Annotated in this window: 59 protein-coding genes, 1 tRNA gene and 2 pseudogenes (2 of these 62 only partly in view); 31 read left to right on the top strand and 31 right to left on the bottom strand. The window is 67.2% G+C overall.

The window, feature by feature from the left end:
- From AC1PPL_RS05630 to galU, 3 genes are all read left to right on the top strand, one after another.
- Positions 1–183: the 3' portion of a VOC family protein gene (locus AC1PPL_RS05630; RefSeq protein WP_479972858.1), read on the top strand. 438 nt of this gene lie to the left of the window's left edge; 183 of the gene's 621 nt are visible here — the last part of the coding sequence; its start codon lies off the left edge, out of view; the stop codon is at positions 181–183.
- A gap of 134 nt (positions 184–317) precedes the next feature.
- Complete coding sequence (locus AC1PPL_RS05625) at positions 318–3,185, top strand: valine--tRNA ligase (RefSeq protein ID WP_479972857.1); 2,868 nt, start codon at positions 318–320, stop codon at positions 3,183–3,185.
- A 78-nt stretch (positions 3,186–3,263) separates the two neighbouring features.
- Complete coding sequence (gene galU, locus AC1PPL_RS05620; RefSeq protein WP_011806049.1) at positions 3,264–4,151, top strand: UTP--glucose-1-phosphate uridylyltransferase GalU; 888 nt, start codon at positions 3,264–3,266, stop codon at positions 4,149–4,151.
- Positions 4,152–4,254: 103 nt separating this feature from the next.
- Here galU and AC1PPL_RS05615 read toward each other — a convergent pair whose 3' ends face one another.
- The 3 genes from AC1PPL_RS05615 to cysM all read right to left on the bottom strand — a co-directional run bounded on the left by AC1PPL_RS05615 (position 4,255) and on the right by cysM (position 6,072).
- A complete protein-coding gene (locus AC1PPL_RS05615) occupies positions 4,255–4,482 on the bottom strand; it encodes a sulfurtransferase TusA family protein (RefSeq protein ID WP_011806050.1) in 228 nt (75 codons plus the stop codon).
- Between the two features lie 5 nt (positions 4,483–4,487).
- Positions 4,488–5,051, bottom strand: a complete 564-nt coding sequence (locus tag AC1PPL_RS05610) for an NUDIX hydrolase (protein ID WP_011806051.1) — start codon at positions 5,049–5,051, stop codon at positions 4,488–4,490.
- Positions 5,052–5,166: 115 nt separating this feature from the next.
- Positions 5,167–6,072 (bottom strand): cysteine synthase CysM, encoded by a 906-nt coding sequence (cysM, locus tag AC1PPL_RS05605; protein WP_047350540.1) that lies wholly within the window; start codon positions 6,070–6,072, stop codon positions 5,167–5,169.
- Between the two features lie 43 nt (positions 6,073–6,115).
- On the opposite strand from cysM, the gene AC1PPL_RS05600 reads away from it, so the two are divergent.
- The 4 genes and pseudogenes from AC1PPL_RS05600 to AC1PPL_RS05585 form a co-directional block, all read left to right on the top strand.
- Positions 6,116–6,200 (top strand) — tRNA-Leu (locus AC1PPL_RS05600).
- A 427-nt stretch (positions 6,201–6,627) separates the two neighbouring features.
- Positions 6,628–6,843, top strand: coding sequence for a hypothetical protein (locus AC1PPL_RS05595; protein WP_041839047.1), 216 nt, complete (start codon positions 6,628–6,630; stop codon positions 6,841–6,843).
- 23 nt (positions 6,844–6,866) lie between these two features.
- The gene (infA, locus tag AC1PPL_RS05590) at positions 6,867–7,127 is read left to right on the top strand and encodes a translation initiation factor IF-1 (RefSeq protein WP_011806104.1); all 261 of its coding nucleotides are present in this window, start codon (positions 6,867–6,869) and stop codon (positions 7,125–7,127) included.
- A gap of 76 nt (positions 7,128–7,203) precedes the next feature.
- A pseudogene (locus AC1PPL_RS05585) lies at positions 7,204–7,503 on the top strand (RNA recognition motif domain-containing protein); the annotation flags it as partial.
- A gap of 257 nt (positions 7,504–7,760) precedes the next feature.
- Here the strand turns inward: AC1PPL_RS05585 and AC1PPL_RS05580 are convergent.
- From AC1PPL_RS05580 to AC1PPL_RS05540, 9 genes are all read right to left on the bottom strand, one after another.
- The gene (locus AC1PPL_RS05580) at positions 7,761–8,249 is read right to left on the bottom strand and encodes a nuclear transport factor 2 family protein (protein WP_287985863.1); all 489 of its coding nucleotides are present in this window, start codon (positions 8,247–8,249) and stop codon (positions 7,761–7,763) included.
- A 3-nt stretch (positions 8,250–8,252) separates the two neighbouring features.
- Positions 8,253–9,035, bottom strand: a complete 783-nt coding sequence (locus AC1PPL_RS05575; RefSeq protein WP_123676017.1) for an SDR family NAD(P)-dependent oxidoreductase — start codon at positions 9,033–9,035, stop codon at positions 8,253–8,255.
- Between the two features lie 11 nt (positions 9,036–9,046).
- Positions 9,047–9,583, bottom strand: coding sequence for a DUF3833 domain-containing protein (locus AC1PPL_RS05570; RefSeq protein ID WP_123676016.1), 537 nt, complete (start codon positions 9,581–9,583; stop codon positions 9,047–9,049).
- On the bottom strand, positions 9,580–10,899 hold the full coding sequence (locus tag AC1PPL_RS05565; RefSeq protein WP_479972856.1) for an MFS transporter: 1,320 nt from the start codon (positions 10,897–10,899) through the stop codon (positions 9,580–9,582). Before AC1PPL_RS05565 ends, AC1PPL_RS05570 begins: the two co-directional genes overlap by 4 nt.
- The gene (locus tag AC1PPL_RS05560) at positions 10,896–11,492 is read right to left on the bottom strand and encodes a chalcone isomerase family protein (RefSeq protein WP_103738831.1); all 597 of its coding nucleotides are present in this window, start codon (positions 11,490–11,492) and stop codon (positions 10,896–10,898) included. The genes AC1PPL_RS05565 and AC1PPL_RS05560 overlap by 4 nt, the downstream gene beginning before the upstream one ends.
- A gap of 27 nt (positions 11,493–11,519) precedes the next feature.
- Positions 11,520–13,196 (bottom strand): methyl-accepting chemotaxis protein, encoded by a 1,677-nt coding sequence (locus AC1PPL_RS05555; RefSeq protein ID WP_479972855.1) that lies wholly within the window; start codon positions 13,194–13,196, stop codon positions 11,520–11,522.
- A gap of 74 nt (positions 13,197–13,270) precedes the next feature.
- On the bottom strand, positions 13,271–14,491 hold the full coding sequence (locus AC1PPL_RS05550) for an SAM-dependent methyltransferase (RefSeq protein WP_287803173.1): 1,221 nt from the start codon (positions 14,489–14,491) through the stop codon (positions 13,271–13,273).
- 2 nt (positions 14,492–14,493) lie between these two features.
- Positions 14,494–15,312 (bottom strand): DUF1365 domain-containing protein, encoded by an 819-nt coding sequence (locus AC1PPL_RS05545; RefSeq protein WP_479972854.1) that lies wholly within the window; start codon positions 15,310–15,312, stop codon positions 14,494–14,496.
- Positions 15,309–16,613 (bottom strand): NAD(P)/FAD-dependent oxidoreductase, encoded by a 1,305-nt coding sequence (locus AC1PPL_RS05540; RefSeq protein WP_479972853.1) that lies wholly within the window; start codon positions 16,611–16,613, stop codon positions 15,309–15,311. The genes AC1PPL_RS05545 and AC1PPL_RS05540 overlap by 4 nt, the downstream gene beginning before the upstream one ends.
- 168 nt (positions 16,614–16,781) lie before the next feature.
- On the opposite strand from AC1PPL_RS05540, the gene AC1PPL_RS05535 reads away from it, so the two are divergent.
- Both AC1PPL_RS05535 and AC1PPL_RS05530 read left to right on the top strand, forming a co-directional pair.
- Positions 16,782–17,732 carry a MerR family transcriptional regulator gene (locus AC1PPL_RS05535; RefSeq protein WP_479972852.1) on the top strand — a complete coding sequence of 317 codons (951 nt, stop codon included), beginning with the start codon at positions 16,782–16,784 and terminating at the stop codon, positions 17,730–17,732.
- A 25-nt stretch (positions 17,733–17,757) separates the two neighbouring features.
- Positions 17,758–18,366 (top strand): lipocalin family protein, encoded by a 609-nt coding sequence (locus tag AC1PPL_RS05530; RefSeq protein WP_479972851.1) that lies wholly within the window; start codon positions 17,758–17,760, stop codon positions 18,364–18,366.
- Positions 18,367–18,495: 129 nt separating this feature from the next.
- Here the strand turns inward: AC1PPL_RS05530 and AC1PPL_RS05525 are convergent, their stop codons facing one another.
- The 3 genes from AC1PPL_RS05525 to AC1PPL_RS05515 form a co-directional block, all read right to left on the bottom strand.
- Positions 18,496–18,825 carry a hypothetical protein gene (locus AC1PPL_RS05525; RefSeq protein ID WP_123676009.1) on the bottom strand — a complete coding sequence of 110 codons (330 nt, stop codon included), beginning with the start codon at positions 18,823–18,825 and terminating at the stop codon, positions 18,496–18,498.
- Positions 18,826–18,948: 123 nt separating this feature from the next.
- The gene (locus tag AC1PPL_RS05520; protein WP_255580449.1) at positions 18,949–19,083 is read right to left on the bottom strand and encodes a hypothetical protein; all 135 of its coding nucleotides are present in this window, start codon (positions 19,081–19,083) and stop codon (positions 18,949–18,951) included.
- A 613-nt stretch (positions 19,084–19,696) separates the two neighbouring features.
- Positions 19,697–19,924 carry a hypothetical protein gene (locus AC1PPL_RS05515; protein WP_123676008.1) on the bottom strand — a complete coding sequence of 76 codons (228 nt, stop codon included), beginning with the start codon at positions 19,922–19,924 and terminating at the stop codon, positions 19,697–19,699.
- Positions 19,925–20,149: 225 nt separating this feature from the next.
- Here AC1PPL_RS05515 and AC1PPL_RS05510 point away from each other — a divergent pair, with 225 nt between their 5' ends.
- Together AC1PPL_RS05510 and AC1PPL_RS05505 are read left to right on the top strand one after the other, a co-directional pair.
- On the top strand, positions 20,150–20,524 hold the full coding sequence (locus AC1PPL_RS05510) for a CidA/LrgA family protein (protein WP_011806119.1): 375 nt from the start codon (positions 20,150–20,152) through the stop codon (positions 20,522–20,524).
- Entirely contained in the window at positions 20,521–21,246 is a 726-nt protein-coding gene (locus AC1PPL_RS05505; RefSeq protein ID WP_123676006.1) for an LrgB family protein, read from the top strand. The genes AC1PPL_RS05510 and AC1PPL_RS05505 overlap by 4 nt, the downstream gene beginning before the upstream one ends.
- A 21-nt stretch (positions 21,247–21,267) precedes the next feature.
- Here the strand turns inward: AC1PPL_RS05505 and AC1PPL_RS05500 are convergent, their stop codons facing one another.
- Positions 21,268–22,221 (bottom strand): LysR substrate-binding domain-containing protein, encoded by a 954-nt coding sequence (locus AC1PPL_RS05500; protein ID WP_011806121.1) that lies wholly within the window; start codon positions 22,219–22,221, stop codon positions 21,268–21,270.
- Between the two features lie 163 nt (positions 22,222–22,384).
- Here AC1PPL_RS05500 and AC1PPL_RS05495 point away from each other — a divergent pair, with 163 nt between their 5' ends.
- The 6 genes and pseudogenes from AC1PPL_RS05495 to AC1PPL_RS05470 all read left to right on the top strand — a co-directional run bounded on the left by AC1PPL_RS05495 (position 22,385) and on the right by AC1PPL_RS05470 (position 28,468).
- Positions 22,385–23,581, top strand: coding sequence for an acyl-CoA dehydrogenase (locus AC1PPL_RS05495; protein ID WP_015913800.1), 1,197 nt, complete (start codon positions 22,385–22,387; stop codon positions 23,579–23,581).
- A gap of 152 nt (positions 23,582–23,733) precedes the next feature.
- Positions 23,734–24,990, top strand: coding sequence for a CaiB/BaiF CoA transferase family protein (locus tag AC1PPL_RS05490; RefSeq protein ID WP_015913801.1), 1,257 nt, complete (start codon positions 23,734–23,736; stop codon positions 24,988–24,990).
- A 90-nt stretch (positions 24,991–25,080) separates the two neighbouring features.
- Entirely contained in the window at positions 25,081–26,049 is a 969-nt protein-coding gene (locus AC1PPL_RS05485) for a tripartite tricarboxylate transporter substrate binding protein BugE (RefSeq protein WP_015913802.1), read from the top strand.
- Between the two features lie 134 nt (positions 26,050–26,183).
- Positions 26,184–26,964: pseudogene (locus AC1PPL_RS05480) on the top strand (methyl-accepting chemotaxis protein); the annotation flags it as partial.
- Positions 26,965–27,211: 247 nt separating this feature from the next.
- Positions 27,212–27,811, top strand: coding sequence for a hypothetical protein (locus AC1PPL_RS05475; protein ID WP_479972850.1), 600 nt, complete (start codon positions 27,212–27,214; stop codon positions 27,809–27,811).
- A gap of 9 nt (positions 27,812–27,820) precedes the next feature.
- Positions 27,821–28,468: a DUF4124 domain-containing protein gene (locus AC1PPL_RS05470; protein ID WP_011806126.1), complete on the top strand. Its 648-nt coding sequence runs from the start codon at positions 27,821–27,823 to the stop codon at positions 28,466–28,468.
- Here the strand turns inward: AC1PPL_RS05470 and AC1PPL_RS05465 are convergent.
- Positions 28,465–29,421 (bottom strand): SDR family oxidoreductase, encoded by a 957-nt coding sequence (locus AC1PPL_RS05465; protein ID WP_088886362.1) that lies wholly within the window; start codon positions 29,419–29,421, stop codon positions 28,465–28,467. The two genes, AC1PPL_RS05470 and AC1PPL_RS05465, sit on opposite strands and share 4 nt — an antisense overlap.
- Before the next feature lie 45 nt (positions 29,422–29,466).
- Here AC1PPL_RS05465 and AC1PPL_RS05460 point away from each other — a divergent pair, with 45 nt between their 5' ends.
- Complete coding sequence (locus tag AC1PPL_RS05460) at positions 29,467–30,519, top strand: CDP-6-deoxy-delta-3,4-glucoseen reductase (RefSeq protein WP_479972849.1); 1,053 nt, start codon at positions 29,467–29,469, stop codon at positions 30,517–30,519.
- A gap of 186 nt (positions 30,520–30,705) precedes the next feature.
- On the opposite strand, the gene AC1PPL_RS05455 is transcribed toward AC1PPL_RS05460, so the two are convergent.
- Complete coding sequence (locus AC1PPL_RS05455; protein ID WP_103738818.1) at positions 30,706–31,056, bottom strand: four-helix bundle copper-binding protein; 351 nt, start codon at positions 31,054–31,056, stop codon at positions 30,706–30,708.
- 132 nt (positions 31,057–31,188) lie between these two features.
- Between AC1PPL_RS05455 and AC1PPL_RS05450 the strand changes: the two genes are divergently transcribed.
- On the top strand, positions 31,189–32,160 hold the full coding sequence (locus AC1PPL_RS05450; RefSeq protein WP_103738817.1) for a Bug family tripartite tricarboxylate transporter substrate binding protein: 972 nt from the start codon (positions 31,189–31,191) through the stop codon (positions 32,158–32,160).
- Positions 32,161–32,423: 263 nt separating this feature from the next.
- Here the strand turns inward: AC1PPL_RS05450 and folK are convergent, their stop codons facing one another.
- The 4 genes from folK to hda are packed head-to-tail and all read right to left on the bottom strand — an operon-like array spanning position 32,424 to position 35,975.
- Entirely contained in the window at positions 32,424–32,942 is a 519-nt protein-coding gene (gene folK, locus AC1PPL_RS05445) for a 2-amino-4-hydroxy-6-hydroxymethyldihydropteridine diphosphokinase (protein WP_123676002.1), read from the bottom strand.
- Positions 32,939–34,534, bottom strand: a complete 1,596-nt coding sequence (gene pcnB / locus AC1PPL_RS05440; RefSeq protein WP_479972848.1) for a polynucleotide adenylyltransferase PcnB — start codon at positions 34,532–34,534, stop codon at positions 32,939–32,941. The genes folK and pcnB overlap by 4 nt, the downstream gene beginning before the upstream one ends.
- Positions 34,531–35,232, bottom strand: coding sequence for a histidinol-phosphatase (locus tag AC1PPL_RS05435; protein WP_011806133.1), 702 nt, complete (start codon positions 35,230–35,232; stop codon positions 34,531–34,533). Before AC1PPL_RS05435 ends, pcnB begins: the two co-directional genes overlap by 4 nt.
- Positions 35,233–35,282: 50 nt before the next feature.
- Positions 35,283–35,975, bottom strand: coding sequence for a DnaA regulatory inactivator Hda (hda, locus tag AC1PPL_RS05430; RefSeq protein WP_479972847.1), 693 nt, complete (start codon positions 35,973–35,975; stop codon positions 35,283–35,285).
- 336 nt (positions 35,976–36,311) lie between these two features.
- Between hda and purM the strand changes: the two genes are divergently transcribed.
- From purM to AC1PPL_RS05415, 3 genes are all read left to right on the top strand, one after another.
- Positions 36,312–37,361 (top strand): phosphoribosylformylglycinamidine cyclo-ligase, encoded by a 1,050-nt coding sequence (purM, locus tag AC1PPL_RS05425; protein ID WP_479972846.1) that lies wholly within the window; start codon positions 36,312–36,314, stop codon positions 37,359–37,361.
- Between the two features lie 18 nt (positions 37,362–37,379).
- Complete coding sequence (locus tag AC1PPL_RS05420) at positions 37,380–38,459, top strand: AI-2E family transporter (RefSeq protein WP_479972845.1); 1,080 nt, start codon at positions 37,380–37,382, stop codon at positions 38,457–38,459.
- Between the two features lie 223 nt (positions 38,460–38,682).
- A complete protein-coding gene (locus AC1PPL_RS05415; RefSeq protein WP_011806137.1) occupies positions 38,683–39,075 on the top strand; it encodes a universal stress protein in 393 nt (130 codons plus the stop codon).
- Between the two features lie 88 nt (positions 39,076–39,163).
- Here AC1PPL_RS05415 and ppk2 read toward each other — a convergent pair whose 3' ends face one another.
- The 3 genes from ppk2 to murJ all read right to left on the bottom strand — a co-directional run bounded on the left by ppk2 (position 39,164) and on the right by murJ (position 42,613).
- Entirely contained in the window at positions 39,164–40,078 is a 915-nt protein-coding gene (ppk2, locus tag AC1PPL_RS05410; protein WP_011806138.1) for a polyphosphate kinase 2, read from the bottom strand.
- Between the two features lie 107 nt (positions 40,079–40,185).
- A complete protein-coding gene (locus AC1PPL_RS05405) occupies positions 40,186–41,034 on the bottom strand; it encodes a SirB1 family protein (RefSeq protein ID WP_312130994.1) in 849 nt (282 codons plus the stop codon).
- 13 nt (positions 41,035–41,047) lie between these two features.
- The gene (gene murJ / locus AC1PPL_RS05400) at positions 41,048–42,613 is read right to left on the bottom strand and encodes a murein biosynthesis integral membrane protein MurJ (RefSeq protein WP_047350742.1); all 1,566 of its coding nucleotides are present in this window, start codon (positions 42,611–42,613) and stop codon (positions 41,048–41,050) included.
- A gap of 104 nt (positions 42,614–42,717) precedes the next feature.
- On the opposite strand from murJ, the gene rpsT reads away from it, so the two are divergent.
- Positions 42,718–43,020, top strand: coding sequence for a 30S ribosomal protein S20 (gene rpsT, locus AC1PPL_RS05395; protein WP_011806141.1), 303 nt, complete (start codon positions 42,718–42,720; stop codon positions 43,018–43,020).
- 178 nt (positions 43,021–43,198) lie between these two features.
- On the opposite strand, the gene AC1PPL_RS05390 is transcribed toward rpsT, so the two are convergent.
- Complete coding sequence (locus AC1PPL_RS05390; RefSeq protein ID WP_011806142.1) at positions 43,199–43,513, bottom strand: DUF3579 domain-containing protein; 315 nt, start codon at positions 43,511–43,513, stop codon at positions 43,199–43,201.
- A gap of 234 nt (positions 43,514–43,747) precedes the next feature.
- On the opposite strand from AC1PPL_RS05390, the gene AC1PPL_RS05385 reads away from it, so the two are divergent.
- The 4 genes from AC1PPL_RS05385 to AC1PPL_RS05370 all read left to right on the top strand — a co-directional run bounded on the left by AC1PPL_RS05385 (position 43,748) and on the right by AC1PPL_RS05370 (position 46,560).
- Positions 43,748–44,944, top strand: a complete 1,197-nt coding sequence (locus tag AC1PPL_RS05385) for an aspartate aminotransferase family protein (protein WP_270174026.1) — start codon at positions 43,748–43,750, stop codon at positions 44,942–44,944.
- Between the two features lie 16 nt (positions 44,945–44,960).
- Positions 44,961–45,878 carry an ornithine carbamoyltransferase gene (gene argF / locus AC1PPL_RS05380; protein ID WP_011806144.1) on the top strand — a complete coding sequence of 306 codons (918 nt, stop codon included), beginning with the start codon at positions 44,961–44,963 and terminating at the stop codon, positions 45,876–45,878.
- 20 nt (positions 45,879–45,898) lie between these two features.
- Positions 45,899–46,072, top strand: coding sequence for a hypothetical protein (locus AC1PPL_RS05375; RefSeq protein ID WP_220637720.1), 174 nt, complete (start codon positions 45,899–45,901; stop codon positions 46,070–46,072).
- 143 nt (positions 46,073–46,215) lie between these two features.
- A complete protein-coding gene (locus tag AC1PPL_RS05370; RefSeq protein ID WP_011806145.1) occupies positions 46,216–46,560 on the top strand; it encodes a YkgJ family cysteine cluster protein in 345 nt (114 codons plus the stop codon).
- 130 nt (positions 46,561–46,690) lie between these two features.
- Here AC1PPL_RS05370 and AC1PPL_RS05365 read toward each other — a convergent pair whose 3' ends face one another.
- Genes AC1PPL_RS05365 through AC1PPL_RS05355 form a run of 3 tightly spaced genes read right to left on the bottom strand, consistent with a single transcriptional unit; the run spans position 46,691 to position 49,103 of the window.
- Complete coding sequence (locus AC1PPL_RS05365; protein ID WP_011806146.1) at positions 46,691–46,888, bottom strand: hypothetical protein; 198 nt, start codon at positions 46,886–46,888, stop codon at positions 46,691–46,693.
- Between the two features lie 23 nt (positions 46,889–46,911).
- A complete protein-coding gene (feoB, locus tag AC1PPL_RS05360; RefSeq protein WP_123675998.1) occupies positions 46,912–48,813 on the bottom strand; it encodes a ferrous iron transporter B in 1,902 nt (633 codons plus the stop codon).
- Positions 48,810–49,103, bottom strand: a complete 294-nt coding sequence (locus AC1PPL_RS05355) for a FeoA family protein (RefSeq protein WP_015913817.1) — start codon at positions 49,101–49,103, stop codon at positions 48,810–48,812. Before AC1PPL_RS05355 ends, feoB begins: the two co-directional genes overlap by 4 nt.
- Positions 49,104–49,220: 117 nt before the next feature.
- Here AC1PPL_RS05355 and AC1PPL_RS05350 point away from each other — a divergent pair, with 117 nt between their 5' ends.
- The gene (locus tag AC1PPL_RS05350; protein ID WP_479972844.1) at positions 49,221–49,547 is read left to right on the top strand and encodes a YkgJ family cysteine cluster protein; all 327 of its coding nucleotides are present in this window, start codon (positions 49,221–49,223) and stop codon (positions 49,545–49,547) included.
- A gap of 18 nt (positions 49,548–49,565) precedes the next feature.
- On the opposite strand, the gene AC1PPL_RS05345 is transcribed toward AC1PPL_RS05350, so the two are convergent.
- A complete protein-coding gene (locus tag AC1PPL_RS05345) occupies positions 49,566–50,033 on the bottom strand; it encodes an Lrp/AsnC family transcriptional regulator (protein ID WP_015913819.1) in 468 nt (155 codons plus the stop codon).
- 94 nt (positions 50,034–50,127) lie between these two features.
- Here AC1PPL_RS05345 and kynB point away from each other — a divergent pair, with 94 nt between their 5' ends.
- The 3 genes from kynB (at position 50,128) to kynA (ending at position 53,057) form a co-directional block, all read left to right on the top strand.
- Positions 50,128–50,799, top strand: a complete 672-nt coding sequence (gene kynB / locus AC1PPL_RS05340) for an arylformamidase (protein ID WP_479972843.1) — start codon at positions 50,128–50,130, stop codon at positions 50,797–50,799.
- A 72-nt stretch (positions 50,800–50,871) separates the two neighbouring features.
- On the top strand, positions 50,872–52,185 hold the full coding sequence (gene kynU, locus AC1PPL_RS05335) for a kynureninase (RefSeq protein WP_479972842.1): 1,314 nt from the start codon (positions 50,872–50,874) through the stop codon (positions 52,183–52,185).
- A gap of 2 nt (positions 52,186–52,187) precedes the next feature.
- On the top strand, positions 52,188–53,057 hold the full coding sequence (gene kynA, locus AC1PPL_RS05330; RefSeq protein WP_479972841.1) for a tryptophan 2,3-dioxygenase: 870 nt from the start codon (positions 52,188–52,190) through the stop codon (positions 53,055–53,057).
- Positions 53,058–53,165: 108 nt separating this feature from the next.
- On the opposite strand, the gene AC1PPL_RS05325 is transcribed toward kynA, so the two are convergent.
- Positions 53,166–53,299: the final stretch of a penicillin acylase family protein gene (locus tag AC1PPL_RS05325; protein ID WP_479972840.1), read on the bottom strand. It continues 2,311 nt past the right edge of the window; only the last 134 of its 2,445 coding nucleotides appear in the window; its start codon lies off the right edge, out of view; the stop codon is at positions 53,166–53,168.

The raw sequence follows: 53,299 nt of genomic DNA, 5'->3' as shown, positions 1-53,299 counted from the left end.
GCCCAACTGGCCGACACCGCGCAGATGCAGCGCGAAAGCACCACCGCCCACGCCCGGCTGGCCGAGTGGACGGCGCGCAAGGAGCAATGGCGCAAGGAACGCGCCGGCGGCCATGCCAGCGCGCCACTCAAACCCCAGGTCAACGACCGCCCCGAATTCGTGCCCACCACAGGGTCTGAGTAAAAAGCGCCTCCAGCGCTTATCCAGCAAGCGCAAGCAGCTATCAGTATGGAAGCATGGCGGTAACCGAATAAAATGCCCCCATCCTCCGAACCACTGCCCAGGCGGCATCCCACGGGATGCCGTTTTTCATTGCCATGAGCGACACGATCGAACAACCCGGCCTGAACAGCCTCTCCAAGTCCTTTGAGCCCGCCGCCCTGGAGGCCCACTGGGGCCCCGAATGGGAAAAGCGCGGCTACGGCGTGGCAGGCTACCGCGGCACGGGCGCGGCGCAGGCCGGGCAGCCGGCATTCGCCATCCAGCTGCCTCCGCCCAACGTGACGGGCACGCTGCACATGGGCCATGCGTTCAACCAGACCATCATGGACAGCCTGACGCGCTACCACCGCATGTTGGGGCACAACACCGTCTGGGTGCCGGGCACCGACCACGCGGGCATTGCCACACAAATCGTCGTCGAGCGCCAGCTGCAAGAGCAAGGCGTGAGCCGCCATGACCTGGGCCGCCCCGACTTCGTGAAGAAGGTGTGGGAGTGGAAGGAAAAGAGCGGCAACACCATCACCACCCAGATGCGCCGCCTGGGCGACAGCGTGGACTGGAGCCGCGAGTACTTCACCATGGACGAAAAGCTCTCCAAGGTGGTGACCGACACCTTCGTGAAGCTCTACCAGCAGGGCCTGATCTACCGCGGCAAGCGCCTGGTGAACTGGGACCCCAAGCTGCAGTCCGCCGTGTCGGACCTGGAAGTGGAGAACGAGGAAAAAGACGGCTCGCTGTGGCACATCGCCTACCCCTTGGCCGACGGCAGCGGCCAGCTGGTGGTGGCCACCACCCGCCCCGAGACCATGCTGGGCGACGTGGCCGTGATGGTCCACCCCGAGGATGAGCGCTACGCGCACCTGATCGGCAAGATGGTCAAGCTGCCGCTGTGCGACCGCGAGATCCCGGTGATTGCCGACGCCTACGTGGACAAGGAGTTCGGCACCGGCGTGGTCAAGGTCACGCCCGCGCACGACAACAACGACTACCAAGTGGGCCAGCGCCACAAGCTGCCCATGATTTGCGTGCTCACCCTGCAGGCCACGGTGAACGAGAACGCCCCCGCCAAATACCAGGGCATGGACCGCTTCGTGGCGCGCAAGGCCATCGTGGCCGACCTGGAGGCCCAGGGCCTGCTGGTCGAGACCAAGAAGCACAAGCTGATGGTGCCCGTTTGCACCCGCACCGGCCAGGTGATCGAGCCCATGCTGACCGACCAGTGGTTCGTGGCCATGAACAAGGTGGCCCAAGAAGGCACGGGCGACGCCACCGGCAAGAGCATCGCGCAAAAGGCCATCGACGCCGTAGCCAGCGGCCAGGTGCAGTTCGTGCCCGAGAACTGGGTCAACACCTACAACCAGTGGATGAACAACATCCAGGACTGGTGCATCAGCCGCCAGCTGTGGTGGGGCCACCAGATCCCTGCCTGGTACGACGAGGACGGCAATGTGTACGTGGCCCGCAACGAACAAGAGGCCCAGGCCCAGGCCCCCGGCAAGACGCTGACCCGCGATGCGGACGTGCTCGACACCTGGTACTCCAGCGCCCTGGTGCCCTTCAGCACCATGGGCTGGCCGCACCAGACCGACGCTGCCACCGACGACTACAACCTGTACCTGCCCAGCAGCGTGCTGGTCACGGGCTACGACATCATCTTTTTCTGGGTCGCCCGGATGATCATGATGACCACGCACTTCACCGGGCGCGTGCCGTTCAAGCATGTCTACATCCACGGCCTGGTGCTGGACGCGCAGGGCAAGAAGATGAGCAAGTCCGAGGGCAACGTGCTCGACCCGGTGGACCTGATCGACGGCATTGCGCTGGAGCCGCTGCTGGACAAACGCACCCAGGGCCTGCGCCGCCCCGAGACCGCGCCCAAAGTGCGCCAGAACACGCAAAAGGAATTCCCCGAGGGCATTCCCGCCTATGGCGCCGACGCGCTGCGCTTCACCTTCGCCGCGCTGGCGTCGCTGGGCCGCAGCATCAACTTCGACAGCAAGCGCTGCGAGGGCTACCGCAACTTCTGCAACAAGCTGTGGAACGCCAGCCGCTTCGTGCTGATGAACTGCGAGGGCTACGACTGCGGCATGGACACCGCGCAGGGCTGCACTGAAAGCTACCTGCGCTTCAGCCAGGCCGACCGCTGGATCGTCTCGCAGCTGCAACAGGTCGAGGCCGAAGTGGCCAAGGGCTTCGCCGAGTTCCGCTTGGACAACGTGGCCAACACCCTCTACGACTTCGTCTGGAACGAGTTCTGCGACTGGTACCTGGAAATCGCCAAAGTGCAGATCCAGACTGGCGACGAGGCGCAGCAGCGCGCCACGCGCCGCACGCTGATCCGCGTGCTGGAGGCCATCCTGCGCCTGGCGCACCCCGTCATCCCCTTTGTCACCGAAGCGCTGTGGCAGGTAGTGGCCCCGCTGGCGGGCCTGAAGGGCGACTCCATCGCCATCGCCGCCTATCCGCAGTCCCAGCCCGAGAAAATCGACGAGGGCTCCATCGCCTACGTGGCGCGCATCAAGCAGGTGGTGGACGCCTGCCGCACGCTGCGCGGCGAGATGGGCGTGTCGCCCGCACAGCGCCTGCCGCTGCTGGTGGCGGGCGACGCGGACTTCATGCGCGACATCGCCCCGGTGCTGCAGAACCTGGCCAAGCTCAGCGAGGTGAAGGTGTTCGACGACGAGGCCGCCTGGGCCCAGGCCGCGCAAAGCGCGCCCGTGGCCGTGGTGGGCGACGCCCGCCTGGCGCTGTTCGTGGAGATCGACATCGCTGCTGAAAAGGCCCGCCTGTCCAAGGAGGCCGCGCGCCTGTCCGGCGAGATCGCCAAGGCCAACGGCAAACTGGGCAACGAGGCTTTCGTGGCCAAGGCCCCGCCGGCCGTGATCGAGCAGGAAAAGAAGCGCGTGGCAGACTTCGGCGCCACGCTGGCGCGCATCCAGGAGCAGCTCGCGCGCCTGGGCTAAGATCAGCCCGATCACCGGACAAGGGCGCTGCAGGCGCCCTTGTTTTTACCCGGCACCCTTTTTCGTGAGGCACCCGACTTGAACGCACCCACCCGTGTCCGCAAGGCCGTCTTTCCCGTCGCGGGGCTTGGCACCCGCTTTCTGCCCGCCACCAAGGCATCGCCCAAGGAGATGCTGCCGGTGGTGGACAAGCCCCTGATCCAGTACGCCGTCGAGGAGGCCTACGAGGCCGGCATCCGCGACATGGTGTTCGTCACCGGCCGCAGCAAGCGCGCGATCGAGGACCATTTCGATACCGCGTACGAGCTGGAGAACGAGCTGGAGAACGCCGGCAAGCGCGAGATGCTCGCGCTGGTGCGCAGCATCGCGCCCGACGACATGAACTGCCTGTTTGTGCGCCAGCCACGCTCGCTGGGCCTGGGCCATGCCGTGCTGTGCGCCGAGCCCCTGGTGGGCAACGAGCCCTTTGCCGTCATCCTGGCCGACGACCTGATGACCGGCGAGCCCGGCGGCCCCGGCGTGATGGCGCAGATGACGGCCGCTTTCGCCAAGCAGGGGCGCTCGCTGCTGGCCGTGCAGGAAGTCCCGCTGGAGCACACCAAGCGCTACGGCATCGTCAAGGGCGAGAGCGCCGGCGGCGCGCTGATCCGCGTCGACGAGATCGTGGAGAAGCCCGCACCCGAAAAGGCACCGTCGCGCATGGGCGTGGCCGGCCGCTATGTGCTCACGCCGCGCATCTTCGAAGAGATCCGCAACCAGCCGCAGGGCGTGGGCGGCGAGATCCAGCTCACCGATGCGATCGCGCGCCTGATGCAGCACGAGACGGTGTATGCCTACCAGTACGCCGGCAAACGGTACGACTGCGGCAGCAAGGAAGGCTTTTTGGAAGCCACGGTCGAACTGGCACTGCAGCACCCGCAGGTGGGCCCGCAGTTCCGCGAATACCTCCAATCCCTGGCGCTGTAACGCACCGCCGGAGCGGTACCCCTGCCTCCCGCCCGGATTCCTATTTTGATAGCTACCAGCGCTTGCCCAACAAGCGCTGGACGGCTATTTAGTCCTTAATCATTCAGCGACGGCGCAGCACGTGGATGAATTCTTCGCCCACGGTCTGTTGCTCAACCAGTTCGTTGCCGGTCTGCCGGGCAAACGCCTGGAAGTCGCGCAGCGAGCCGCTGTCGGTCGCCACCACCTTGAGCAGCTGGCCGCTGGCCATGTCGGCCAAGGCCTTCTTGGCCTTGAGGATGGGCAGGGGGCAGTTCAGGCCCCGGGTGTCGATTTCCTTGTGGATGTCCATTTTTCTCAGTCCTTCGGCGCGTCCAGTCCGCGGCGGCGCTCTGCATTTTCCTCGGCGGTGAAGAACACCGGCTCGTGGCCACGCGAGCGCAGCCAGTCGGCCAGCGCATAGCCTGTGCCCGCGGGCCAGCACTTGAGCTGGTCCGGCTCATAAAAGCGGTGCTCCAGCAGCTCCGGCGACAGGCGCACCTCGCCTTCGGCCCGTACATGGTAGGCGATGATGACCTGGTTCATGCGCATGAACTCATACACGCCCACCAGCTGCACACTGCGCGCGTCCAAGTTGGTTTCTTCCTTGACTTCGCGGGCAATGCCGTCCTCGGGCGTCTCGCCAGCCTCCATGAAACCCGTGATCAGCGCGAACATCTTGGGTGGCCAGAGCGCATTGCGCGCCAGCAGCACGCGGCCGTCCACCTCCACGATGGCCGCCAGCACGGGCGTCGGGTTGTTCCAGTGCGTCCAGCCGCAGGCGGGGCAGCGCAGGCGTTCCTTCTCGCCGCTGTCCTCAATGACCACGATGGGCGCCAGCGCCGTGGCGCAGTGGGTGCAATAGCGGGTTTCGTACGACATAGCGATGCTCCTCCAGCATGCGCCATGGCAGTCACAGCGCTCCGTAATTGATAGCTGCTTGCGCTTGACTACCGGGCGCCAGCGGCCTTATTGATGCCCACTGTGATCTTCACGTTCACGCAGGGAAGACGCCGGTGGAGAGGTAGCGGTCGCCCCGGTCGCACACCACGAAAACGATGGTGGCGTTTTCCTCGCGTTGCGCGATCTGCTGCGCCACCCAGCAGGCGCCGGCTGCGGAGATGCCGGCAAAGATGCCCTCTTCGCGCGCCAGGCGCCGTGCCATGTCCTCGGCATCGTCCTGGCTCACCAGCACCAATTCGTCCACCAACTGGGGCTCGTAAATCTTGGGCAGGTATTCCTCGGGCCACTTGCGAATGCCCGGGATACGCGAGCCTTCCTGCGGCTGCGCACCCACGATGCGCACCGCGGGGTTCTTCTCGCGCAGGAAGCGCGCGACGCCCGTGATGGTGCCCGTGGTGCCCATGGCGCTCACGAAATGGGTGATGCGCCCCTCGGTCTGCTCCCACAGTTCGGGGCCGGTGGTCTCGTAGTGGATGCGGGGGTTGTCTGGGTTGGCAAACTGGTCCAGCACCACGCCCTTACCCTGCGCCACCATCTGGTCGGCCAGGTCCCGCGCGTATTCCATCCCCCCGCTCTTGGGCGTGAGAACCAGCTCCGCGCCGAAGGCCTTCATGGTCTGCGCGCGCTCCACGGACAGATCCTCCGGCATGATCAGCACCATGCGGTAGCCCTTGATGGCCGCAGCCATCGCCAGGGCGATACCGGTGTTGCCCGACGTCGCCTCGATCAGCGTATCGCCGGGTTTGATCTCGCCGCGCTCTTCGGCCCGGCGGATCATCGACAGTGCCGGCCTATCCTTCACCGAACCCGCCGGGTTATTGCCTTCCAGCTTGCCCAGAATGACATTGCCGCGTGCCGCGTTGTCCTGTGCACCGATGCGCTGCAGTGCGACCAGCGGCGTGTGTCCGATCGCGTCTTCAATGGTGGGGTAGGTCTTCATACCGCGTTACTGTGCCATAATTTGTGACTTCGCTTTCGCGCCTGCCCGGGTGGTGAAATTGGTAGACGCAGGGGACTCAAAATCCCCCGCCGCAAGGCGTGCCGGTTCGATTCCGGCCCCGGGCACCACATACAAGGCCGCACAGTTCCGAGAACGTGCGGCCTTTCTTTTTTCCTCCGAAACCCTCGATAGCGTCGTGCGCAAAGGTGCGAGGGACTGTGCAGCAATCCGGGGCCCTAAGACGCCTGCTGGCCGGTATCGGGCACATCCACAAGAATTAAGTTTGCTTTTTTCATTTCGGCGAGTAATAATCCGCCAACGCGCTACCCACTGCTTGCTTCGATAGCGCCTGCCTGACAGCATCCTGGCTGATGCGCCTTGCGCCGCACTTCTTGCAAAGTGTCGGCCGTCACTCTCCAAAGCAGCAAGCTCATCGCAGACCTTCAACCTCTTACAGGGTCTGCCCCGCCTTTCCTGCGCCGACGCGCGGCAGGTCTTTTCCCCTCTTTTCTCTCCTGGATGGTCGCCTTCGCGATTACATCCTGTCTGTTTGCAATGCTTGAAAAACAAAACGCCGAGCGCGTGGGCAACTACGTTGTCACGCCGCTGACCAAAACCACCAATGTCGGTGTTACTGCTTCGGTTTCCATACGCCGGGGAATGTACGACCGCATCTTCCGCTTTCTCCCAAGCTTCCCCTGCGATGCACAAGCAGTCCAGTACGCCTTGGCGCAAGGGCGCCGCATGGTGCTACACAACCAATTGGGCTGATCCTGCTATTGACGGAGGTACCCGTGGCCAAAGAAGAGTTGATTGAAATGCAGGGCAAGGTCGATGAAGTTCTGCCTGACGCCCGTTACCGCGTCACGCTTGACAACGGGCATCAGCTCATCGCGTATACCGGGGGCAAGATGCGTAAGTTCCGCATCCGCATTCTGGCCGGTGACCTGGTGACCCTGGAGATGTCTCCGTACGACCTCAACAAGGGTCGAGTGACATTTCGGCATATCGAGAACCGCACGCGCACCACCCCTCCAGCGCGCCGGCGCCATTGATTTTGGTTCCCCCACTCATTTCCTCTGGGATGCGCTTACAAGCCGTCCCTTCATTTCCCGAAAGAAAGACACTGACATGAACAACCGACTGTACGTGGGCAACTTGGCCTATTCCGTGCGTGATGAATCGCTGCACCAGCAGTTTTCCCAATTTGGTTCCGTCACCTCCGCCAAGGTGATGATGGAGCGCGATACAGGCCGGTCCAAGGGCTTCGGCTTTGTAGAAATGGGCAGCGATTCCGAGGCACAGGATGCCATTAACGGTCTGAACGGCCGTTCTGTCGATGGACGTGCACTGGCGGTCAACGTCGCACGTCCCATGGAAGCTCGCCCAAGTTTTGGCGGCGGCGCAGACCGTGGTGGCTACCGCGGTGGCCGCTACTGATAGGGCCTTGCCGCGGCAATTGCCTTAGAGTGCTCCGGACCAACCGGGTGAGTCCGTGTTTTGGACGCTGACCACCTCCCACAGAGCCCTCCGCCGCGTCTTATGCCGTTAACGAGATGGTCGCCCCATCTCCTTCTTGGCCTCGAACACCCCGATGACGAAAGTCGTCGGGGTGTTCCTCTTTGTGGTGGGGGGGTTATCGTGGCTTCATGGACGTTCATCGGCATGAACCTCTTCCCTTCTCCACCTTAACGGTCGCTAGGGGGTGAACAGCGATGGGGGTGCGGCAGGGGTGCCGCGCCAGCCTTGCGCAGCCAGCGCATCAGAGCTCCCAAAACAGGCAATTTTTCATACAGCTCTTCAGCCGGGTCCCAGTAATCGCGGTGCAGTGTCACGCGGCCTTGGGCATCAAAATGCACCAGGGTCGCGCCGTGGATGCATTGAGGCACCTGTGCCCGCCAGCGCTTCAGGCGGAAGTGGAACTCCCATTGCAAAAAGGCCCGGTCGTCCTGCACCAGCCGCTGGGTGACGATAAAGCGCGGCTGCTCCAGGCTCTCGAACATGTGGGCAAAGATGGCACGGATGGCGGGCACGCCGTGCACATCATTGAAGGGGTCCTTGAACCGTGCGTCAAGCGCGTAGTAGTCCTCCAGTAGGGGCAACTGCGCGGGGGTTAGCTGCTCGTAGAGCTGGACCAGCCGGGCGACGCAAGCGTGGGTGTCTATAGGTGGGTGCATGCGTCACAGCCCGGTCATACGGTGGACCAGCGGAAAGTACCAGCGGTACGGCAGCACGCGCAGCAGCTTGAGCCACAGCGTGAAGCGGCGTGGAAAATGCAGTTCAAACGCGCCCCTCCCCCAACCACGCAGTATGGCCTGGGCCGCCTGCTCCGGCGTGAGCAGCGCGGGCATGTTGAAGTCGTTCTGGCGCGTCAGGGGCGTATCGACAAAGCCGGGGTTCACCACGCTCACGCCCACGCCCTGCGGGCGCAGGTCAAGGAACAGCGTCTCGGCCAGGTTGATGAGGGCCGCCTTGGTCGGTCCATAGGCCAAGCTCTGCGGCAGACCGCGCCAGCCTGCAACACTGGCCACCAGACTCAAGTGAGGTACGCGTCCCGCCTGGGCAGATGCCAGGAGTCCCGGGACCACGGCGGCGAGCACATGCAGCGCGCCCGTCAGGTTGACCTGCTGATGGCGCAGCAGCTCGGGCAGCGCCAGCGTGTCGGCACGCATGGGGGTGTAGTGGCCGGCGCAGTAGCACACCAGGTCCAGTGGTGACTCGGTCTGCAGGCGCGCGGCAACGTCCAGGACCGCCTGGGCATCGGTCACATCCAGCACCACTGCTTGGCTGCCAGGGTGTTCGTGCGCAAACGCCGCCAGCAGCGCCTGCTGGCGTGCCGACACGATCACCTGCGCGCCCTGTGCGTGCAATTGCGCTGCGACGGCCCGGCCAATACCGCTGGAGGCGCCCACCAGCCACACGCGCTTGCCGCGCCAGTCAGTGATCGCGGGGTTCAAAGGCACAGTGCGGCTCCTTATGTCTTGGTGAACGACAGCAATACCTCGCCCAGGGTGACGCCGAACTTGCGCATCGTGGCCCGATTGAGCATCACCCGGTCATCGACCAGGAACATCCAGTCGTCGAACTGCACTTCATACTCCTTGCCGTCCACCGGCAGGCGCAGCGTGTAGTTCCAGCGGAAGGCATTGCCCGCGGTCTGGCCCTGGGCCTCACCCACCACATCGTCAGCGGTCCCGGTGTAGCGCCCATCAGCATGCTTGGTCAGGCGCCAGATACGGCGCTGGGTGCTGCCGTCCGAATAGGTGAAAGCCTCGTCCAGCACGCCTTGATGGCCCTCCCAGTGGCAATCCATCACCACGGTAAAGCGGCGCACCACCTCGCCGCCTCGCTGCTGAAAAATACCGTGGGCCAGGATGCGGCCGTTGAAGTAGCGGTCCAGCTGCAGCTGTGGACGCTCCTGGGCATAGTCGGTCACCTGGGGGCTGGCACAGCCGGTCAACACGGCAGTGCCCGCGAGCAAGGCCAGCAAGGCGTGGCGGCGGGTGTTCATGGGGAAACTCCTTGGTCATGCAACGGCGGGGATGGACGAATCAGCAGGCGGTACAGCAAACCTGCCGCCAGAAGCTTGAGGGCGCAAGGCAGCAGCGCGTAGGCCCAAGCGAGGCGCTGCAGCGCGTGGGCATCCTGGATGCCGGGGCTGTAGCCGAGCCACTGCAGCAACGGCAGCGCCGCGCCCGCGGCCAGGGCCAGATTCAGTTTGGTGGCCAGGTTCCACCATCCCAGGTACGCCCCTTCGCTGCGCCCCTGAGCCCCCTGGCGTTCCACCAAGCGCGCCAGCAAAGCCCCGGGCAAGGCCAGATCCGCCCCCAAGGCGATGCCGGACAACGCACAAATCCACGCAAAGGTCGCAATCTGCCCGCTGCCCAGGAGCGTCGTCCAGCCAAAACAGGCCACCGCCAGCAGCATGCCGCCCAGCCAGGCGCGCTCCAGCCCCCAGCGGCGCACCGCGCGCAGCCACCCTGGCATGGACAGCGCCCCGCTGACAAAGTACAGCACCAGAAACAAGGCAATCTGCGCCTGCGTGGCCTGCAGCCGGTCCTGGGCAAAAAACAGCATCAACGCCGCCGGAACTGCGCTGGCAATGCCGTTGCACAAAAACACCGCCAGCAGGCGACGAAAGGCCGGCTGGCGCAAGGGTTGCCAGACCGTGGCCCAGGCAAAGGCAGCAGGCAAGTCCTGCTGCGCAGGCGCTGCAGGGCGTGGGGCGTGCCACAGGGCCAGCCACCCGGCCAGCAAGCTCAGCGCGAACACCACCAGCATGGGCCCGGCGCCCCAGGCCACCGACAACGCACTGGCCGTGACCACGCCGATCAGCCCCGGACCTTCGCGCCAGGCCACGACATGGCTGCGCTGCAGCGCGTCGCCGCCCAGACGCACGCCCCAGGCCTGGTGCGCAATCACCAACTGGCTGTGCGCCAGGCAGGTCACCAACAACCCCGCCACCATCCACGCCGCCAACGCCTGCGGTCCTTGCACCGCGGGAAAGAACAGCCCCGACAACCCCAGGACCTGCACCAAGGCCGAGCCCCCCGCTACCCACAAGACCGCACGCAGCGGGCCTTGGTACAGGCGGTCGCTCAAGCGCCCCAGCAGGGGCTCGGCGGCCGCATCCAGCAGACGCACCAGCATCAGCAAAGCACCCACACTGGCCAACGGCAAAGCCAATTCCGTGGCGTAGTAATGCGGTAACACCACATACAGCGGCAAGGCCACAAAGGCCAGCGGCAGACCGAGCAGGCCATAGGCCGGCCCGGACCACCAACGGGGCAGCGGAACCGCACGCGCAGGGGTAGCCAGCGGAGTCATGGGGCCGCTCCGCCGGGGGTGCGGGCCAGCAAGGCACTGCGCAGACCCGGCTCCGAGGTCTGCGGTGACAACCAGATGCCAAAGAACAGGCGCGCCAGCTCCGCATCGTCAATCGCGGCCAACTCCTGGCTGCCACGCCACAGACGCATGCCTTGGCCCGGCTGGTACAGGCCGGTGAGCCGCTCGCCTGGCTGCACGTCGGGAATCACGGCCGCCAGGCGCTGCTGCCAGCGCTCGGCCTGTTCAGAAGGCACGCTGGCCTGGCGCTGCATTTCCTCTACCGAGCGCCGGGCAATGGCCGCACCGGTGAAGCCACGGTGGTAGGTCAACTCCAGCGCCAGCGGGTGCGCACCAAAGCGGCTGGCGTCAAAACCAGGCGTGACCCACAGCCGTGCGTCGTAGATGCGCAAGCCCAAAAACCGCATCTGCCCTTCCCCCGCCAGGGTGGCCCCCATGAGGGATTGCCGCACCCAGGCCGGGGCAGCGCCACCGTCCTGTCCGGTCGTGGGATTGGCCGAAGCCACCGCCAACGCCAAGGCCGCACCGCCTGCAAGAGCCCAGCGCTTCAAGGATGAAATTCGGCTCCAGGGCATATGGGTCAAGCGCTAGCCGCTATCGTTTTAATATGCAACAGAAGCTGCGACGTCGCCCCGGAGCCGCAAGGCAGAGGGTGCAGCAGTCACCATGGGGGAAGTGCGGCGCACCACCGACATCGGTGCACCACCGCCTGCGTCCTGCGCCAAGCGGAACACACTGACGGCCTCGGCCAGTTGCGCAGCCTGCTGCTTCAGGGTTTGTGCAGCCGCGGCGCTTTGCTCCACCATGGCCGCGTTTTGCTGGGTGGCCTGGTCGAGATGGGTCACGGCGTTGCCCACCTGGGCGATACCGTCGGTCTGCTCGGCGGTGGCGGTGCTGATTTCCGCAATCAGGCCCGCCACGCGCTGGGCCTGTTCCACGATGTCGGTCATGGTGGCTCCTGCATCGCCCACCAGGCGCGCGCCCTCCTCCACCTTGGCCACACTGCCGTCGATCAGTCCTTTGATCTCCTTGGCAGCGTCGGCGCTGCGCTGCGCCAGCGCCCGCACTTCGCCGGCCACCACGGCAAAGCCGCGGCCCTGCTCACCGGCGCGCGCAGCCTCCACGGCGGCGTTGAGCGCCAAAATGTTGGTCTGAAACGCAATCGAGTCGATCACGCCGATGATGTCGGCCATCTTGTGGCTGCTGGCCGTGATCTCCTCCATGGTGCTGACCACTTGGGCCACCACCGCGCCGCCCTTGTGGGCCGCCTGGCTGGCGGAGGCCGCGACCTGGGTGGCCTGGCGGGCCGAGTCGGCGTTGTTCCTCACCGAAGCGGTCATCTGCTCCATGGACGCGGCGGCCTGCTGCAGGTTCGCGGCCTGCTCTTCGGTGCGCTGCAGCAGCCCGGCGTTGCCGCCGGCAATCTCTTCAGAACCCACGGTGACGGCGTTCGACGCCTGGCGCACCTGGCCTACCACGCGCGCCAGACTGGCCTGCATCGCCCCCAGCGATGCCAGCACACTCCCCGGCTGCGCCTGGGCAGCGCCCGTCACCGGCCGCAGGTTGCCCTGCGCCACGAGGCTGGCCACGTCGGCCAGCGCTGCGGGTTCGGCCCCGAGCTGACGCACGATGCTGCGCGCCACGCTCCAAGCCACCGCCACGCTGAGCACCAACGCCAGCAGCAGCGCCGAGAACATCACGCCGAGGAAGCTGCCCGCCTCGTCCATGGCGCCCTGGTTGGTCGCCTGGATGCGCGCTTCCTTGAAGTCGATGAGCTTGTTGATGGTTGCAAGCCACTGCACGTATTGCGGCTTGGCCTGCGTCCACAGGGTTTGTGCCGCAGCGGCGTCGCCCGCCTGCACCTGGGCAATGATGGCCTGAGTGGTGGCCACGGCCTTGGATTCAGCGCTGCGAATATCGGCATACAGCTGCCCCAGTTCAGGGGCCGCGCCTTTGCGGGTGATGAGCTTTTCCAGCGGCGCAGCCGACTGGGCGTAAAAGTCCGCCAGCGCAGCGATGGTGGCGATCTCCCGGTCGCGCTCGGCGGGGGACGGACTCAGCACCACGTCGCGCACGGCGATGGAGCGGTCATGGGCCGAACCACGGAAGTTGATGGCGTAGCGCTGCACCTGCACGTGGATGTCGTTGTTGGTTCGCAGCGCCTGGTCAATGCGGTTCACCTTCACCAGGGCGATGCCCGTCAGCACCACCAAAAGGACCAGGATCAATCCGAACCCCGCGTACAAGCGGGCGGCGACCGTCATTCGAGATAAGAACATGATGATTTTCTTGTTGAAAAAAGGGGGCCGTACGGGGCCATGAAAAGCGGGGATCGTTGCCCGTGAGGGGCGCTTCAGTCCTTCACCAGCGTGTACTGCACGACGTCGATGCTGCGTGCGTCGAATGCGGCCTCGCAGTACGCCAGATAGAACTCCCAGGTGCGCTGGAAAGACGCATCAAATCCCTGGGCCTGTACCTGGGCTCGCTGCTGGACGAAGCGTTGGTGCCAGCGGCGCAGGGTTTCCGCGTAGTCGCGGCCGAAGGCAAACTCCTCCACCACCCGCAGCCCCGCGCCCTGTGCGGCGGCGCGAAAACGCGATGGGCTGGGAAGACACCCCCCTGGGAAGATGTACTGCTGGATGAAATCGGTACCCCGCACATAGCGGTCGAACAGCGCGTCGTCGATCACGATGCTCTGCACGCAGGCGCGCCCGCCCGACTTGAGCAGGCGCGCCATGGCGCCAAAGTAACTAGGCCAATAAGCCTGCCCCACGGCCTCGACCATTTCGATGGAACAGATGGCATCGAACGGGCCTTCCTGGATATCACGGTAGTCCTGCAGCCGTAAATCCACCTGGGCGGCCAGGCCCGCGGCCTGCATGCGCGCCTGGCCCCAGGCCAGTTGCTCGGTGGACAGCGTCACCCCTGTCACCTGCGCCCGGAACTCGCCAGCGGCCATCTCTGCCAGGGCACCCCAGCCACAACCGATTTCCAGCACCCGGTGGCCGGGCTGCACGCCCGCGCTGTGCAGGGCGCGGCGTACTTTGGCGTGCTGCGCCTGGGTGAGGTCTCCCCCCAGGTTGCCCTCAAACCATGCACTGGAGTAATTCATGCTCGGGTCCAGCCACAGCGTGTAGAAGGCGTTGCCCAGGTCGTAGTGCGCGTGGATGTTGCGCCGGCTCCCGGCACGGGTGTTGCGATTGAGCAGGTGACGCAGACGGTACGCAAGCCGCCCCCACCAGCCGCCATAGACCAGAGACTCCAGCGCATCGCGGTTGTCCATCAGCAGCCGCAACAAGTCGGCCAGGTGGGACGTACTCCAATCCTGGGCGATGTAGCTCTCCGCCAGGCCAATATCACCCGAGCGCAGGACGGCTCCAAACACCTTCCAGTTGTGCAGGCGCATGCTGGCATGCGGGTGTTGGCCGCTACCCAATTGCACGACGTTGCCGTCGGGCAGCTCCAGATGGAGCGTGCCACGCTGCAGGCGCTGCAACAGTCGCAGTCCATGGCGTGCCGCGGCAGGCATGTCAGGCAAGGGGAGCGCGGACGGCGAGACAGTGGTGGTGTTCATGGTCAGGTGCTCGGCGAGGAAGATCGGGTCACGGGGCGTACAGGCGGCGTGGGTTTGGAATGCAAGGGCGCACGCTTGATCCACAGCAGCAGTGCATGCCAGTGGATGCGCGCAATGACGCCCCACGTCAGAAACGGGTAGTGCCACAGCGCCCGGCGGCGGCTGCTGGCGTCCAAGGGTTGCAGGCGCCCTGCCACGCCGGTGAGCACCAGCGGGCCCTGGGCATCGTCAAAGTCGATGCGCACGCGCGTGGACTCAAGCCCCTGTGTGCCACTGCGCTTGAATTCAAAGCGGTAGCCGCCTTCCACCGGGCAAAACGGCGACACATGGAAAACCTTGCGCGCGCGTAATTCCTCGCCGTACCTTGGTGTGTCGAGCAGGTAGGCATGGCGCTCGCCGAAAGTGTTGTTCACTTCGGCCACGATGGCGCGCAGGCTGCCGTCACGGCGGTGGCAGTACCAGAAACTCACCGGCTTGAAGCTGTAGCCCAGGATGCGCGGATAGCAGTGCAGCCAGATCTCACCCTGCGCATCGGTAATGCCTTCGCCGCGTAGCAGCTCTTCCAGCCAGGCCAATGCCCCCCCGGCTTGCGGGCTGCGGCCATCACCGTGGTCGGCATCGCGAAACGCCAGAGCACCCGGCCGGTTCAGCGCCAACACGCCCGCGGCCTGCGGCTGCGCGCGCAGCGTGCGCATGGGCAGCAGCAGAAAGAAGGTCGGGACGATGAAACGGTGACGGCGCGGGCGCAGCCGGGTGTGCCACACATGACCGAAGCCGATGTGCGGCCGGTTGCCGGTGACCGCGGTGACTGGAAGGTTCATGCGGCCTCCCGCTGACGCAACTGCTCCAGCAGCAGATCGGCGGCGCGGTAGCCCGACTGCAGGCCGTCTTCATGAAAGCCATACCCCGTCCAAGCACCGCAGTACCACGTGCGCTGCACGCCCTGCAATTGCGGAACCTGGTCCTGGGCGGCAATGGCGGCCAGATCGAACACGGGGTGGTCGTAGTCGAATTCGGCCAACACCTTCTCCGCCGCAATCGAACGCGTCGGATTGAGAGAGACCAGCACGGGGTCGGCAAAAGGCAAAGGCTGCAAGCGATTCAGCCAGTAATGCAGGCACACGCGCGCCGATTCACGTTCCTTGCTGGCCGCGCGCTCGTAATTCCACGCGGCCCAGGCGCTGCGCCGCTGCGGCATCACATGCGCGTCGGTATGCAGCACCGCGCGATTGGGCTGGTAGCGGATGGCACCCAGCACCTGGGTTTCCTGCTCTGTCGGCTGCGCCAGCAGGCGCAGGGCCTGGTCGCTGTGCACCGCCAGCACCACGGCGTCGAAGCGCTCGCTTTGCCCCCCTGCATGCACCTGCACGCCAGCGGCATCGCGCACGATGCGGTCCACGGGCGTGGCCAGTCGCGCATCAAGCCCCCGCAGCAGTTGGTGCACGTACTGGCGTGCGCCACCCGCCACCGTGAACCACTGCGGGCGGTTGCTCACCTGAATCAGCCCGTGGTTGTGGCAGAAACGGATCATGGTGGCCACGGGAAAGCGCAGCATCTGGTCGGTGGGGCAACTCCAGATGCAGCCCAGCATGGGCAGGAAATACCAGTCGCGGAACGCTGTGCCAAAGCCATGCCGCGCCAGAAACTCGCTCAGGGGCTGGGCCAGCGCGGCCTCTTCGCCCGACTCCGCCAGGGTGGTGCACAGCTGATTGAAACGCAGCAGCTCGCGCAGCATGCCCCAGAAACGCGGACGCAGCAGGTTGCGGCGCTGGGCAAACACGGTTGCCAGGTTGGCACCGCTCCACTCCAGCGTCCCCGTGCCCATTGCGCCGGCGCCAGGCACCTGCACCGAGAACGACATGTCCGAGCGCGCGGTGGGTACCCGCAGCTCGTCAAACAAGGCAATCAGCCCGGGATAGGTCCGTTCGTTGAAGACCAGAAAGCCGGTGTCGACGCCATGCGTTACCAATTCCCCCGCCGCGTCCGGCAGGCACACGTCCACCGTGTGGGTGTGGCCGCCGAAGTAATGCCCCGCCTCGAAGACCGTGACACGGGCCTGCGCCCGCAGGCGGTGGGCTGCGACCAAACCTGAAATTCCCGAACCAATGATGGCGATTTTCATGATCACTCCAACCCTCGGCGAAATACCAGAGGTAGCGCTGTGCGCAGACAATGGGCGTAATGTAGTGGACAAAACTAATTTTGTCCTAGACAATTTCGCCAATCCCCACAGTTTGTCCATGACTTTCAATACCCTCCTGAGGCCTGTACGCCGCATAAAGGTTGGCGCATGAGCACGCCAGACCATCCCGAGAGCGCAGGTTTGCCCATCGCGGCCGTGGAGCGCGAAACCGGCGTAGCCAAGGACACCTTGCGCGTATGGGAAAAACGCTATGGCTTCCCGCGACCCTTGCGCGACGGGGCGGGGGACCGCCTGTATCCGAGCGAGCAGGTGCAACGACTGAAACTGATTCGCCGCCTGCTCGACACAGGGGCCAGGCCCGGCAAGGTGGTGGGCTTGGACAGTGCAGAACTGCTGTCCTTGCTGAACCAGAGACCTTCATCCCCCAGTTCAGTTTTGTCCAAGACAAACTTTCAGGCGTTCTCCTCACCTGCGACCCTTGCTCCGCTTCTTAAGGCCATCGGAGCGCACGATCCGCAAGCCCTGCGGCATGCCCTGAGTCACGCGCAGCTGCGCATGGGGCTCGCTCCGTTCGTCACCGACCTGGTGGCTCCGCTGACCACGGCCGTGGGCGAGGCCTGGGTGCAAGGGCGCTTCGAGGTCTTCGAGGAACACCTCTTCACCGAGGTCATCACCGGGGTTCTGCGCAACGCCATTGCTTCCCTAGCGCCGCTGCCCATACCGCAAGGTCCCAAGGTCCTGCTCACCACGCTACCCCAGGAATTGCATAGCCTAGGGTTGCTCATGGTTGAAGCACTGCTGGCACTGGAGGGCTGTACCTGTGTTTCGTTGGGTACGCAAACACCCGTGGGCGACGTGGCCCAAGCCGCCGTGGCCCATCGGGCGGATGTGGTGGCTTTGAGTTTCAGCAATGTGCATAACGGGACAGTCGTTCACGCCAGCCTGCGTGAGTTGCGGGCCCAGTTGTCTCCCACCACCGCGTTGTGGGTCGGCGGCTCGTGCACCGCTCTGTACCAAAAGCCCCTGGAAGGGATCACTCCCGTCCAGCACCTGACGGGGCTTCAACCCTTGGTGGCGCAATGGCGCCACACACACTGATCCACCACTTGGTCAAGGACATCACATGTACCTGCTCTCGGCTTTTCTATTTTCTGTGCGGCGCGCAGTCATCCCGTCCTGCCGCGCAGGCCTATGGGCGCTGTGGATGGCGGGCGTCGCCGTAATGGCCGGCTGTGCAAACACCAGCCCCCCGCCGGGCGTAGAAGCGGTCACGCCATTCGATCTACAGCGCTATCAGGGGCGCTGGTATGAGCTGGCCCGGCTCGACCACTCATTCGAGCGCGGCATGACGGATGTGTCCGCCACCTACACCCCCCAGGCGGACGGCAGCGTGCGCGTGGTCAACCGCGGCTTTGCCGCCGCATCGGGCCAATGGCGCGAAGCCGTTGGCAAGGCGCTGTTCACGGGTGCCCCCACCACCGGATCGCTCAAGGTGTCCTTCTTCGGCCCGTTCTACGGCGGCTACCACGTCGCGGCGCTTGACCCTGACTACCGCTGGGCGCTGGTGTTGGGGCCTGATACCAGCTACTGCTGGATTCTGGCGCGCGACAAACAACTGGACGCTGCGCAGCGCGATGCCATCGTGGCTCGCGCCCAGGCGTTGGGGGTGGATACGCACGCTCTCATCTGGGTCACGCACAAGCGCCAGGATCCTGCGCACCCGCCCCATTGACTGCATGTACCAGCGAGCAGCGGGAAAAGAAGCCTACGTGGGATCGAAAACGCGCTCAGTGGCGTGCGGCTTTCTTTGACCCCCGTTCGTAGCCGGTCAGTCGTGCGGCAATGCGCGTGCCCGCATCGTTTACTGCGCCGCGGGCGCGCCCCCGGCAGGTGCGCCCATGCCTTCGCGACCCGGGGTGGTAGGCGTGTCGCCGCGCTGGGGCGCTGAGGGCTGGGGGGGATCCACCGACGGCCCGGCCATTCCGGCGGACCCTTGGGTGGCTGCGGGAGCCCCTTCGCCAGGCGCGCTCAAGCGATCCTTTGGAGCGCGCAAGTTGAATACGACAACGGCTACCAGCGCGATCAGGGCGGTGACAAGGGCGATGCGAATGGCGCGCTTGTCGTCGCGCTGGCTCGGTGGGGTGGTGCCCGGGGATGGTGCAGCGCCCGGACGGTTGGGGGTGCGGTTCATGGTGAAGCTCCTGTGTTAATGAAGCACCACGTTAGGAACGCAGGGGCACGGCCACTGTCAGACGAATGCCCCGTTCGAACGTCCCGTTCAACAGCGCAAAAAGACCAACGGTCTGTCCCGGTGCTACCACGGCGCCCACAGGAACAGCAGCATCACCGCCACGGCGATGAGCAGCAGTGTCACAGTCCTGGAGGTGGCCACGCGGTTGCGGCCTGAAGAATGGGGTACTTCGCCTGAGGCGGGTTTGGTAGGTGGCATGTCACGCTCCGATAGTTGCGGTCCACCATAAGCGCCTGGCGGGGCCTGCCTTGTAAGACAGCCACCCGCGCAAGTGCGCGTACCGCCCGTACGTACCGCCATTCAGCCCAGACGCGGAGGCGTGTCAGCGGGCTCCGGGGGTGGAGCGGGCACATCCGGCTCCACGGGGGGATCGGCCGGTTGGCGGTGAGCGAGAGCGGTGCGGTGAATCATGTCAGCCATCTCCGGGTCGGTGGCATACCGCGCCAGAGGCAGCGGCAGGACGATGTGCCTGCCGCCCGCGCCTCGGCAATCGAGTACGCGGGGCCCCGTGAGGACTGGCCAGCACGGGACGCTGCCAAAGGGCAAAGCTTACGGGTGTTAGCCACATGCCGCCGGGCGGCGATAAGAGGACGCCACCCTTGCCATGCATGCGGCCACAGCGTTCGACCCAGACCGGACGCCAGGGCTCCCGCAATGGGAGCCGAGAAGCTCGGCCCGCGCCGCCTGGGCATGGCAGCAAAACTGCGATGCGCACCCGTCGGGTGTTTGCCGCGGTGGCCGTAAGGTACCTTCGCCCGCACGGGACGCCGTGTAGGACGGAGGCGAATCCGCCCCGCAGCGGTGACCCGGCTCAGTTGTTTTGGCGCTTGATGAGCTGGCGGCCTAAGTCGGTGATGTGGAACTCGCCCCCGGGCGTCTTGCCGATATAGGCCCAATCCAGCAGGCGCCCGGACAGATGGTGCTTGAGCGCGTCGGGCACGCTGATGGCCTGGCCCATTTCGAGCTGCTTCAGCGTGGCGATCTCATCCACGGTAGGTTCAAACGTGGGTGCGTGGTACAGGGGCTGGGCGGTAGCCATGGCAAGTCCTCCTGGTGCAGTGGTGCGGCGACCGTTACGTTGCACCGGAGAGTGCTTCGCCGGGCGACCGCTGCACACCAGGGTATTGCGGATGGCCGTTGCGCGCAACCGGCGGAGCCCCCGACCTCCCGCAAAGAGGCGGCATCACCCCAGCGCCAGCGCGGGGCGGTGGGTATCAGGGATGATCATGGTCTTTGCGCCTGCGCGCCGCCCTGCCCGCCTTCAATGCTTTACGCCCTGACCGCCCTCTTCATCCTTCAGTTGCTGGGAGAACTTCTGGTCCAGCTCCTGGGTCTGCCCCTGCCTGGCGCTCTCGCAGGCATGTTGCTGCTGCTGGCGGCGCTGCTGGCATACGGGCGCGTCCCGCAGGCGCTGGAGAGCACCGCGGGCAGCCTGCTGCAGAACATGATGCTGCTGTTCATCCCGGCGATCGCCGGGGTCATGCTGCACTTTGACCGCATCGCGCGCGAATGGCTGCCGTTCCTTGTGGCCGGCATCGTGGGGGCGGCCATCACGCTGGTGGTGACGGCCTGGACGCTGCGCTGGCTGCTGCGCGACAGCGCCGACGCACGCCCGCGCGAGCAGGAGCAGGCCCCGTGAGCGCGTCTCTCCCCGGGCTGGCCGCATGGCTCACGGCGTCGCCCCTGCCCTGGCTGGCGCTGACGCTGGCGGCCTACACGCTGACGCTGGCGCTGTATCGGCGCAGCGGCGCACACCCGCTGCTGATCCCACCACTGACGGCGACGGCGCTCGTCGTGGCGGTGCTGCTGCTCACGGGCACGCCCTACGCCACCTACCGCGAGGGCACGCAACTGCTGAGCTTTCTCATCGGCCCCGCCACGGTGGCGTTGGCCGTGCCGCTGTTCGCGCAGCGCGAGCGCATTCGCCAGCTCTGGCGCCCGATCAGCGTGGCGCTGCTCGTGGGCTGCACGGTGGCGATCGTCTCCGCCCTGCTGCTGGCCTGGGCGCTGGGCGCATCGTATGAGACGCTGATGGCGCTCGCACCCAAATCCGCCACCATGCCGATCGCGCTGCCCGTGGCGGAGCGCATCGGCGGCGCGCCATCGCTGGCAGCGGTGGCCGTGGCCATCACGGGCATTGCGGGGGCGGTGCTGGCGGGGCCGCTGCTGCGCCTGCTGCGCGTGCACGACCCGGCCGTGCGCGGCTTTGCCATCGGCCTCACGGCCCATGCCATCGGCACGGCGCGCGAACTGCAGGTGCATCCCACGGCCGGTGCCTTCGCCGCGCTGGCGATGGGCCTGAACGGTGTGGCCACTGCCGTGCTGGTGCCGGTATGCGTCGCGTTGATGGGTGGACGCTGATCGACAGATGCTGAAGAGCGGCTACGCCAGCGGCCCAGCCACAGCCATGTCCTGCAGCCAGCCAGCGAACGCGGCCAGCACCGGCGGCTGGGGCTGCGCGGGGCTCACGAGGTAGTAACCCCGCTCGCCACGCAACGGACGCGGGCAGGCCACCACCAGCTCGCCCCGGGCGATCTCGGCCTCGATCAGCATGGGCGGCATCAGCGCAATCCCCAGGCCGTGGGCCGCCGCGGCGGCTGTCATGGAGAACAGTTCATAGCGCGGCCCTTCCAGCGCGCGCGGCGCATCCGGCACGCCCATGGCATCGAACCACTGTCGCCAGCCATAGGGCCGGGTGCTTTGCTGCAGTAGCGGCAGCCGCGCCAGCGCCGGTGGCGGCAGGCCCTGGTGTGCACGGCCCGTGCCGCGCGGCATGCCCAGTTGCTGCGCCGCCGTCTCCAGCAGGCGCGGGCTGCACACGGGCACCACGTCCTCCTGCATCAGCAGCTGCGCCTGCACGCCGGGCCAGTTGGCGACCTGCTCGGGCGTGCCCGCGTACAGCGCCGCGTCGAAGGCCGTATCGGTGAACAGGAAGGGCCGGGTCTGCGTCTCGATGTGCACCACGATCTCGGGGTGGCGCGCGGCCAGCAGCGGCAGGCGCGGGATCAGCCAGCGCGTGGCAAAGGTGGCCACGGCCGCGAGCGAAATGGCGCCGCCATGCCCCTGGTGGGCCATGACGTCGAGCGTGTCGCGCTCCAGCCCCTGCAGCCAGCGCGCCACCTGCTGCCCGTAATGCCGCCCAGCGGGGGTGAGCACCACCCCGTGGCGCGTGCGGCGAAAGAGTTGCACGCCGAGTTGCTCCTCCAGCGCCAGGATTTGGCGCGACACCGCGCTTTGCGTCAGCGCCAGTTCCTGCGCGGCGCGGGTATAGCTCTCGTGCCGCGCAGCAGCTTCAAAGCAGGCCAGCGCCTGGGTGGATGGCAGGTGTCGTCGCATTGCAGCATCTTAGCCAGATATTCTTAAATCAAATATCTGGATGCGAATAACTCGCTTGCCGTCACTTACTCAGAGCCATACGATCACCTTCGTTAACCAAGCAATGCACCTTGTGCATGCTTGGGTCCTACGACCCACCCCGCATTCCAGCACTGGAGACACCATGACCCGCAACGCCTTCCAATGGGACGACCCCTTCCAACTCGACCAGCAGCTCACCGAGGACGAGCGCGCCGTCCGTGACGCCGCGCGCGCCTACTGCCAGGACAAGCTGGCGCCCCGCGTGCTGGACATGTTCCGCCACGAGAAGACCGACGTGACCATCTTCCGCGAGATGGGCGAGCTGGGCCTGCTGGGCCCCACCATCCCCACCGAATACGGCGGCGCCGGCCTGAACTACGTGAGCTACGGCTTGGTGGCGCGCGAGATCGAGCGCGTGGACTCGGGCTACCGCTCCATGGCGTCGGTGCAGTCGTCGCTGGTGATGGTGCCGATCAACGAGTTCGGCTCCGAAGCGCAGAAGCAGAAGTACCTGCCCAAGCTGGCCTCCGGCGAGTTCATCGGCTGCTTCGGCCTGACCGAGCCCGACCACGGCTCCGACCCCGGCAGCATGGCCACGCGCGCCTACAAGGTGGACGGCGGCTATCGCCTCAAGGGCAACAAGATGTGGATCACCAACAGCCCTGTGGCCGACGTGTTCGTGGTCTGGGCCAAGGAAGTGGAGGCATCCGGCACCGTGGGCCAGATCCGCGGCTTCATCCTGGACAAGGGCATGAAGGGCCTGTCCGCCCCCGCCATCCACGGCAAGGTGGGCCTGCGCGCCTCCATCACCGGCGAGATCGTGATGGACGATGTGTTCGTGCCCGAGGAGAACGCCTTCCCCGAAGTGCGCGGGTTGAAGGGCCCGTTCACCTGCCTGAACAGCGCACGCTTCGGCATCGCCTGGGGCGCCATGGGCGCGGCCGAGTTCTGCTGGCACACCGCGCGCCAGTACACGCTGGACCGCAAGCAGTTCGGCCGCCCGCTGGCCGCTAACCAGCTCGTGCAGAAAAAGCTGGCCGACATGCAGACCGAGATCACGCTGGGCCTGCAGGCCGCGCTGCGCGTGGGCCGCATGAAGGACGAGCACCAGAACGTGGTGGAGATCACCTCGCTGATCAAGCGCAACAACTGCGGCAAGGCCCTGGACATCGCCCGCCTGGCGCGCGACATGATGGGCGGCAACGGCATCAGCGACGAGTTCGGCGTGGCACGCCACCTGGTGAACCTGGAGGTGGTCAACACCTACGAGGGCACGCACGACGTGCACGCGCTCATCCTGGGCCGCGCGCAGACGGGCATCGCCGCGTTCGCCAACTGACCCAACGCGGCGCGCGGGCCGCATCAAAGGCCTGTCACGCGCGCTCTCAAAATAGGAGCTTCTCGCGCTTACCCTGCAATCAGTTCAATGGTTTTTATCCTTGAATTGGTGGCACAACAAGCGCGAGCAGCTACGTTTTCAATAGCGATTTCATGAGTGCTTCCACCCCCCGCGGCGCCTTGGACGGTATCAAGGTACTGGATCTTTCGCGCGTGCTTGCCGGTCCCTGGTGCACCCAGATGCTGGCCGATCTGGGCGCCGACGTGGTCAAGGTCGAGCGCCCCCAGGCCGGTGACGACACGCGCCACTGGGGCCCGCCCTTCCTGAAGGACGACGCTGGCCGCGACACGCGCGAGGCCAGCTACTTCACCGCCTGCAACCGCAACAAGCGCAGCATCACCGTGGACATGGCCCATCCCGAGGGCCAGGCGCTGCTGCGCCGCATGGCCGCCGAGGCCGACGTGGTGGTCGAGAATTTCAAGGTGGGGGGCCTCGCGCAATACGGGCTGGACTACGCCAGCCTGAAGGCGCTGAACCCGCGCCTGGTCTACTGCTCCATCACCGGCTTCGGCCAGGACGGGCCGTATGCCGAACGCGCCGGCTATGACCTGATGGTGCAGGCCATGTGCGGCCTGATGAGCATCACCGGCCATGCCGACGGGCAGCCCGGCGGCGGGCCTCTAAAGGTCGGCGTGGCCGTGGTGGACGTGTTCACCGGCCTGTACGCCAGCAACGCCATCCTGGCCGCGCTGAACGCGCGCGACAACGCCCGCAACGGCACCGGCGAAGGGCAGCACATCGACATGGCTTTGCTCGACGTGGGCATGGCCGTGCTGGCCAACCAGGCGGCGGGCTACTTGGCCACCGGGCAGGCGCCCGGACGCGCCGGCAACATCCACCCCAGCCTGGCGCCCTACCAGGACTTTCGCAGCCGCGACGGCAACGTGCTGCTGGCGATCGGCAACGACGGACAGTTCGCGCGCTTTTGCCAGGCGTGCGGCCACCCCGAATGGGCACAGGACGCACGCTTTGCCACCAATACCGCACGCGTGCAGCACCGCGCTGCGCTGCTGGCGCTGATGGAGCCCGTCCTGCAGACCCGCAGCACCGCCGAGTGGATCGCCCTGCTGGAGGACAAGGCCGTACCCTGCGGCCCCATCAACACCATCGCCCAGGCCTTCGACGACCCACAGGTGCGCGCGCGCGGCATCCGCAGGGAGCTGCCCCGCGACGCCGGCGACGGCATCGCCCACGTGGCCACGGTGGCCAACCCCATGCGGCTGTCGGGCACGCCCGTCAGCTACCATCGCGCGCCACCCGCGCTCGGCCAGCACACCGACGAGGTGCTGCGCGAGCTGGGCCTGGATGCTTCGGCCATCGCAGCGCTCAAAGCGGGGGGTGCCATCTGACCCTTTTCCCGCACCGGCCCCGCCGGTGCTTCCTTCCCGCCATCACTGGCACGCCATTGCTTCACCACATCGATAACAGGAGATAAAAGCATGATTCGTCGCAGCGCACTCACCCTGGGCCTGCTGGCCCTGCTCGGCACGGCCGCCCAGGCCCAGTCCGGCTACCCCAACAAGCCCATCCGCCTGCTGGTGCCCTTCGCCGCGGGCGGCACCACCGACCTGATCGCCCGCGTGGTGGCCGAGCCCCTGGGCCGCGAGCTGGGCCAGCCCGTGGTGGTGGAGAACAAGGGCGGCGGCGGCGGCGCCATCGGTGCGGCCGAAACCGCGCGCGCCACGCCGGACGGCTACAACCTGGGCGTGGCCACCGTGTCCACCACGGCCACCAACCCGGCCATCAACCCCAAGATCCCCTACAACGTGTTCACCGACTTCACCCCGGTCGTGAACATCGCCGCCACGCCCAACGTGATTGCGGCCAACCCGCAGTTCGTCGGCAAGGAATACAAGAGCTTCCTGGCCGAAGTCAAGAAGACTCCAGGCAAGTACTCGTTCGGCTCGCCCGGCACTGGCAGCATCGGCCACCTGATGATGGAAATGTTCATGCTGGAGACCGGCACCCAGCTGGTGCACGTGCCCTACCGCGGCTCGGGCCCGGCACTGAACGACGCCGTCGCCGGCCAGATCCCGCTGATCTTCGACAACCTGCCGTCCGCCCTGCCCTTCATCAAGGACAAGCGCCTGACCGCCCTGGTGGTGGCTGCCCCGCAGCGCCTGGCCGTGCTGCCCGACGTGCCCACACTGGCCGAAGTGGGCCTGCCCAACGTGAACCGTATGGCCTATTACGGCATCATCGGACCCAAGGGCCTGCCCAAGGACATCGTGGACAAGGTCAACGCCGCCGTGCACAAGGTGCTGAAGGACCCTGCGGTGCGCAAGCGCATCGAGGACACGGGCTCGCTGATCGTGGCCGACACGCCGGCGAAGTTCGCCCAGGAAATCAAGGCCGAATACACGGCTTACAAAAACGTGGTGGACAAGCAGAAGCTCACCATGGACTGAGCGCACACCGCCTCCACCCTCACCAGCCCCGCCACCCGCGGGGCTTTTTCGTTTGCGCCATGAGTGCAACGGCAGGCCTTCCTGACATGCCCAAGCATTACAGGGCAATTACCTATTGAAACAAAATACAAGAAAGAGTCAACGCGCGCCAGGTGGCACTGGCCAGCACCGAGATCGCCCAGGGCAACAACGACCTGTCGGCCCGCACCGAGCAGCAGGCCGGCGCGCTGGAGGAAACGTCCGCCTCCATGGAGGAGCTGAGCTCCACCGTGCGCCAGAACGCCGACAACGCGCGCCAGGCCAACCAGCTGGCCGCAACGCATCGCAGGTCGCCAGCCAGGGCGGCGAAGTGGTGACCCAGGTCGTCACCACCATGCAGGGCATCAACGAAAGCAGCCACCGCATCGCGGACATCATCGGCGTCATCGACGGCATTGCCTTCCAGAGCAACATCCTGGCGCTGAACGCCGCGGTGGAGGCCGCACGCGCCGGCGAGCAGGGCCGCGGATTCGCCGTGGGGCCGGCGAGGTGCGTGCGCTGGCCCAGCGCTCGGCCGCCGCGGCCAAGGAGATCAAGCAACTGATCCACACCAGCGTGGAGCGGGCGGAGCAGGGGTCCGCACTGGTCGGCCAAGCCGGCGCCACCATGACGGAGGTGGTGACGGCTATCCAGCGGGTGAGCGGCATCGTGGCCGAGATCAGCACCGCCAGCCAGGAGCAAAGCGCCGGGGTGCACCAGGTGAGCGATGCCGTGGCGCAGATGGACCAGGCCACGCAGCAGAACGCCGCACTGGTGGAGGAAAGCGCAGCCGCCGCCGACAGCCTGAAGCTGCAGGCCGAGCAACTGGTGCAGTCCGTGGCCCTGTTCCGCCTGCGCGCCGACGGCTCCGTGCCCGCAGCGCAACAGCGCGGATAGGCAGCGTAGGCGCTCTTGCGCCAGGCGGAATCATCGCGCGCCGCGCGGCCGCCAGGCCCTGCGCTGGCGGCGAAACACCCGGTCACAATGGTGAAGAGGCGGCAAAGCCTGACAAAGCCGGTCCGGTAGGGTCAACCAAAATGGTCCGACGCGCGTCTGACACACAAGAGGTGGCAGCGAGACCACCGCCTTTACCACCACAGCGCCGGCCCGGACCGCCCGGCGTGCTTACCCGGGAGACCTCTCCATGCCTCTTTCGCGTTGGACTTCTGTGCGCATCCTCACCGCCGGCGTGCTCGCCTCGCTGGCTGTCGGCTGCGCCGCTGTGCCGGGTGACCCCTACTACGATGGGGGCGGCTACTATCCCGCGCCATCGTCCATGACGGTGTACGAGCAGCCCGGCGTGATCTATACCGCCCCGCCGTTAGGCTGGCGCGACTACCCCCCGCCGCCTTCCGGCTGGCGTGAAGACGCCTGGCGCGAGCGCCAGTGGCGGGAAGCGCGTGAGCGCCAATGGCGCGAGGCCCAGGAGCGCGAACGCCGTGAGGCGGACCGTCGTCGCGAAGCCGACCGCCGCCGCGATGCGGACCGCCGTGAAGCCGACCGGCGCGAAGCGGAACGCCGCCGCGACGCCGAACGCTGGGAGGCCGAACGCCGCCGCGACTGGGACCAGCGCCGTAAGGAAGACCAACTGCTGCGCCACCCCAACCCCGACGTGGCACGCGAACGGCAACTGCAGTTCGAACGTGACCGCCGCGCGGAGCGCGAAGCCGAGCGGGAGCGACGCAACCAGGCATTCCGGCCCCAGCCCGGCGACCGCCCCAGCCCGCGCCCTGACTGGCGCTGAAGGCCGCCCATGACCCGAGCCCTGCCTGGCTCCCTTGGCACCGTCAGTGCCGCGCTGGCGCTGACGCTGGTTACCTGTCTGCCCCTGCCGTCAATGGCCCAGGTGGTGCGCTGCACCGACCCGGCCACGGGCAAGGTGACTTACACCGATGGCGACTGCGGCCGCGGCCAGTCCGCACGCGAAGTCGAAGCCCGCAAGACCCCCCAGGAAATCCAGCAGGAGCGCGAGCAAGCCGCCGAAGCCCTGGAGCGCAAGCAGGAGCGACAACAATGGGAGCGCCAGCAACAGCGCGACGCCGAGCCCGCGACGCGCGCAGCGCGCCCTCGCGCCACCCCGGCCGATCCATCGCAATCCGTAGACTGCCAGCGCGCACGGCGCAACCTGCAGGAGGTGCTCTCCACCATGGGCCGCGGCATGTACGACGAGCAGGCGCGGCTGGATGCGGCGCAGCGCCAGGCTGACCTCGCCTGCCTGAGTCCGGCGGACTATGCACGCGCGGAGAGCGCGCGCTCCAGCCGCACCGTCTATCCCTCGCCCTACTACGCCCCGCCGGTGGTGGTGGTGCCACCACGGCCCGCGCCGCCGCCGCGGCGCGAAATCACGCACTGCAACGTGTTTCGCTGCTACGACAAGCAGGGCAACACCTACCCCCGCTAAGGGTGCGGTGCCTGCAGCCCTTCGCGCACGGTGGGGTAGCGCAAGCGCAGGCGCAGTTCGCGCGCCATGCGCTTAGTGGTCAACCGCCGCGATTCGCCCATGAAACTCAGCAGCGACAGCGGTAGCTGCTCCTGCGCGGTACTGCGCTGCACGCGCGGCGGACGCGGCAAGCCATAGAGGTCGGCCGCGAAGTCGAAGTAGTCTCCCATCTTGAGCTGGCTGTCGTCTGCCACGTTGTAGATGCGTTGCGCACGAGCGCGCCACAGCGCCAGCATGCAGGCCCGCGCCAGGTCATCCGCATGAATGTGGTTGGTATAGACGTCGTCAGGCTCGGCCAGCACGGGCGTGCCGCGGCGCAGGCGCGCTTCGGGCGTGCCGCCCTCACGGTCAGGGGCGTAGATGCCGGGCACGCGCAGAATGCTCACGGGCACGCCCGCACGACCCAGGTGACGCATGGCGCGCTCGGCATTCACGCGGCGCTGCGCGCGCGGCGTGGCGGGCGCCACGGGCCGCGACTCGGGCACCCATGCCCCCGCGCAGTCGCCATACACGCCACTGGTGGAGGCATACACCAGGGATTGCGGCAGCGTGCGCCGGCGCAGCGCACGCGCCAGCGCCGTGCTACGGGGGTCCAGCCACCAGCGCGGACCAACCTCGCGCTCGCCAGGTGGCGGCGCCAGATGCAGCACCCGCGTGGCCACGCCCGCCAGGCGCGCCAGCGTGGCCGCATCGTCCAGATTGCCCAGCAGCGGCGTAACGCCCGCCCCACGCAACTGCGGCACGCGCGTGGGCGAGGACGTGAGCGCAAGCACGCGCGGGCGGCCACTCCCGCCCTGGGGTCCGTTCAGGCTGCGCACCACGCGCAGCCCCACGTCGCCGCAGCCAATGATGAGCACGCGCTGGCGGCGAAAGCGCGCCGGCAGGGCGCCGAGAGGGTTTTGGATTGAGGGCAAAATCGGTCGGTTTGCTTGAAGACAACTCCAAGGATACCCACTGTCATGACCAGCGCAGAGACCGCATTCCAGATCACCGTGCAGCCCAGTGGCCGTGCCTTCGAGGCGCAGGCTGGCGAAACCATCCTGTCCGCGGCCATCCGCGGCGGCGTGGGCATGCCCTACGGTTGCAAGGACGGTGCCTGCGGCTCGTGCAAGTGCAAGAAGCTCAGCGGCTCGGTGGTGCACGGCGATCACCAACAGAAGGCGCTGAGCACCGAGGAGGAAGAAGCCGGCTTCGTGCTCACCTGCTGTGCCCAGCCGCTGACCGACGTGGTGCTGGAATCGCGCCAGGTGACCGACGAGAGCGCCTATCCCATCAAGAAGCTGCCGGTGCGCGTGGCGGCGCTCATGCGCGCATCGCACGATGTGATGCAGGTGCGCCTGCAACTGCCCGCGGCCGACACCTTCCGCTACCACGCGGGCCAGTACATCGAATTCATCCTGCGTGACGGCGCGCGCCGCGCGTACTCCATGGCCAACGCACCCCACACGCAGGAAGGCGCGCCAGGCGTGGAGCTGCACATCCGCCACATGCCCGGCGGGCGCTTCACCGACCATGTGTTCAACGCCATGAAGGAGAAGGAAATCCTGCGCGTGGAGGGCCCTTTCGGCAGCTTCTTCCTGCGCGAGGACTCCGACAAGCCCATGGTGTTTCTGGCTTCAGGCACGGGCTTCGCGCCCATCAAGGCGCTGATCGAACACATGCAGCACAAGGGCATCACGCGCCCGGCCACGCTCTACTGGGGCGGGCGCCGCCCGGCGGATCTGTACATGGACGGCTGGATCCGCGAGCGCCTGGCCGCGCTGCCAAACCTGCGCTACGTGCCCGTGGTCTCCGACGCCCTGCCCGAGGACGGATGGGCCGGCCGCACGGGCTTCGTGCACCATGCGGTCATGGAGGACATTGCCGACCTCTCGGGCTACCAGGTCTATGCCTGCGGCGCGCCCATCGTGGTGGACTCGGCCCGCGCCGCCTACAGCGCGGAGCGAGGCCTGCCGCCCGACGAGTTCTACGCCGACGCGTTCACGTCCGAGGCCGACAAGCACGGCGGCTGACGGGCGCTTCCCCGCGGCGCACCGCGCACAACCCTGCGCCACGCAACGGGCGTTGTGCCCGGCCAGCAGGTGTCGTCGAACGGGATCTGCTAGACCACGGGCGCCGTGCTCCATCCGCGCCGCACGGCACTCCGAAGGCGGCGACAGGGCCGCGGTAAGCGCCGCCGCTCAGGGACCGTACTTCACTCAAGCGATCATGTCGCGGCACAGGCTGGCGCAGCGCTTGCAGGCTTCCGCGCAGTCCTGGCAATGGTCCGCCGCGTGGCTCATGCATTCCTGTGCGCAGCTTTCGCAGATGCGCGCGCACAGCTCGCAGACATAGTTCACGTGCGGACTCTCGCGGGCCATGGTGGCAGCGGCCAGGCGGCAGATGTCGGCGCAGTCCATGTCCAGCGCGATGCACTTGGCCATGTGGCGCGGGTCGGGCTCGCGCAGGCACGCCGCGGCGCAGAAATCGCAGGTGGCAGCGCATGCGTTGCAGGCCGCGATGCAGTGGGAGTAGCGTGATTCGTCCAGGATGGTGGGGGCGTCCAGCATGTCAGTCCTTTCATGGGCGGGAGCAGGCAAGGCCCGGGCCCATCGTAGAAAGATGCGCCGCGCCTTGTCGTAGGACAGGGCAGCATTGCGGCGCCACGGAAGCGTCTTCCATTTTTTGCACAATGGAGGCCTATGAACCGCAGACACCTTCTTCTTTCGGCCGCTGCCATTGGCGCGGCACTCGCAGCCCCCTTGAGCCACGCGCAGGACGCGCCGATCCGCCTGGTCGTGCCCTACGCGCCTGGCGGCCCGCTGGACGTGACGGCCCGCGCGCTGGCCGAGCGCGTGCGCGACACGCTCGGCGTGGTGGTGGTCGACAACAAGGCGGGTGCGGGCGGCAACATCGGCGCCGATCTGATCGCCAAGTCCGCGCCCGACGGGCACACCATCGGCATCGCCGCCACGGCCACGCACGCCGTGAACCCCTGGCTGTACAACCGCATGCCCTATGACGCGGCCAAGGACTTCGCCGGCATCACGCAGATGGTGCGCGTGCCCAACGTGCTGGTGGTCAACGCCGCGCGGGCCGAGCAGCTCAAGATCAACACCCTGCAGGACCTGATCGCCTACGCCAAGGCCAACCCCGCCAAGCTCAACTACGGCAGCGGCGGCAACGGCAGCGCCGGCCACCTGGCGGGCGAGATGTTCAAGCAGAAGGCCGGCATCTTCGCGCTGCACATCCCCTACCGCGGCGCCAGCCCCGCGCAGCTGGCCCTGTTGGCCGGCGAGGTGGACTTCAACATCGACAACCTGGCCGCCGCCGCGCCCAACATCAAGTCGGGCAAGCTCAAGGCCCTGGCCGTCACCTCGCTGGAAGCCAGCCCCATGCTGCCCGGCGTGCCCCCGCTGTCGCAGACCTTCAAGGGCTTCGCCATCGACACCTGGTGGGGTCTGGTGGCACCGGCCGGCACGCCCAAACCCGTGATCGCCAAGCTCAACAAGGCCTTCACAGAGGCACTCAAGGCACCGGAAACCAAGACGCGCTTTTCCGCGCTGATGGCCGAGCCCGTGGCCACCACGCCCGAGCAGTTCGACGCCTTCATGGCCGCCGAGCGCGCCAAGTACCAGCAGGTGGTGAAGGCCTCCGGCGCCAAGGTGGACTGACCGGAACGCGGCATTCCGGGTGCCACCGGAGTGCCGCGGGCGGCGCACGGCGCGACTGTCCGGGCGTGTCGTCGTCAGCCTGGGGCCAAGCCGCCCCAACGGCGCCCCCTGTTGCGCTGCCGCACCCGCCGCCACGGCGGTGACGCCTCGCAACCGGCGGCGTGCTTACATCAAAAATAAGAGCGCCTCACGCTTGCCATACGGCGGTTTGCAGGTGGTTTCACCTTCAAACGTCCGCACGACCAGCGCAAGCAGCTATTAATTCAGGAGTTTGCGCCCAGCCATTCGGTGGCTTCGGCCAGGCGCTCGATGCGCTGGCCGCTGGCCAGGGCGCGCTGGGCGGCTGTGCCACACGTCTGGGCCAGGCCGGGCGCCAGTTCCGCCAGAGGAAGGAGCACGAAGGCCCGCTCGCCCATGCGCGGGTGGGGCAGCGTGAGTTCGGCGCCGTCCAGGCGCTCCTCCCCGTACAACAGCAGATCCAGGTCCAGCGTGCGTGGCGCGTTGCGGTAGGGGCGCTCGCGCCCCGCGGCCTGCTCGATGGCCTGCAGGGCATGCAGCAGCGCCAGTGGCGCCAAGGTGGTCTGCAACTGCGCCACGGCATTGAGATAGTCGGGCCCGCCGGCATCCACCGGCGCGCTGCGGTACAGCGACGAAACCTGCCGCACCTGGGTGCCGGGCAACGCGCCCATCGCCCGCACCGCGTCGCGCAGCGCGCCGCGCGCATCCCCCAGATTGGCGCCCAGGCCCACCCAGGCGCTGGCCGCCACGGAAGGCGAGGTCACACCTCGCCCGCGGGCGCGCCACCCTCGGATGCACCGCTGCCCGTGGGCTTGCGGCGACGGCGGCGGCGCTTCTTGGGCGCAGCAGCGTCCTCTGCCGCTGGCTCGGCCAGGGAATCACCGGCATCGCTGGCCCTGCGCGGGGGCTCGGCGTCGTCCGTGGCGACTGGCGCGGCCTTGGGCACGCGCCGTACCGTGGGCTGGGCCTTGCGCTGGCGCGCGCGCTGCTCCTCGCGCGCCTGCTCGATCATGTCCTCACGGCGCGCATCGTCGGCCAGCGAGAACTCCTGCCACCACTCGGCCAGCGCCTCCTCCACCTCGCCCACGTCCGCGCGCAGGCGCAGGAAGTCGAAGCCCGCGCGAAAACGCAGGTGCGCCACCATGCCGAAGGGCGTGCTACCCGAGCGTTTCTCGAAGCGCGGCTGCATGACCCAGATCTCGCGCATGTCCGCCGCCAGCTTGCCGCGGCCGGAGACATCGCCGATGCGCTTGTCGAACACATCGTCGATCGCATCCTGCAGCGCCGGGAAGGGCTGCTGGCGCCCCAGGCGCTGCTCCCAGCCGGCCTTCACGTCCTGCCACAGCACACAGGCCAGCAGGAAGCTGGGCGCAACGGGTTTGCCCTCGCCCACGCGGCGGTCGGTGTCGGCCAGCGCGGCCTGCACGAACGGGTGACTGGAACGGTCCACCACCACGTCCAGCAGCGGGTAGATGCCCGTGGCCAGGCCCAGGGATTTGAGCTGCGCGATCGAGGCCAGCGCGTGGCCGGTCTGCAGCAGCTTCAGCATCTCGTCGAACAGGCGGCTTTGCGGCACCTCCCGCAGCAGCGGCTCGCACTCCACCAGGGGCTTGGCGGTCTTGGGCTCCAGGGCAAAGCCCAGCGGGCTGAGCTTGGCCGCAAAGCGCACGGCGCGGATGATGCGCACGGGGTCCTCGCGGTAGCGCGTGGCCGGGTCGCCGATCATGCGCAGCACGCGTTTCTTGGCGTCCTCGATGCCCTTGTGGAAGTCCACCACGACCTCGGTCTCTGGGTCGTAGTACATGGCGTTGACGGTGAAGTCGCGCCGCGTGGCGTCCTCGTCCTGCGGGCCCCAGACGTTGTCGCGCAGCACGCGGCCGCTGGCGTCCACGGCATGGTGCATGCCGGCCAGCTGGGCCTTGCTGGTCTTTTCGTTGCCCCCCACCTGCTCGGCTGCCGCGTTGTCCATGTATGCGCGGAAAGTGGAGACCTCGATCACCTCATGCTCGCGCCCGCGGCCGTGCACCACGTGCACGATGCGAAAGCGCTTGCCGATGATGAAAGCACGCCGGAACAGGCTCTTGACCTGCTCGGGCGTGGCGTTGGTGGCCACGTCGAAGTCCTTGGGCTTGAGGCCCAGCAGCAGGTCGCGCACCGCGCCGCCGACGATGTAGGCCTCGTAGCCCGCCTGCTTGAGTGTGCGCACCACTTCGCTGGCGCGGCGGTCCACCAGTTCGGGGTTGATGCCGTGCACCGCGGCGGGCACTTCCGCACGCTTGCCAAAGCGGCCGCGTGTGCCACGGCCCGCGCCGGCGGCGCCCTTGCCCAGCAGTTTGTCGATGAAGGTCTTGATCATGGGTGTGGGGGAAACAGGTCCAGAATGCGCCAGCCGCGCTGGGAAGCCAGTGCGCGCAGGCGTGGATCGGGGTTGGTGGCGACGGGATGATCCACCTTTTCCAGCAGCGGCACATCGTTCATGGAGTCACTGTAGAACGTGCTGTCCACGTCCGTCCAGCGCAGGCCGCGCTCGGCCAGCCATTGCTCCATGCGCTGCACCTTGCCCTCGCGCATGGAGGGCACGCCGCGAATGCCACCGGTGATCCAGCCGTCGTCGCCGCGCTCCAGCTCCACGGCGACCAGCTGATCCACGCCCAACGCCAGAGCGATGGGGCGGGTGACGAACTCGTTGGTGGCGGTGATGATGAGCACCTCGTCGCCCGCGTCGCGGTGGCGCTGTACCAGTGCGCGCGCTTCCTCGCGCAGCGCGGGCTGGATCACCTCGCGCATGAACTGCGCGTGCGCCAGGGCCGCCGCCTCGGCGCCGCGCTGGCGAATGGCGTCGGTGGCGAAGCGCACGTAGTCGTGCACGTCCAGCCGCCCGGCGACGTAGTCGTCGTAGAACGCCTTGTTGCGCCGGCCGAACTCTTCGCGGTCGGCCCAGCCGATGCGGATGGTGAATTCGCCCCACTCGTAGTCGGAATCCAGGGGCAGCAAGGTGTGGTCCAGGTCGAACAGGGCCAGTCGGCGGCGTTGTACCTGCGTGTCAAAGGTCATGCGTTGATTGCAATGGGTGGATGAAAGCGCCCTGCACCGATGGCCGCGCGCTACTCGGTCTCCAGCATGGTCTTGAGCAGCGGGACGGTGACGGCGCGCTGCGTGCGCAGCGCAAAGCTGTCGAGCCGGTCCAGCAGCTGCATGAGGCTGCCCAGGTCGCGCGAAAAGCGGCCCAGCATGTAGTTCATGACCTCATCGGCCAGGAAGATGCCGCGCGCATCGGCCTGCTGGCGCAGCACGGCGCGGCGCTCCTGCTCGTCCAGCAGCTGGAGCTGGAACACGTGGCCCCAGCCCAGCCGTGTGCGCAGGTCGTCGCGCAGCGGCAGGTCGGCCGGCGGCAGGTCGCCCGCGGCCAGTACCCAGCGGGGCGCTCCTTCGGTGGGGTTGATGGCGTTGACGAACCAGTTGAAAGCCGCCGCCTGCTGCGCCGTGGTGTACAGGTGCACCTCGTCGAGCAGCACCGCGCTCCAGCGCTCGTCGAAGGCCGAGGGCAGCCCCACGGAGGCGTCGAGCCAGCCCACGCTGGCGCCCTGCCCGCGCAGCGCCTCGTACGTGGCCCGCAGCAGGTGCGACTTGCCGGTGCCCGTTTCGCCCCACAGGTAGGTGGGCACGGGCGAGCGCGGCGCGGCGCCACCGGCCACCGCCAGCCGCAGGTGCTGCAGTGCCTGCGCGTTGGGGCCGGCATGGAAGTTGTCGAGCGTGGGGCCGGTCACCAGGCCAATGTCCAGGGCCAGCTGCTTCATGGCGAGCGCCACCCGCGCAAATGCGGCGCGCCCCGGCCTCCGCGCGCAATGCGGAGCGTGGCCGGGCCGTAACGGGATGGAGTGGATGGCATGGGAGGCAAGGTAGGGGACGCGCCGCGGTTCACCGCCGCGAAACCACGGAGGCACCCGGAAAGCGGGTGGCACGCAGGGCGTGCAACCCGCGATTTTAGTGCGTCGATGGGCCAGACGACCCGAGCCCGGGCCGCGTGCGGCGCAGCCCGCCGCGCGGGGGCATTCGCGGCCCGCCCGGGCGGACCCTTAAAATCCCCGCTTTCCGGCCCGCCGACCGCGGCCCTCAGCACTGACGCACATCCCATGAGTTCCTCTGCCCCCTCCACTCCCATCTCCTACAAAGACGCCGGCGTTGACATCGACGCAGGCGACGCGCTGGTCGAGCGCATCAAGCCGCTGGCCAAGAAGACCCTGCGCGAGGGGGTGATGGCGGGCATCGGCGGCTTTGGCGCGCTGTTCGAGGTGCCCAAGCGCTACCAGGAGCCGGTGCTGGTCTCGGGCACCGACGGCGTGGGCACCAAGCTCAAGCTGGCGTTCGAGTGGAACATGCACGACACCGTGGGCATCGACCTGGTGGCCATGAGCGTCAACGACGTGCTGGTACAGGGCGCCGAGCCTCTGTTCTTCCTGGACTACTTCGCCTGCGGCAAGCTGGACGTGGACACCGCCGCCGCAGTGGTGGGGGGCATTGCCCGTGGCTGTGAGCTGAGCGGCTGCGCACTGATCGGCGGCGAGACGGCCGAGATGCCCGGCATGTACCCCGACGGTGAATACGACCTGGCCGGCTTTGCCGTGGGCGCGGTCGAGAAGTCGAAGATCCTCACCGGCCAGACGGTGAAACCCGGCGACGTGGTGCTGGGCCTGGCCTCCAGCGGCGTGCATTCCAACGGTTTTTCGCTGGTGCGCAAGTGCATCGAGCGCGCCGCGGCCGCCGGCACGCTGCCCGACACGCTGGACGGCAAGCCCTTCAAGGCCGCCGTCATGGAGCCCACGCGCCTGTACGTGAAGAACGTGCTGGCCGCGCTGGCACAGCATCCGATCAAGGCCCTGGCCCACATCACCGGTGGTGGTCTGCTGGAGAACATTCCGCGGGTACTGCCCGAAGGCACGGCCGCCCACCTGAAGGCCTGCAGCTGGCCGCAGACGGAGCTGTTCGCCTGGCTGCAAAAGACCGCCGGCATCGACGACATCGAGATGAACCGCACGTTCAACAACGGCATCGGCATGGTGGTGGTCGTGCCGGCGGAGGCCGCCGATGCCACGGCCGCCACGCTGCGCGCGCTGGGCGAGGCGGTGTACGCCATCGGCGCCATTGCCGAGCGTGGCGACGGCGCCGCCGTCGTCGTGGGCTGATCCAGCGCGATTGGCACGATGCCTTCGGGTCAGCCGCCGCAAGGCTCCGCCGCCACGCCTGCCGCCCTGAGGCCGCCATTCGCGCCCGCCACGCGGGGCGTGGTGATCGCCAGCTACGTGCTGATGGGCGCCGCGCTGCTGCTGGTGATGCTGCGCGGGCTGCTGCCCGGGCTGCTGTGCGTGTGCCTGGGTTTTCTGCTCACGCGTTGGCTGGCGCCACGCCTGGGGTGGTTCCCGTCGCGCACGGCGAACAGCATGGCAACCCGCGGCCAGACGGCAGCCGCCACGCTGGTCATGCTGTCTCCCTTGCTGCTGCTGGCGCTGGCGCTGTCGCATTCGCGCACCTATATCGTCGACGCCCCCCAGCAATACCGCGAACTGCTGGACTTCCTGGCCCGCACCGTGCTGGAACTGCGGCTGAAGCTGCCCACCGACATCGCGGCCCAGTTGCCCGAAGGCGCCGCCGAAATCCAGCGCACCATCGCCGCCTATCTGGCCGCCAAGGCTGGCGCCCTGGCCATGGCGGGGCGCGCCTGGCTCACGGGCCTGCTGTATGCCTATGTGGGCCTGCTGATCGGGGCACTGGCCGCCGTACGCAGCGTGGGCGCTTCACGCGGCCCCTTGGCACAAGAGCTGGTGCTGCGCATCGCGCGTATGGGAGAGGCCTTCCGCCAGATCGTCGCGGCGCAGTTCTGGATTGCCGCCTTCAACACGCTGCTCACCGCCCTGTTCCTGTTGCTGGTGCTGCCCCTGTGGGACTTGGAACTGCCCTACACTCCCGCTTTGATCACCCTGACCTTCGTGGCCGGCCTGGTGCCCATCGTGGGCAACCTGCTGTGCAACGCGGTCATCACGCTGGTGGGGCTGTCGGTATCGCCCGTTGCGGCCGTGGCCTGCCTGGCCTTCCTGATCCTGATCCATAAGGCCGAGTACGTGATCAACGCCAAGGTCGTGGGGCGGCGCACCCACATGGGCGTGTGGGAGCTGCTGTCGGTGATGTTCGTGGCCGAAGCCGTCTTCGGCCCCGCGGGGCTGGTGGCGGCACCGCTGTTCTACGCCTACCTGAAGAAAGAGCTGGAAGCCGCGCGGCTGGTATAGCCGTCGCGTCGCAAAAACCATAGCTGCTCGCGCTTGTCCAGCAAGCGCTGCAAGGCTTTTTCACCCCCAAACCCTTTTCCCGCGTCCGCCGCGGCGCCTGGCCCTCATCGCGCGCCCCGCACCCGGGATGACACTCGCCAACGCCTGCGATGTTGGGCTATTCTGGCGGCTGGCGCGCAGTGCGCCAGACACATCGTCATCACAGCTATAAGGGAGACTTTGCATGACCATTCTCGTCGCCTACGTTCCACGCCCCGAAGGCCGGGCCGCGCTGGACAAGGGCATCGAAATCGCCACCCGCCGCAATGAACGCCTGGTCGTCGTCAACGCCGGCCCCGGCGGGCGCCAGGAAGACCCCAGCATCGTCAACGGCTACGAGGCCGAACGTGTGGAGGAGCGCCTGGCCACGCTGCCGATCGAGGCCGAGTTCAAGCAGTTCGTGCGCGGCAAGAGCACCATCGAGGAGATCGAGGAAATGGTCGCGGCGCTGCAGGTATCCGTGCTGGTGATCGGCCTGCGCAAACGCTCGCCCGTCGGCAAGCTGCTGCTGGGCAGCATGGCGCAGGAGATCTTGCTCAACGTCGATTGCCCGGTATTGGCCGTCAAGGCCGCTTAAAGGCACGTCCGAGCGCCCCAGGGCGCTCGGCTCCCCCGGCCTCCGCTTGCCTTGGCGTGGACTGGACCACCCGCCCAATCGCCAATCGTCAGTACCGCTCGGGCACGATCATGCTGCCGGGCGTGGGCTGGCGCAGGTAGTCCGGGTGGCGCACGCGGTCGGGCAGCACCACCTCGGTATGCGGCACATCGGCATACGGCAGCTGCTCCAGCAAGTGGGCGATACAGTTGAGGCGCGCTTTCTTCTTGTCCACGGCCTGCACCACCCACCATGGGGCCTCGGGGATGTGGGTGCGCTCCAGCATCGCCTCCTTGGCCTTGGTGTATTCCTCCCAGCGCACGCGGCTCTCCAGGTCCATGGGGCTCAGTTTCCACTGCTTGAGCGGGTCGTGGATGCGCCCCAGGAACCGCAGGTGCTGCTCCTCGTCGGAGATCGAGAACCAGTACTTGATGAGCCGGATGCCTGAGCGCACGAGCATCTTCTCGAACTCCGGCACGCTGCGGAAGAACTCCTCGTACTCCTCCTCCGTGCAAAAGCCCATCACTTTCTCGACGCCCGCGCGGTTGTACCAGCTGCGGTCAAAGAGCACGATCTCGCCCGCCGCAGGCAGGTGCGCCACATAGCGCTGGAAGTACCACTGCGTGCGCTCGCGGTCATTGGGCGCAGGTAGCGCCGCCACGCGCACCACGCGCGGGTTCAACCGTTGGGTAATGCGCTTGATCACCCCGCCCTTGCCGGCGGCGTCGCGCCCCTCGAAGATCACCACCACCTTCTGCCTTGAGTGCTGCACCCAGTCCTGCAGCTTGACCAGCTCGCCCTGCAGGCGGAACAGCTCCCGGAAATATTGCTGGCGTGCCAGCCGGTCCACGGGCGCCTGCAGTCCGTGCTCATCGAAGGCGCGGTCCTCGATCTCCAGCTCCAACTCCTCGTCATAGCCGTCGGCCAGATCGTCGGCGATGCGTTCCATGAGTTCGTGGGAATTGATCTCGGATATATGCGGCATGACTGGTACCTTCTCGGCAGGCAGAAGATGGTGACAACTCTTCGTGTCCAGCACATGACATGGTGCGCTTTTGCCATGTTTTTGTCACATGGCACGCTTGGCCTGGATCAGAAACGGCGCAGTTCTTTCACGCGCTGTGCGATCGCATGGGCATCTTCGGCACCCGCAGCGTGGGCCAGATAGGTCTCCAGGTTCTCCAGCGCTTGCAGGGATGCGCCGCTCTCCGCATACGCCAGGCCGCGGTCGCGCCACTCGCTCCAGGCATCGGGCAGCAACACGATGAGCCGGTCCTGCACCGCCACCAGGCGACTCCAGTCCTGGCGCGCGCGGTGGATTTCCTTCAGATTGCGCAGCATGCGCGCAAGAATGTCCCGCTCCGTGGCGGCCTGCAGATACAGGCCCAGCGGAGCTTCGTCCTCCAGCGGTCCGTGTCCGCGGCGAAAAGGTTCCAGCCGCTCGCCCAGCGCTTCGCGCGAGAGGGAAAGCCCCGTCATCGGGTCCATCACGACCTGACCCGTGGGCATGAGCACCTTGACCAGGAAATGCCCGGGAAAGGCCACCCCGTGCGCACGCAGGCCCACGCCCTGCGCCAGCTCCAGCCACAACACCGCCAGCGAGATGGGAATGCCGCGCCGCTTCTCCAGCACGACGTGCAAATAGCTGTTGCCCGGCGCATAGTAGTCGTTGAGATTGCCCGCAAAGCCCAGTTCGCCAAAGAAGAACTGGTTGAGCAGATTGAGCCGCAGCAGCGGTTCGGCATCCTGCGCAATGCGCCGCTGCAGCCGCGCCTGCAGGCGGTCCATCTCGTCCAGGAACTGCTGCACATCCAGGCGCGGATATTCGTCCTGCGCGATGCAGGCCGCCGACTCCAGCAACGCGATGGCGCCGCCCTGCGGCACCTGGACCAGCGACGCGAAATACTCCAGCGGCGTGGGAACGGAATAGCTCAACGCCATGCGCCCTCTCCCTTCAGCGGCGCAACAGCTGGCGCAGCTTGAGCCCGCAGGCCCACAGCGCGCCAAAGTACAGCGCAGCCGATGCGGCGAGCAGCAGCGCCAGCAGTCCCGCACGCTGCAAGCTGTGCGCTCGCAGCGCCAGCCAGTCGAAGTGGTGGGAGGCCCAGAGCAGGAACACGGCCAGCAGCGCACTGGCGGCAATCACCTGCAGCGCAAACCGGCCCCAGCCTTCGCGCGGGCGAAAGCTTCCCCGACGCAGCAGCCCCGTGAGCAGCCACAGGGCGTTGATGAGCGCACCCAAGCCGATCGACAGCGCCAGCCCCGCGTGCGCCAGCAGGGGCACCAGCGCGGCATTCATGATCTGCGTGGCCACCAGCACCACGATGGCGATGCGCACGGGCGTGCGGATATCCTGGCTGGCGTAGTAACCCGGCGCCAGCACCTTGATGGCCACCAGGCCCAGCAACCCCGCTCCATAGCCTGCCAGCGCCACGGAGATCTGCCGCACGTCGCCGTCGTTCAGCGCACCATGGTGGAACAGCGTGGCCACCAGCGGCGTTGCGAAGGTCAGCAGTCCCACGGCGCAGGGTACAGCCAGCAGCACCACGATGCGCAGCCCCCAGTCCAACATGGCCGAGTAGCGTTCACCATCTCCCGCAGCCTTGGCGGCCGACAACTGCGGCGTGAGCACCACGCCCAGCGCCACGCCCAGCAGGGCCGTGGGAAATTCCATGAGGCGGTCAGCATAAAACAGCCATGTCACGCTGCCCGGCGTGAGATAGGACGCGATCTGCGTGTTGATCATCAGCGAGATCTGCGCCACTCCCACGCCCAGCAACGCCGGCGCCATCAGGGTAAGAATGCGGCGCACGCCTGGGTCCTGCCAGGCACTGCGTACCCTGCCCCAGGTCATGCCGATGCGGGGCAGCAGCCCCAGGCGGCGCAATGCGGGCAATTGCACCGCCAGTTGCAGCACCCCGCCACCCATCACCCCGCCCACCATGGCGTAGATGGGCTCTATGCCCCGCGCCGCCAGTTGTGGCGCGCCCAGCCAAGCGGCCGCGATCATGCACAGATTCAGCAGCACGGGTGTGGCGGCCGGCACGCCAAAGCGCTTCCAGGTGTTGAGCACGCCCGCAGAAAGGGCCACCAGCGACATGAATCCAATGTAGGGGAACATCCAGCGCGTCATGAACACGGCGGCGTCGAACCCCTCCGGACTCTGGCGCAACCCGCTGGCCAGCGCCCACACGAGCAGCGGCGCTCCTACCACCCCCAGCACGCAGGTCAGTAGCAGCGCCCAGAACAGCGCCGTGGCCACGGCGTTCACAAGTGCATGGGTGTCCTCATCGCCATGCTGCGCCTTGTGCGCGGCCAGGACGGGCACGAAGGCCTGGCTGAACGCCCCTTCGGCGAACAAGCGGCGAAACAGGTTGGGAATGCGAAAAGCGACGTTGAAAGCGTCTGTCAGAACGTTGGCGCCGAACATCGAGGCCATGAGCAGATCACGCACCAGGCCCGTCACGCGGGAGGCCAGGGTCAACAGCGATACGGTGGAAGCGGCTTTGAACAGGGACACCGGCGCAAGTGTATGCGTTTGGCGCCGCGCCACGCCCGAAATGGCGGCTGCGCTATAATGGCCGGCTTTGCTGACAACATCCTCAGACACAAGGAACACATACCATGGCATCTGGAAAGCCAAAGAAAAAGAACCCCCGCCTGGCATCGGGCCGCAAGCGCGCCCGCCAAGGCCTCAAGCTGAACGCAGCCAACACCTCGCTGCGCTCCAAGTACCGCACCGCCGTCAAGAACGTCGAGAAGGCTGTTCTGGCCGGTGACAAGACCAAGGCAACCGAGTTGTTCGCCAAGGCCCAGTCCGTGCTGGACACCATCGCCGACAAGGGCATCTTCCACAAGAACAAGGCAGCTCGCGACAAGAGCCGCCTGTCCGCCAAGGTGAAAGCCTTGGCTCTGGCAGCCGCCTAAATTCACCGCCTGCCCCGCGCAGGCCAACAGCCCGGGTGGGTCGCCACCCGCCGTTTGTAACGGGTGCGCTGTCAGCAAAGCAGAGAAACCGCCTCCAGGCGGTTTTTTTGTGCCCGGCGCTGCTCGGCACAGCACCTCGGGGGCACACACGCCCACCCAAAAGAAAAGGCCTGTGTTGTCAGGCCTTGGGATCGGGGAGCAGGCAGGCTTCGACGACCTGCAAGTTGTTGTCTCTGGCAAAGTTGAGCACGAAGTCCCACGCCATGGGCTCGTGCGCCTGCAGGTCGCGGTGGACCACCACGCACTTCACTCCGTTCATGCTGGTAGGAATGCACCAGGGGGAGTAGTTCAGGTGGCTGCCAGGCACGGCACCGCCGGGGCGGAACTGGCTCATGACCCCCGCCAGGCGCTCGGCCCAGTCGCTGGGCCGAAAGGTCCTCCCTTCGAGGGTAATGCCTTGGATGAAGACTTCTTTGGAGGAGGGAGCAACCATCGGGTTCGGGTCGTGTAAGGGGCGCCGACCTTGTGCGTCGGCGTGGCACGGATTCTAACTCTTATATAAGAGCTACCCTCCAATGCCCCAGCACCGCCTGCCAGCATTGAACGCAAGCGCAGCGCATGACTGTGATGCGCAATCTTCAATGGTGCGCGCGGGGGCAGCCCCTAGAATCGCATTTCCCTTTTTGGGGCTGTTCCCCGTTTCCCTCTCTTGTCAGGAGATGTCCGCATGACCGCATTTGTCGAGGCTGCCTCGCCCCACGTGATGAACACCTATGGCCGCGTACCCATCGCGCTGGAGCGAGGCCAGGGCGTGCGTGTGTGGGACGTGAACGGCAAGCAGTACCTCGACGGACTGGGCGGCATCGCCGTGAATACGCTGGGCCACAACCATCCCAAGCTGGTGCCGGCGCTGCAGGACCAGATCGCCAAGCTGATCCACACCTCCAACTACTACCATGTGCCGGGACAGGAAAAGCTGGCCCAGCTGCTGACCGAGCGCGCGCACATGACCAATGTGTTCTTCTGCAGCACCGGCCTGGAGGCCAACGAGGCTGCCATCAAGATCGCGCGCAAGTACGGCGTGGACAAGGGCATCGAAAAACCCGTGATCGTGGTCTACGACCATGCCTTCCACGGCCGCTCCATCGCCACCATGACCGCCACTGGCAACCCCAAGGTGCGCAACGGCTTCGGCCCGCTGCTGGAGGGCTTCCTGCGCGTGGCGCCCAATGACATCGAGGCGCTGCAGGAGGCCACCGAAGGCAACCCCAACATCGTCGCCGTGATGATGGAGCCCATCCAGGGCGAAGGCGGCCTGCATCCCATGCGCGCCGACTACCTGCAGCAGGTGCGCGCGCTGTGCGACGCCAACGGCTGGCTGCTGATGCTTGACGAGGTGCAGGCCGGCATGGGCCGCACCGGCAAGTGGTTTGCCCACCAGTGGGCCGGCATTGTCCCGGACGTGATGACGCTGGCCAAGGGCCTGGGCTCGGGCGTTCCCGTGGGCGCAGTACTGGCGCACGGCGCCGCCGCGCAGGTGCTCAAGCCGGGCAACCACGGCTCCACCTTCGGCGGCAACCCGCTCGCCATGCGCGCGGGCGTGGAAACCATCCGAATCATGGAAGAAGACGGCCTGCTGCAGAACGCCGCGGACGTGGGCGCCCACCTGAAGGCCGAGTTGCAGCGCGCACTGGGTGAGACCGCTGGCGTGAACGAAGTCCGCGGCCAGGGCCTGATCATCGGGATGGAGCTGGACCGCCCCTGCGGCGTGCTGATCGATCGCGCAGCCGAGGCCGGCCTGCTGCTGTCGGTGACCGCCGAGCGCGTGATCCGCCTGGTGCCCGCGCTCACCCTCACGCGCGCAGAGGCCGACGAGATCGTCGCCCTGCTCACACCCCTGGTGCAGACCTTCCTGTCTGAATGAAGAAGATCGACCGCGTATGAAGCACTACCTGCAATTCACCGACTTCACCGCCGACGAATACAACTACCTGTTCTCGCGCGCCGCCATCATCAAGGGCAAGTTCAAGAGCTACGAGAAGTACCACCCGCTAGCCGACCGCACCCTGGCCATGATCTTCGAGAAGGCCAGCACCCGCACGCGTGTGAGCTTCGAGGCCGGCATGTACCAGCTGGGCGGCAGCGTGGTGCACCTGACCACGGGCGACAGCCAGTTGGGCCGCGCCGAGCCCATCGAGGACAGTGCGCGCGTGATCAGCCGCATGACCGACCTGGTGATGATCCGCACCTTCGGCCACGACAAGATCGAGCGCTTCGCCGAATACTCGCGCGTGCCCGTCATCAACGGCCTGACCAACGAGTTCCATCCTTGCCAGATCATGGCGGACCTGTTCACCTACATCGAGCACCGCGGCTCGATCGCGGGCAAGGTCGTCGCCTGGGTGGGCGACGGCAACAACATGGCCAACACCTGGCTGCAGGCGGCCGATCTGCTGGGCTTCACCGTGCACGTGAGCACCCCCGGCGGCTATGAGGTGGACGAGAAGCTCGCCTTCGGCGGCAAACCCCACCGCGCGGGCTGCTACAAGGTCTTTGCCGATCCCATGGATGCGTGCCGCGGCGCCGACCTGGTGACCACCGACGTGTGGACCAGCATGGGCTACGAGGCCGAGAACGAAGCGCGCCGCAAGGCCTTTGCCGACTGGTGCGTGGACGCCGAGATGATGGCCGTGGCCAAGCCCGACGCGCTGTTCATGCACTGCCTGCCCGCGCACCGCGGCGAGGAGGTCATGGCCGACGTGATCGACGGCCCCCAGTCCGTCGTCTGGGACGAGGCGGAAAACAGGATGCACGTGCAGAAGGCACTCATGGAGTACCTGCTGCTCGGCCGCGTCTAAACCTATCCCGCATCCCACCCATGGCCCCCGCGCAACTCCACCCCACGCGCCCGGGCCATCCACCCTGCCCCGCCCGCCAGCGCCCGCTGGCGCCTGAACTGCACGCGGCCGCCCGGCGCATGGCGGCACGCGTGCATGCGCTGCAGGTGCGCATTCATACCTTCTACCTGAAGTTCCTCCAGGGCCACACCTAGCGGCCCGGTTCTGCGCGGCAGGCGCCCCAGCGCATGCCCGCCCTCCCATCGCTCCCCTTGATCGCCCGCGATCCCCGGTGCCGGCTGCGCGTCGCACCTGGGATGGGGCCCGTTGCCGATGCACCAGAACCCGAGGAACCTGCATGTCCGTCCCCGTCCACCCCTGCCTGCACTGCGGTGCATGCTGCCAGAACTACCGCGTGGAGTTCTCCGTCTATGAACTGCAGTCCATGGGCGGGCGCGTGCCCGACGCCCTGGCCCATGAGGCCGGAGGCAACCGCTACCGCATGAACGGCACCGAGCGCCACCCCGTGCGCTGCGTGGCACTGGCCGACCTGGGCAACGGCTGCATCGGCTGCGGCATCTACGACCAACGTCCCCAGCCGTGCCGCGACTTTCCGTTCGCCTCCTACGGTTGCCACGACACGCGCGCCAAGCTGGGCCTGCCGCCGTTGGGCGACACGCAGGAGTGGCCGCAGGCCGCTTGAATTGGTTCTTCAAAAAGAAGAGCTGCTGGCGCTTGCCAGGCAATGATTTCAGATAGTTTTGATACTGAAACCTTTGCCTGGCAGGCGCCGGCAGCTATGCTTTTAGGCCCGCGACCGGGCTATCCCGGCTTCAGGGCTTGCGTGCCGGCGCGCAGCGGTCTCCTGCGCAGGCATTGCAGCCCCCGCAACTGCTGCCGGTCTTGGCCATGGGCGCCAGTGCCGGGTGCACGCGCGCGGCGCGGGCGCGCCAGCGCTGCGGCAGCCAGCGCCACAGCAGCGCCAGGGCGGCCACGGCCACGATCACGGCGGTGAGAATGTCTTGCCACATGGTTCTGCTCCTTGGTGACGGTTTCAACCACCGCCCAGCGCCAGGGCCACGCGGTAGGTGATGAAGCTGGCCGCATAGGCCAGTGCGAAGAGATAGCCCGTCATGACGAGCGGCCAGCGCCAGCCGTTGGTCTCGCGGCGCACGGCGGCGATGGTGGAGACGCACTGCGGCGCGAAGATGAACCACACCAGCAGCGACAGCGCCGTGGCCAGCGACCATTGCGCCGCCAGCATGGGCGCGAGCTGCGCGGCCGTGTCGTCGGCCGAAGCGGCAATCGCGTACACCGTGCCCAGGGCGCTCACCGCCACCTCGCGCGCGGCCATGCCGGGCACCAGGGCGATGCTGATCTGCCAATTGAAGCCGATGGGCGCAAAGATCACCTCCAGCGCGGCGCCGATGCGCCCGGCGAAGCTGTATTCGATGGCCGGCCCCGTGGCGTCCGCCGGCGGCGCGGGGTACGACGACAGGAACCACAGCAGGATGGTGACCAGCAGGATGATGCCGCCCACGCGGCGCAGGAAGATGCCCGCGCGCTCCCACAGCCCCAGCGCCAGGTTGCGCACGCTGGGCCAGCGGTAGGCGGGCAGCTCCATCAGCAGCGGCGTGGCGCCGTCGCCGCGCCGCGCCAGCCGCGCAACGGCCGCCACGGCCATGGCGCTCACGATGCCGCCCAGGTACAGCGCGAACAACACCAGCCCCTGCAGGTTGAACAGCCCCGCCACCGTGCGATCGGGGATGAAGGCCGCGATGAGCAGCGCGTACACCGGCAGGCGGGCCGAACAGGTCATCAGCGGCGCGATGAGGATGGTGACGAGCCGGTCGCGCCAGTCCGGAATGGAGCGCGTGGCCATGATGCCCGGCACCGCGCAGGCGAAGCTGGACAGCAGCGGAATGAACGAGCGTCCCGACAGGCCGACGGTGCCCATCACGCGGTCCAGCAGGAAGGCCGCGCGCGGCAGGTAGCCGGATTCCTCCAGCGCCAGGATGAAGAAGAACAGGATCAGGATCTGCGGCAGGAACACCAGCACCCCGCCTGCGCCGGCGATCACGCCGTCGGCCAGCAGGCTGCGCAGCGGCCCCTCGGCCATGTGGGCGTTCAGCCATTCGGCCACGGCGGCCGTGGCGCCTTCGATCCAGCCCATGGGCACCTCTGCCCAACTGAACACGGCCTGGAACATCAGGAACAGCGTCACCGCCAGCAGCAGCATGCCCCACAGCGGGTGCAGCACCACGGCGTCGATGCGGTCGTCGCGCTGCAGGCGCAGCGCGGGCTCGCGCACGGCCAGCCCCATGATGCGGCGCACTTCCTGGTGCAATTGCTGCACGCGCTGCGGGCGGTCTTCCTCCAGCGCATTGACGGGCGGTGGCGCCTGCGTGCCCACGGCGGCGCCGCGGGCGGCCTGCGGGGTGGCCGTGTCCAGCCACTGCAGCAGCTCGCGCGCCCCGTCGGCGCGCACGCCCACGGTGGTCACCACGGGCAGGCCCAGTTCGCGCGCCAGGACTTCGCGGTCGATCTGGATGCCCTGCTGCTGCGCCATATCACTCATGTTCAGCACCAGCACCATGGGCAGGCCCAGGTCGCGCGCCTCCAACACCAGGCGCAGGTTCAGGCGCAGGTGCGTGGCATCGGTCACGCAGACCAGCAGCTCGGGCATGGCCTCTCCTGGGCGGCGGCCGGTGACCACATCGCGGGTGACGGCCTCGTCCAGGCTCTGCGCGTGCAGGCTGTAGGCGCCGGGCAGGTCCAACACGCGCACGCGCCGGCCGCTGGCGGTGGTGAACAGGCCTTCCTTGCGCTCCACGGTGACGCCCGCGTAGTTGGCCACCTTCTGGCGTGCGCCGGTCAGCACATTGAACAGCGCCGTCTTGCCGCAGTTGGGGTTGCCCAGCAGCGCGATGTGCAGGGGAGATGCCGCCGTGCTCATGCCGCGGCCTCCAGCGCATCCACGCGCACCTGCACCAGGGCCGCCTCATGGCGGCGCAGGGCAAAAGTGGCCTGGCCCACGCGAACGGCCAGGGGGTCGGCCGCGGGAAAGCCCCGGGCAATCACGCGCACGGGCTCGCCCGGCAGGAAACCGATCTCCATCAGGCGCAGCACCATGGCCTGCGACCGGCCATCCTGCGCTGGCAGCAGCCCGGCAACCGTGGCCGGCACGCCATGCGGCAAGGTGTCCAGCCCCCGCGGCTGCGCGGCGTCATTCCCCGTGTGAAGCATGTTGTATTGCAGTCAATGAATAAAAGTAATTCTCATTCTAATGGAACTGCACGCTGCTGGATTGATGCACATCAGGACCTGTGGCGCGTCACAATGACACCCCCTGCGACGTACGCCATGACCACTCTTCACCCCTGCCTGACCTGTGGCGCCTGCTGCGCCAGCTTTCGCGTGGACTTCTCGGTGCACGAGACGGAGGAATTGGGCGGCTGCGTTCCCGATGGGCTGGTGGTGCCGGTCACGGACCACACCGCGCGCATGCGCGGCACGGACCATGCGCAGCCGCGCTGCTCGGCTCTCACGGGCCAGGTGGGCCAGCGCGCGGCCTGCGGCATCTACGAGTGGCGCCCCTCGCCCTGCCGCGAATTCGAAGCCGGCAGCGCTGCCTGCAACCGCGCGCGCCAGCGCCACCATCTGCCGGCACTGAACGGGCTGGTGCTCTGAACGCCGCAGGACCCGCTTTCACACGGGCAACCCGCCGATACGCCCCTTGAATTCCTGCAGCGAAAAATAGGTCTGCACCTGGCGCACGCCCGGCAGGCGGTGCAGGCGCCGCTGCAGCAGCTCGGAATACGCGTCCAGGTCGGTCGTTACGACCACCAGCAGGAAGTCCGCGGGGCCCGAGATGCCGTGGAACAGCACCACCTCGGGAATGGCGCACACCGCCTCCTCGAACGCCACGGACAGCGCCTCCGTCTGGTGGTCGATGCCCACCATCACGAAAGCCATCACACCCAGCCCCACCGCACGCCGGTCCAGCTGCGCGTGGTAGCCGCGCACTACACCGGCGTCCTCCAGCCGCTTCACGCGCCGCCAGCAGGGCGACTGCGACAGGTGCGCCATTTCGGCCAGTTCGCCGGAGGTCAGGCGGGCGTTGTCCTGCAGCGCGCGCAGCAGCTGGCGGTCGGTACGGTCGATCTCGGCTTGCATGATTTAACCCAAAAATGTCTCTGTGAGAATGGATTATCTAAATGAATCACCCATCAGGGATAAACCATTTACCCGCCCCTCCGCCGCGCATAGCATGCGCGCCATGACCGCCACCTCCACGCCATCGCCTGCGCTCTGGGACATCTCTGCCCCCGTGCATGCGGGTAGCCCCGTGTTCCCGGGCGATACACCCTACCAGCAGCAGTGGAGCGCCACACTGGGCCCTGGCTGCCCGGTGAACGTGAGCGCACTCACGCTCTCGCCTCACGTGGGCACGCACGCGGACGCGCCCCTGCACTACGCAGCGGACGGCGCAGCCATCGGCGCCCTGCCGCTGGAAGCCTTCATCGGCCCCTGCCGCGTGGTGCATGCGCTGGACTGCGGGCCGCTCATCGAATGGCACCACATTGCCCATGCGATGACGGGCACTTTGCCGCCGCGGGTGCTGGTGCGCACCTACGCCCGCATGCCCTTGGACCGCTGGGACGCGGGCCTCACGGCCTACGCGCCCGACACCATCGAGCGCCTGGCCGACGCCGGCGTAGTGCTCGTGGGCATCGACACCGCCAGCATCGACCCCGCCGACAGCAAGCCGCTGCCCAGCCACCAGGTGATCCGCCGGCGTGGCCTGCGCGTGCTGGAGAACCTGGTGCTGGATGATGTGCCCGAGGGCGACTACGAACTCATCGCGCTGCCGCTCAAGCTCACCACGGCCGACGCATCGCCCGTGCGCGCCGTGCTGCGTGCGCTGCCGCCGCGCGCATGACCATTAGGCCGTTTTGGCCTCTAACGCTCATGCAGCAAGCGCCAAAAGCTACTTATTAATAGCAAAAACCACATGACTACCTTGCAAGAGTGCCGCACACGCGATGCGCAGGACCCGCTGCGCAGCCTGCGCGACCATTTCAGCCTGCCCGAGGGCGTGATCTACCTGGACGGCAATTCCCTGGGCGCTCTGCCCCGCGCCACGCCGGCGCGCGTGGCCCAAGTAGTGCAGCAGGAATGGGGACAGGACCTCATCACCTCGTGGAACAAGGCTGGTTGGGTCAGCCTGCCGCAGCGCCTGGGCAACCAGTTCGCTCCCTGGATCGGCGCGGGGCCGGACCAGGTGGTGTTCACCGACACCACCTCGGTCAACCTGTACAAGGTGCTGTCGGCTGCCGCGCGCGTGGCCCGCGCGGACCATCCCGGTCGCACCCAGCTCGTCAGCGAGCGCAGCAATTTCCCCACCGACCTGTACATCGCCCAGTCCGTGTGCCAGGAGTACGGACTGGAGTTGGTGCTAGTGGAGCCCGAGGAAATCGCCACGCGGCTGACGCCCCAGGTCGCCGTCCTGCTGCTCACCCACGTGAACTACCGCACCGGCGCCATGCACGACATGGCCGCCGTGACCGCGCAGGCGCACGCCCACGGCATTCTGTGCGTCTGGGACCTGTGCCACAGCGCGGGCGCCGTGCCCGTGCACCTGCTGGCCGCGAATGCCGACTATGCGGTGGGCTGCAGCTACAAGTACCTGAATGGCGGCCCTGGCGCGCCCGCCTTCGTGTGGGTGCACCCGCGCCTGGCGGACCGCCCGGATGCGACATTTGCGCAGCCGCTGTCGGGCTGGTTCGGCCATGCCGCGCCCTTCGCCTTCACGCCCGACTACCAGCCCGCACCGGGTATCGCACGCTACCTCTGCGGCACGCAGCCCATCGTGAGCCTGTCGGCCCTGCAGTGCGGGCTGGACATCTTTACCGCCGCCGAGCCTCTGGGCGGCATGGCGGCGCTGCGCGCCAAGTCGCTCGCACTGACCGATCTGTTCATCGCGCTGGTCGAGGAGCACTGCGCCGGCCACGGCCTGGAACTGGCCACGCCGCGCGATCATGCGGCGCGCGGTTCGCAGGTGTGCCTGACACGCGGCGACGGCCTGGGCGTTCAGGGCGTCGGCAGCGGGGCCTACGCCATCGTGCAGGCCCTGATCGCGCGCGGCGTGGTCGGCGACTTCCGCAAGGGCGACGGCGGCAAGCACCTGGACATCCTGCGCTTTGGCTTCACGCCGCTGTATGTCGGATTTGAAGACGTGTGGAATGCCGTGCAGCACCTGCGCCAGGTGCTGGAATCCGGCGAATGGCGCAAGCCCGAGTTCAACCACCTCAACGCCGTGACCTGACCATGACCTGCCCCCACCACCCCAGCGCATCCTCCGGCGCCACCGAAGCCATCGTTCGCCAGGAGGGCGCACAGCTCGACTTCAGCCACAGCATGAGCTATGGCGACTACCTGCAGCTGGACAGCGTGCTGGGCGCGCAAAGGCCCCTGTCGCCCGCGCACGACGAGATGCTGTTCATCGTGCAGCACCAGACCAGCGAGCTGTGGATGAAGCTCATGCTGCATGAGCTGCACGCGGCCATCGCCCATATCGCGCGTGACGAGTTGCCGCCCGCTTTCAAGATGCTGGCACGCGTGTCCAAGATCCTCGAGCAGCTGGTGCACGCCTGGGACGTGCTGGCCACCATGACGCCGCCCGAGTACACCGCCATGCGCCCGTACCTGGGCCAGTCCAGCGGTTTCCAGAGCTACCAGTACCGGTGCATCGAGTTCGCCATGGGCAACAAGAACCGCGCCATGCTGCAGCCCCATGCCCACCACCCCGAGCGCCTGGCCCAGGTACAGGCGGCCTACGAGGCGCCCTCGCTCTACGACGAAGCACTGCGCCTGCTGGCGCGCCGCGGCCTGCCCGTGCCGGCCAGCCATACCGAGCGCGACTGGCGCCAGCCCTACGAGGCCAGCGAAGCCGTGGAGCAGGCCTGGTTGACCGTGTACCGCGATCCAGAAAGGTATTGGGACCTGTACCAGCTGGGCGAGGAGCTGACCGACCTGGAAGATGCCTTCCGCCTCTGGCGCTTTCGCCACGTGACCACGGTGGAACGCGTGATCGGCTTCAAGCGCGGCACCGGCGGCACCGGCGGCGTGAGCTACCTGCGCAAGATGCTGGACGTGGTGCTGTTCCCCGAGATCTGGCGGCTGCGCACCGCGCTGTGAACTACCGCCTCCCCGCCGCTCCATGAACAAAGGCCCCGCATGGCGGGGCCTTTGCACAGAGGGTCGTCCTGGCCGGTGCGCATGGCACCGGCGCGCCGTTGCGCGCCGTTACTTGGCGCTGGCGGAGACGGTGGTCGTCCGGTAGTCCGGGTGGCCCGTGATCTCAGACTCCGAGAATGGCATGCGCACCCACTGCTTGGCGCTGTAGGCCTTGGTGTAGTCGCCAAAATGCGGCGACGCCG

The organism is Diaphorobacter sp. B2A2W2, assembly GCF_056730635.1.
The sequence above is the reverse complement of the archived record's forward strand: the minus strand, read 5'-3'. Positions and strand labels throughout refer to the sequence as shown.

What these genes read in the sequence shown, in the direction of transcription:
- AC1PPL_RS05500 (WP_011806121.1), bottom strand. Translation starts at nt 22,221, where the DNA reads ATGCGACGACACCTGCCATCCACCCAGGCGCTGGCCTGCTTTGAAGCT.
- AC1PPL_RS05545 (WP_479972854.1), bottom strand. Translation starts at nt 15,312, where the DNA reads ATGAACCTTCCAGTCACCGCGGTCACCGGCAACCGGCCGCACATCGGC.
- cysM (WP_047350540.1), bottom strand. Translation starts at nt 6,072, where the DNA reads ATGAAGACCTACCCCACCATTGAAGACGCGATCGGACACACGCCGCTG.
- AC1PPL_RS05455 (WP_103738818.1), bottom strand. Translation starts at nt 31,056, where the DNA reads ATGCTGGACGCCCCCACCATCCTGGACGAATCACGCTACTCCCACTGC.
- kynB (WP_479972843.1), top strand. Translation starts at nt 50,128, where the DNA reads ATGCGCGCCATGACCGCCACCTCCACGCCATCGCCTGCGCTCTGGGAC.
- AC1PPL_RS05490 (WP_015913801.1), top strand. Translation starts at nt 23,734, where the DNA reads ATGAGTGCTTCCACCCCCCGCGGCGCCTTGGACGGTATCAAGGTACTG.
- AC1PPL_RS05570 (WP_123676016.1), bottom strand. Translation starts at nt 9,583, where the DNA reads ATGAACACCCGCCGCCACGCCTTGCTGGCCTTGCTCGCGGGCACTGCC.
- AC1PPL_RS05355 (WP_015913817.1), bottom strand. Translation starts at nt 49,103, where the DNA reads ATGCTTCACACGGGGAATGACGCCGCGCAGCCGCGGGGGCTGGACACC.
- AC1PPL_RS05350 (WP_479972844.1), top strand. Translation starts at nt 49,221, where the DNA reads ATGACCACTCTTCACCCCTGCCTGACCTGTGGCGCCTGCTGCGCCAGC.
- AC1PPL_RS05540 (WP_479972853.1), bottom strand. Translation starts at nt 16,613, where the DNA reads ATGAAAATCGCCATCATTGGTTCGGGAATTTCAGGTTTGGTCGCAGCC.
- AC1PPL_RS05385 (WP_270174026.1), top strand. Translation starts at nt 43,748, where the DNA reads ATGACCGCATTTGTCGAGGCTGCCTCGCCCCACGTGATGAACACCTAT.
- AC1PPL_RS05470 (WP_011806126.1), top strand. Translation starts at nt 27,821, where the DNA reads ATGACCCGAGCCCTGCCTGGCTCCCTTGGCACCGTCAGTGCCGCGCTG.
- AC1PPL_RS05345 (WP_015913819.1), bottom strand. Translation starts at nt 50,033, where the DNA reads ATGCAAGCCGAGATCGACCGTACCGACCGCCAGCTGCTGCGCGCGCTG.
- AC1PPL_RS05390 (WP_011806142.1), bottom strand. Translation starts at nt 43,513, where the DNA reads ATGGTTGCTCCCTCCTCCAAAGAAGTCTTCATCCAAGGCATTACCCTC.
- AC1PPL_RS05515 (WP_123676008.1), bottom strand. Translation starts at nt 19,924, where the DNA reads ATGGCTACCGCCCAGCCCCTGTACCACGCACCCACGTTTGAACCTACC.
- AC1PPL_RS05460 (WP_479972849.1), top strand. Translation starts at nt 29,467, where the DNA reads ATGACCAGCGCAGAGACCGCATTCCAGATCACCGTGCAGCCCAGTGGC.
- AC1PPL_RS05555 (WP_479972855.1), bottom strand. Translation starts at nt 13,196, where the DNA reads ATGTTCTTATCTCGAATGACGGTCGCCGCCCGCTTGTACGCGGGGTTC.
- argF (WP_011806144.1), top strand. Translation starts at nt 44,961, where the DNA reads ATGAAGCACTACCTGCAATTCACCGACTTCACCGCCGACGAATACAAC.
- AC1PPL_RS05525 (WP_123676009.1), bottom strand. Translation starts at nt 18,825, where the DNA reads ATGAACCGCACCCCCAACCGTCCGGGCGCTGCACCATCCCCGGGCACC.
- AC1PPL_RS05530 (WP_479972851.1), top strand. Translation starts at nt 17,758, where the DNA reads ATGTACCTGCTCTCGGCTTTTCTATTTTCTGTGCGGCGCGCAGTCATC.
- ppk2 (WP_011806138.1), bottom strand. Translation starts at nt 40,078, where the DNA reads ATGCCGCATATATCCGAGATCAATTCCCACGAACTCATGGAACGCATC.
- AC1PPL_RS05405 (WP_312130994.1), bottom strand. Translation starts at nt 41,034, where the DNA reads ATGGCGTTGAGCTATTCCGTTCCCACGCCGCTGGAGTATTTCGCGTCG.
- AC1PPL_RS05510 (WP_011806119.1), top strand. Translation starts at nt 20,150, where the DNA reads ATGCTTTACGCCCTGACCGCCCTCTTCATCCTTCAGTTGCTGGGAGAA.
- AC1PPL_RS05365 (WP_011806146.1), bottom strand. Translation starts at nt 46,888, where the DNA reads ATGTGGCAAGACATTCTCACCGCCGTGATCGTGGCCGTGGCCGCCCTG.
- AC1PPL_RS05610 (WP_011806051.1), bottom strand. Translation starts at nt 5,051, where the DNA reads ATGTCGTACGAAACCCGCTATTGCACCCACTGCGCCACGGCGCTGGCG.
- hda (WP_479972847.1), bottom strand. Translation starts at nt 35,975, where the DNA reads ATGAAGCAGCTGGCCCTGGACATTGGCCTGGTGACCGGCCCCACGCTC.
- AC1PPL_RS05435 (WP_011806133.1), bottom strand. Translation starts at nt 35,232, where the DNA reads ATGACCTTTGACACGCAGGTACAACGCCGCCGACTGGCCCTGTTCGAC.
- AC1PPL_RS05550 (WP_287803173.1), bottom strand. Translation starts at nt 14,491, where the DNA reads ATGAACACCACCACTGTCTCGCCGTCCGCGCTCCCCTTGCCTGACATG.
- kynU (WP_479972842.1), top strand. Translation starts at nt 50,872, where the DNA reads ATGACTACCTTGCAAGAGTGCCGCACACGCGATGCGCAGGACCCGCTG.
- pcnB (WP_479972848.1), bottom strand. Translation starts at nt 34,534, where the DNA reads ATGATCAAGACCTTCATCGACAAACTGCTGGGCAAGGGCGCCGCCGGC.
- AC1PPL_RS05370 (WP_011806145.1), top strand. Translation starts at nt 46,216, where the DNA reads ATGTCCGTCCCCGTCCACCCCTGCCTGCACTGCGGTGCATGCTGCCAG.
- AC1PPL_RS05580 (WP_287985863.1), bottom strand. Translation starts at nt 8,249, where the DNA reads ATGCACCCACCTATAGACACCCACGCTTGCGTCGCCCGGCTGGTCCAG.
- AC1PPL_RS05495 (WP_015913800.1), top strand. Translation starts at nt 22,385, where the DNA reads ATGACCCGCAACGCCTTCCAATGGGACGACCCCTTCCAACTCGACCAG.
- AC1PPL_RS05420 (WP_479972845.1), top strand. Translation starts at nt 37,380, where the DNA reads ATGCCTTCGGGTCAGCCGCCGCAAGGCTCCGCCGCCACGCCTGCCGCC.
- AC1PPL_RS05375 (WP_220637720.1), top strand. Translation starts at nt 45,899, where the DNA reads ATGGCCCCCGCGCAACTCCACCCCACGCGCCCGGGCCATCCACCCTGC.
- AC1PPL_RS05485 (WP_015913802.1), top strand. Translation starts at nt 25,081, where the DNA reads ATGATTCGTCGCAGCGCACTCACCCTGGGCCTGCTGGCCCTGCTCGGC.
- purM (WP_479972846.1), top strand. Translation starts at nt 36,312, where the DNA reads ATGAGTTCCTCTGCCCCCTCCACTCCCATCTCCTACAAAGACGCCGGC.
- AC1PPL_RS05595 (WP_041839047.1), top strand. Translation starts at nt 6,628, where the DNA reads ATGCTTGAAAAACAAAACGCCGAGCGCGTGGGCAACTACGTTGTCACG.
- AC1PPL_RS05415 (WP_011806137.1), top strand. Translation starts at nt 38,683, where the DNA reads ATGACCATTCTCGTCGCCTACGTTCCACGCCCCGAAGGCCGGGCCGCG.
- AC1PPL_RS05535 (WP_479972852.1), top strand. Translation starts at nt 16,782, where the DNA reads ATGAGCACGCCAGACCATCCCGAGAGCGCAGGTTTGCCCATCGCGGCC.
- AC1PPL_RS05615 (WP_011806050.1), bottom strand. Translation starts at nt 4,482, where the DNA reads ATGGACATCCACAAGGAAATCGACACCCGGGGCCTGAACTGCCCCCTG.
- AC1PPL_RS05625 (WP_479972857.1), top strand. Translation starts at nt 318, where the DNA reads ATGAGCGACACGATCGAACAACCCGGCCTGAACAGCCTCTCCAAGTCC.
- AC1PPL_RS05565 (WP_479972856.1), bottom strand. Translation starts at nt 10,899, where the DNA reads ATGACTCCGCTGGCTACCCCTGCGCGTGCGGTTCCGCTGCCCCGTTGG.
- AC1PPL_RS05560 (WP_103738831.1), bottom strand. Translation starts at nt 11,492, where the DNA reads ATGCCCTGGAGCCGAATTTCATCCTTGAAGCGCTGGGCTCTTGCAGGC.
- AC1PPL_RS05450 (WP_103738817.1), top strand. Translation starts at nt 31,189, where the DNA reads ATGAACCGCAGACACCTTCTTCTTTCGGCCGCTGCCATTGGCGCGGCA.
- feoB (WP_123675998.1), bottom strand. Translation starts at nt 48,813, where the DNA reads ATGAGCACGGCGGCATCTCCCCTGCACATCGCGCTGCTGGGCAACCCC.
- rpsT (WP_011806141.1), top strand. Translation starts at nt 42,718, where the DNA reads ATGGCATCTGGAAAGCCAAAGAAAAAGAACCCCCGCCTGGCATCGGGC.
- kynA (WP_479972841.1), top strand. Translation starts at nt 52,188, where the DNA reads ATGACCTGCCCCCACCACCCCAGCGCATCCTCCGGCGCCACCGAAGCC.
- AC1PPL_RS05475 (WP_479972850.1), top strand. Translation starts at nt 27,212, where the DNA reads ATGCCTCTTTCGCGTTGGACTTCTGTGCGCATCCTCACCGCCGGCGTG.
- AC1PPL_RS05520 (WP_255580449.1), bottom strand. Translation starts at nt 19,083, where the DNA reads ATGCCACCTACCAAACCCGCCTCAGGCGAAGTACCCCATTCTTCAGGC.